Source organism: Streptomyces sp. NPDC002536, assembly GCF_053594995.1.
In genome coordinates, this window is sequence record NZ_JBSFWU010000063.1 from 1 (window position 1) to 44,434 (window position 44,434).

At 73.0% G+C, this 44,434-nt stretch carries 37 protein-coding genes, 1 rRNA gene and 1 pseudogene; 11 read left to right on the top strand and 28 right to left on the bottom strand.

The window, feature by feature from the left end:
• Nucleotides 1-92 precede the first annotated feature (92 nt).
• Nucleotides 93-1,682, bottom strand: a complete 1,590-nt coding sequence (locus ACWD4B_RS22495; RefSeq protein ID WP_451422411.1) for an MFS transporter — start codon at nucleotides 1,680-1,682, stop codon at nucleotides 93-95.
• Between the two features lie 97 nt (nucleotides 1,683-1,779).
• On the opposite strand from ACWD4B_RS22495, the gene ACWD4B_RS22500 reads away from it, so the two are divergent.
• Both ACWD4B_RS22500 and ACWD4B_RS22505 read left to right on the top strand, forming a co-directional pair.
• Nucleotides 1,780-3,057 (top strand): hypothetical protein, encoded by a 1,278-nt coding sequence (locus ACWD4B_RS22500; protein WP_451422412.1) that lies wholly within the window; start codon nucleotides 1,780-1,782, stop codon nucleotides 3,055-3,057.
• 307 nt (nucleotides 3,058-3,364) lie between these two features.
• The gene (locus ACWD4B_RS22505) at nucleotides 3,365-4,357 is read left to right on the top strand and encodes a phosphatase PAP2 family protein (RefSeq protein ID WP_451422413.1); all 993 of its coding nucleotides are present in this window, start codon (nucleotides 3,365-3,367) and stop codon (nucleotides 4,355-4,357) included.
• Nucleotides 4,358-4,445: 88 nt separating this feature from the next.
• Here ACWD4B_RS22505 and ACWD4B_RS22510 read toward each other — a convergent pair whose 3' ends face one another.
• Nucleotides 4,446-4,661 (bottom strand): I78 family peptidase inhibitor, encoded by a 216-nt coding sequence (locus ACWD4B_RS22510; protein WP_451422414.1) that lies wholly within the window; start codon nucleotides 4,659-4,661, stop codon nucleotides 4,446-4,448.
• A 484-nt stretch (nucleotides 4,662-5,145) separates the two neighbouring features.
• Between ACWD4B_RS22510 and ctaD the strand changes: the two genes are divergently transcribed.
• Nucleotides 5,146-6,831 carry an aa3-type cytochrome oxidase subunit I gene (ctaD, locus tag ACWD4B_RS22515; protein WP_451422415.1) on the top strand — a complete coding sequence of 562 codons (1,686 nt, stop codon included), beginning with the start codon at nucleotides 5,146-5,148 and terminating at the stop codon, nucleotides 6,829-6,831.
• Nucleotides 6,832-6,848: 17 nt separating this feature from the next.
• Here the strand turns inward: ctaD and ACWD4B_RS22520 are convergent, their stop codons facing one another.
• Together ACWD4B_RS22520 and ACWD4B_RS22525 are read right to left on the bottom strand one after the other, a co-directional pair.
• On the bottom strand, nucleotides 6,849-7,787 hold the full coding sequence (locus ACWD4B_RS22520; RefSeq protein ID WP_451422416.1) for a hypothetical protein: 939 nt from the start codon (nucleotides 7,785-7,787) through the stop codon (nucleotides 6,849-6,851).
• The gene (locus tag ACWD4B_RS22525; RefSeq protein WP_451422417.1) at nucleotides 7,784-9,034 is read right to left on the bottom strand and encodes a glycosyltransferase family 4 protein; all 1,251 of its coding nucleotides are present in this window, start codon (nucleotides 9,032-9,034) and stop codon (nucleotides 7,784-7,786) included. The genes ACWD4B_RS22520 and ACWD4B_RS22525 overlap by 4 nt, the downstream gene beginning before the upstream one ends.
• 273 nt (nucleotides 9,035-9,307) lie before the next feature.
• On the opposite strand from ACWD4B_RS22525, the gene ACWD4B_RS22530 reads away from it, so the two are divergent.
• Together ACWD4B_RS22530 and ACWD4B_RS22535 are read left to right on the top strand one after the other, a co-directional pair.
• The gene (locus tag ACWD4B_RS22530; protein ID WP_451422418.1) at nucleotides 9,308-10,087 is read left to right on the top strand and encodes a hypothetical protein; all 780 of its coding nucleotides are present in this window, start codon (nucleotides 9,308-9,310) and stop codon (nucleotides 10,085-10,087) included.
• A 143-nt stretch (nucleotides 10,088-10,230) separates the two neighbouring features.
• Nucleotides 10,231-10,533: a hypothetical protein gene (locus ACWD4B_RS22535; protein ID WP_451422419.1), complete on the top strand. Its 303-nt coding sequence runs from the start codon at nucleotides 10,231-10,233 to the stop codon at nucleotides 10,531-10,533.
• 45 nt (nucleotides 10,534-10,578) lie between these two features.
• Here the strand turns inward: ACWD4B_RS22535 and der are convergent, their stop codons facing one another.
• The 4 genes from der to ACWD4B_RS22555 form a co-directional block, all read right to left on the bottom strand.
• Nucleotides 10,579-12,039: a ribosome biogenesis GTPase Der gene (gene der / locus ACWD4B_RS22540; protein WP_451422420.1), complete on the bottom strand. Its 1,461-nt coding sequence runs from the start codon at nucleotides 12,037-12,039 to the stop codon at nucleotides 10,579-10,581.
• 61 nt (nucleotides 12,040-12,100) lie between these two features.
• On the bottom strand, nucleotides 12,101-12,688 hold the full coding sequence (locus ACWD4B_RS22545; protein ID WP_451422437.1) for a lysophospholipid acyltransferase family protein: 588 nt from the start codon (nucleotides 12,686-12,688) through the stop codon (nucleotides 12,101-12,103).
• 127 nt (nucleotides 12,689-12,815) lie between these two features.
• On the bottom strand, nucleotides 12,816-13,544 hold the full coding sequence (gene cmk / locus ACWD4B_RS22550) for a (d)CMP kinase (protein WP_451422421.1): 729 nt from the start codon (nucleotides 13,542-13,544) through the stop codon (nucleotides 12,816-12,818).
• Nucleotides 13,545-13,756: 212 nt separating this feature from the next.
• Nucleotides 13,757-14,842 carry a prephenate dehydrogenase gene (locus ACWD4B_RS22555; protein WP_451422422.1) on the bottom strand — a complete coding sequence of 362 codons (1,086 nt, stop codon included), beginning with the start codon at nucleotides 14,840-14,842 and terminating at the stop codon, nucleotides 13,757-13,759.
• A gap of 61 nt (nucleotides 14,843-14,903) precedes the next feature.
• Between ACWD4B_RS22555 and ACWD4B_RS22560 the strand changes: the two genes are divergently transcribed.
• Entirely contained in the window at nucleotides 14,904-15,266 is a 363-nt protein-coding gene (locus ACWD4B_RS22560; RefSeq protein ID WP_336416759.1) for a DUF952 domain-containing protein, read from the top strand.
• A gap of 83 nt (nucleotides 15,267-15,349) precedes the next feature.
• Here ACWD4B_RS22560 and ACWD4B_RS22565 read toward each other — a convergent pair whose 3' ends face one another.
• From ACWD4B_RS22565 to ACWD4B_RS22605, 9 genes are all read right to left on the bottom strand, one after another.
• Nucleotides 15,350-16,615 carry a pseudouridine synthase gene (locus ACWD4B_RS22565; protein WP_451422423.1) on the bottom strand — a complete coding sequence of 422 codons (1,266 nt, stop codon included), beginning with the start codon at nucleotides 16,613-16,615 and terminating at the stop codon, nucleotides 15,350-15,352.
• On the bottom strand, nucleotides 16,615-17,277 hold the full coding sequence (scpB, locus tag ACWD4B_RS22570) for an SMC-Scp complex subunit ScpB (RefSeq protein ID WP_336416761.1): 663 nt from the start codon (nucleotides 17,275-17,277) through the stop codon (nucleotides 16,615-16,617). Before scpB ends, ACWD4B_RS22565 begins: the two co-directional genes overlap by 1 nt.
• On the bottom strand, nucleotides 17,274-18,203 hold the full coding sequence (locus tag ACWD4B_RS22575; protein WP_451422424.1) for a segregation and condensation protein A: 930 nt from the start codon (nucleotides 18,201-18,203) through the stop codon (nucleotides 17,274-17,276). Before ACWD4B_RS22575 ends, scpB begins: the two co-directional genes overlap by 4 nt.
• Nucleotides 18,204-18,283: 80 nt before the next feature.
• Nucleotides 18,284-18,829 (bottom strand): hypothetical protein, encoded by a 546-nt coding sequence (locus tag ACWD4B_RS22580; protein ID WP_390781929.1) that lies wholly within the window; start codon nucleotides 18,827-18,829, stop codon nucleotides 18,284-18,286.
• Nucleotides 18,814-19,941, bottom strand: coding sequence for a ParA family protein (locus ACWD4B_RS22585; protein ID WP_336416764.1), 1,128 nt, complete (start codon nucleotides 19,939-19,941; stop codon nucleotides 18,814-18,816). The genes ACWD4B_RS22580 and ACWD4B_RS22585 overlap by 16 nt, the downstream gene beginning before the upstream one ends.
• Before the next feature lie 320 nt (nucleotides 19,942-20,261).
• Nucleotides 20,262-21,377, bottom strand: a complete 1,116-nt coding sequence (gene ald / locus ACWD4B_RS22590; RefSeq protein WP_451422438.1) for an alanine dehydrogenase — start codon at nucleotides 21,375-21,377, stop codon at nucleotides 20,262-20,264.
• 186 nt (nucleotides 21,378-21,563) lie between these two features.
• Nucleotides 21,564-23,657 (bottom strand): tetratricopeptide repeat protein, encoded by a 2,094-nt coding sequence (locus tag ACWD4B_RS22595; protein ID WP_451422439.1) that lies wholly within the window; start codon nucleotides 23,655-23,657, stop codon nucleotides 21,564-21,566.
• A gap of 250 nt (nucleotides 23,658-23,907) precedes the next feature.
• Entirely contained in the window at nucleotides 23,908-24,543 is a 636-nt protein-coding gene (locus tag ACWD4B_RS22600; protein WP_451422425.1) for an NUDIX domain-containing protein, read from the bottom strand.
• 91 nt (nucleotides 24,544-24,634) lie between these two features.
• Entirely contained in the window at nucleotides 24,635-26,287 is a 1,653-nt protein-coding gene (locus tag ACWD4B_RS22605; protein ID WP_390781931.1) for a CTP synthase, read from the bottom strand.
• A 442-nt stretch (nucleotides 26,288-26,729) separates the two neighbouring features.
• On the opposite strand from ACWD4B_RS22605, the gene ACWD4B_RS22610 reads away from it, so the two are divergent.
• Nucleotides 26,730-28,532: a glycoside hydrolase family 15 protein gene (locus tag ACWD4B_RS22610; protein ID WP_451422426.1), complete on the top strand. Its 1,803-nt coding sequence runs from the start codon at nucleotides 26,730-26,732 to the stop codon at nucleotides 28,530-28,532.
• Here ACWD4B_RS22610 and ACWD4B_RS22615 read toward each other — a convergent pair.
• Nucleotides 28,504-29,826: an MFS transporter gene (locus ACWD4B_RS22615; RefSeq protein ID WP_451422427.1), complete on the bottom strand. Its 1,323-nt coding sequence runs from the start codon at nucleotides 29,824-29,826 to the stop codon at nucleotides 28,504-28,506. The two genes, ACWD4B_RS22610 and ACWD4B_RS22615, sit on opposite strands and share 29 nt — an antisense overlap.
• 51 nt (nucleotides 29,827-29,877) lie before the next feature.
• Here ACWD4B_RS22615 and ACWD4B_RS22620 point away from each other — a divergent pair, with 51 nt between their 5' ends.
• Complete coding sequence (locus ACWD4B_RS22620) at nucleotides 29,878-31,548, top strand: PucR family transcriptional regulator (protein ID WP_451422428.1); 1,671 nt, start codon at nucleotides 29,878-29,880, stop codon at nucleotides 31,546-31,548.
• A gap of 131 nt (nucleotides 31,549-31,679) precedes the next feature.
• Here the strand turns inward: ACWD4B_RS22620 and ACWD4B_RS22625 are convergent, their stop codons facing one another.
• From ACWD4B_RS22625 to recN, 3 genes are all read right to left on the bottom strand, one after another.
• Complete coding sequence (locus ACWD4B_RS22625; RefSeq protein ID WP_451422429.1) at nucleotides 31,680-32,792, bottom strand: glycosyltransferase family 4 protein; 1,113 nt, start codon at nucleotides 32,790-32,792, stop codon at nucleotides 31,680-31,682.
• A gap of 136 nt (nucleotides 32,793-32,928) precedes the next feature.
• The gene (locus ACWD4B_RS22630; RefSeq protein ID WP_451422430.1) at nucleotides 32,929-33,225 is read right to left on the bottom strand and encodes a hypothetical protein; all 297 of its coding nucleotides are present in this window, start codon (nucleotides 33,223-33,225) and stop codon (nucleotides 32,929-32,931) included.
• Between the two features lie 618 nt (nucleotides 33,226-33,843).
• Nucleotides 33,844-35,643 carry a DNA repair protein RecN gene (gene recN / locus ACWD4B_RS22635; protein WP_451422431.1) on the bottom strand — a complete coding sequence of 600 codons (1,800 nt, stop codon included), beginning with the start codon at nucleotides 35,641-35,643 and terminating at the stop codon, nucleotides 33,844-33,846.
• Nucleotides 35,644-35,764: 121 nt separating this feature from the next.
• On the opposite strand from recN, the gene ACWD4B_RS22640 reads away from it, so the two are divergent.
• Nucleotides 35,765-37,285 carry a S41 family peptidase gene (locus tag ACWD4B_RS22640; RefSeq protein ID WP_451422432.1) on the top strand — a complete coding sequence of 507 codons (1,521 nt, stop codon included), beginning with the start codon at nucleotides 35,765-35,767 and terminating at the stop codon, nucleotides 37,283-37,285.
• Between the two features lie 38 nt (nucleotides 37,286-37,323).
• Here the strand turns inward: ACWD4B_RS22640 and ACWD4B_RS22645 are convergent, their stop codons facing one another.
• The 3 genes from ACWD4B_RS22645 to ACWD4B_RS22655 are packed head-to-tail and all read right to left on the bottom strand — an operon-like array spanning nucleotide 37,324 to nucleotide 39,315.
• On the bottom strand, nucleotides 37,324-38,268 hold the full coding sequence (locus ACWD4B_RS22645) for an NAD kinase (protein WP_451422433.1): 945 nt from the start codon (nucleotides 38,266-38,268) through the stop codon (nucleotides 37,324-37,326).
• Nucleotides 38,265-39,071, bottom strand: coding sequence for a TlyA family RNA methyltransferase (locus ACWD4B_RS22650; RefSeq protein ID WP_451422440.1), 807 nt, complete (start codon nucleotides 39,069-39,071; stop codon nucleotides 38,265-38,267). Before ACWD4B_RS22650 ends, ACWD4B_RS22645 begins: the two co-directional genes overlap by 4 nt.
• 13 nt (nucleotides 39,072-39,084) lie before the next feature.
• On the bottom strand, nucleotides 39,085-39,315 hold the full coding sequence (locus ACWD4B_RS22655; RefSeq protein WP_451422434.1) for a hypothetical protein: 231 nt from the start codon (nucleotides 39,313-39,315) through the stop codon (nucleotides 39,085-39,087).
• Between the two features lie 68 nt (nucleotides 39,316-39,383).
• On the opposite strand from ACWD4B_RS22655, the gene ACWD4B_RS22660 reads away from it, so the two are divergent.
• On the top strand, nucleotides 39,384-39,731 hold the full coding sequence (locus ACWD4B_RS22660; RefSeq protein WP_390781950.1) for a sterol-binding protein: 348 nt from the start codon (nucleotides 39,384-39,386) through the stop codon (nucleotides 39,729-39,731).
• A 65-nt stretch (nucleotides 39,732-39,796) separates the two neighbouring features.
• Here ACWD4B_RS22660 and ACWD4B_RS22665 read toward each other — a convergent pair whose 3' ends face one another.
• Nucleotides 39,797-40,819 (bottom strand): HAD hydrolase-like protein, encoded by a 1,023-nt coding sequence (locus ACWD4B_RS22665; RefSeq protein ID WP_451422435.1) that lies wholly within the window; start codon nucleotides 40,817-40,819, stop codon nucleotides 39,797-39,799.
• 80 nt (nucleotides 40,820-40,899) lie between these two features.
• Between ACWD4B_RS22665 and ACWD4B_RS22670 the strand changes: the two genes are divergently transcribed.
• Complete coding sequence (locus ACWD4B_RS22670) at nucleotides 40,900-42,204, top strand: DUF1015 family protein (protein WP_451422436.1); 1,305 nt, start codon at nucleotides 40,900-40,902, stop codon at nucleotides 42,202-42,204.
• Between the two features lie 81 nt (nucleotides 42,205-42,285).
• On the opposite strand, the gene ACWD4B_RS22675 is transcribed toward ACWD4B_RS22670, so the two are convergent.
• The 3 genes and pseudogenes from ACWD4B_RS22675 to rrf all read right to left on the bottom strand — a co-directional run.
• Nucleotides 42,286-43,089: a hypothetical protein gene (locus ACWD4B_RS22675; RefSeq protein WP_451422441.1), complete on the bottom strand. Its 804-nt coding sequence runs from the start codon at nucleotides 43,087-43,089 to the stop codon at nucleotides 42,286-42,288.
• A gap of 249 nt (nucleotides 43,090-43,338) precedes the next feature.
• A pseudogene (locus ACWD4B_RS22680) lies at nucleotides 43,339-44,244 on the bottom strand (hypothetical protein); the annotation flags it as partial.
• A 95-nt stretch (nucleotides 44,245-44,339) separates the two neighbouring features.
• Nucleotides 44,340-44,434, bottom strand: a 5S ribosomal RNA gene (gene rrf, locus ACWD4B_RS22685); the annotation flags it as partial.

The following is a 44,434-nucleotide window of genomic DNA, read 5'->3' on the forward strand; positions in this document are numbered from 1 at the left end:
CGCGATCAGCCACGACGCTCCCGCAGTCGAAGTCTCGGGGTGGTGCGTCGGCTGCAGGCCGTCGGTGGCCGATCGCGCAGTTCCCCGCGCCCCTACGGGGCGCTGCCCTCCGCAGAGCGCGGCAGCCGCAGCGCGGCCAGGCCCCCCATGAGGAGCAACCCCGCACTCACCGCGAGGGTCACGTGCAGACCATGCACAAACGCATCCCGCGCCGCCACCCGCAGCGCGGCCCCGGCCGGCCCGCCGAGCCGGTCGGCGACCTCGTACGCCTCCCCCACGGAGTGACCGGCCGCGGCCCCCGCCGCGCTCGGCACACCCGGCACCGCCGCAACTCCCGGCGCGTACGCCGCATTCATCACGCTGCCCAGCAGCGCGATGCCGATGCCCGCACCCAGCTGGTACGACGTCTCCCCGATCGCCGCCGCGCCCCCGGCCGACTCCGCAGGAGCCTCGCTGAGCATCGATTCGTACGCCCCGAACAGCGTGGTCTCCAGGCCGAAGCCGAGCAGGACGAAGCACGCGACCATCAGGGCCGGCCGGTCCTGGCGGCCCAGGGCGGTCAGGGACAGCACCGCCACCGCCGTCAGCGCGAAACCGGACGCCACCATCGCCCGCGGTCCGACGCGGTGCAGCACCCGGGAACCGACGAGGCCTGCGGCCATCGCGGCCAGCGTGAGCGGCAGCAGCCGCATCCCGGTCTGCAGCGGGGTGAGGCCCAGCACGAGTTGGAGGTACTGCGCGGCCACCAGCTCCAGGCCGACGAGGGCCAGCATGGCCAGCACGATGCAGCCCACGGACGTGCCGAACGCCGGGCGGCCGAACATCCCGAGGTCGACCAGCGGATGGGCGCGGCGGCGCTGCCGCCGGACGAAGAGGACGAGCAGCGCGGCACCCAGTGCGGCCGGCACCAGCGTGCCCAGCGACAGCGGCTCGGCGGTGCCGATCCGTTTCACCCCGAGGACCAGGCCGAACAGCCCGCAGGCCGCCATCAGCGCGCCGAGCACGTCCCAGGGCCCGTTGCGGTCGCCGGTCGACTCGGGCAGCAGCCACCGCCCGACGGGGAGGCTGACCGCCATCAGCGGCAGGTTGATGAGGAAGACCGAGCCCCACCAGAAGTGCTCCAGCAGGAAGCCGCCGAGCAGCGGCCCGACCGCCGCGCCTATCGCGGCCACCGCGCTCCAGATGCCGATGGCCAGGGCCCGTTCCCGGCGGTCGGGGAAGACCTGCCGGAGGATGGAGAGCGTCGCGGGCATGATCATCGCGCCGCCGGCGCCGAGCAGCGCCCGCGCACCGATGAGGACCTCCGCCGTGCCGGCGAAGGCGGCCACGGCCGAGGCCACGCCGAAGAGCGCATAGCCGAACAGCAGCACCCGGCGCCGCCCGACGCGGTCGCCGAGGGTGCCGAAAAGGATGAGCAGCGAGGCGCAGACGAGCGGGTAGACGTCGACGATCCAGAGCAGCTGGATCGCGCCGGGGCGCAGGTCCTCGGTGACGGCAGGGACCGCGACGTGCAGCACGGTGGCGTCCACGGCGACGAGCAGCAGGCTGACGCAGAGCACGACGAGCACGGTCCAGCGGCTCGCGCCGCTTCCGTTCCCGCCGAGCGGCAGCCGGTCCCGCCGGGAGCGCTGCCGGGGAACGCCCGAGGACCGCCGGGGGTCGGCGGTGGTCGTCCCGGACATTCACACACCTCCGTGTCGTGCGAGTCGACAGAGTACGCGAGTCCCGCCAGTGCGCACGTGGCCCGTCTCACGTCACGGGGCTGGGACAATCGGTCGGGTGACTGATCTCGTTTCGCCCTCCGGCATACGCACCGGCGCCCCCGCCGCCGCGTACGGCGGCCCGCTGCGCGGCCGCGCGGTACCGGGGGTGCTGCGCCGGGCCGTCCCGGCGCTGCTGGTGTACGCGGGGGTGCGGGCGCTGGGGGTCGTGGTGCTCGCGGTGTGGGGACTGTCCGACGGCAAGGACCCGCTCACGCTCCTGTCGGCGCGCTGGGACTCGCTCTGGTACGCGCGGATCGCCGAGCACGGCTACGGGTACACGCTGCATCTGAGCGGTGGGCGGGTCCATTCCGACCTGGCGTTCTTCCCGCTGCTGCCCGCGCTGGAGCGGGGCCTGTCGGCGGTGCTGCCGCTCTCCACGGGCGAGGCCGGCCTGGTGGTCAGCGCGGTCGCGTCGCTGGGCGCGGCGGGGGCCCTGTTCGCGATCGGCGAGCTGTGCCACGGGCGGCGGGCGGGCATCGCGCTCGCGGCGCTGTGGGCGGCGCTGCCGGTCGGGATCGTGCAGTCGATGGCGTACTCGGAGTCGCTGTTCACGGCGCTGGCGGCGTGGAGCGTGTACTGCGTGCTCACCGGCCGCTGGGTGTGGGCGGGTTCGCTCGCGGCGCTGGCCGGACTGACCCGGCCGGTGGGGGCGGCGGCGGTCGCGGCCGTGTGGATCACGGCGGCGGTGCTGCTGTGGCGCCGCCGCGTCAGGGGCGCGGGGAACTGCGCGATCAGCCACGACGCGCCCGCAGATGACCTCCTGACGGGGCGCTCAAAGATCCGCCGGACGGGCCCCGGCGGGCGGCGGCGGATACTGCTCGGGGCGGCGCTGGCGCCGCTCGGCTGGCTCGGCTACGTGGCCTGGGTCGGGGTGCGGACGGGCAGCGTGACCGGCTACCTCGACGTGCAGGGCGGCTGGGGCAACGGCTTCGACGGCGGGCTGGCCTTCGGCCGGTTCGTCGGCGGGCTGCTGGACGGCCCGGGGTTCGCGGGCGGGCTCGCACTGCTCGTCGGCGTCGCGCTGGTGCTCTGGCTGTACGCGGCCGGGGTGCGGCGGCGCCAGCCCCTGCCGCTGCTGGTCTACGGGGGCGTGGTGCTGCTGCTCGCGCTGACCGCGAAGGGGTACTTCGGCTCCAAGCCGCGCCTGATGCTGCCGGCGTTCCCGCTGCTGCTGCCGCTCGCGGCGGCCGTTGCGCGGCTGCGCACGGTGCGGGCGGCGGCGACGGTGGGGGCGGTGGCACTGGCGTCGGCGGTCTACGGAGCGTTCTGGCTGCACGGCTCCGGACCGCCATGATCGATCATGATCGATTATCGGGCGTTCCCGGGGGCATTCCCTTCGGCCGGCCGCGGCGGGCCGCCCGCAAACACCGCGGAACGCGGCGACCACGGGCCGGCGAACGCCGGGGAACGAATGGGGAATTGCCCCGGAAGCCGCCGGACACCGCTCGGCGGCTTTTTTCCTGCGCGCTTTTTATGCGGCCCTTATTCGGCGGATTCAAACATGCCGGAGGTCAGGATTGAGACGCATTCCACATCACATCGTCATCACAAAGCGGCCCGATCGGCCAAGGCTCCCCGTCACGCAATGTAACGTCGATTGAGTGCCTACCAATGACGAGCTCCTGCCCACGCAGGAGCGCCGGACCGAGCCCCCGCGCCCGCGGATGACCCGCGCCCGCGTGGGGATCCTCGCGGCGACCTCAGTGGTCTACGCGGCGATCGTGGTCGGCGTGCTCACCAACTCCTGGCCGGTGCGGTTCGACTGGCAGGTCATGCTCTTCCGGCCGTACAAGCAGTGGCCGGAGATCCACGCCTTCCTCGACTACTTCGTGGTGCTGGGCCAGCGCGGCCCGACCGCCGTGGCGGTGGCCGCCTGGCTGGGCTGGTGCGCCTACAAGCAGAAGACGCTGCGTCCGCTGCTGGTGCTGGGCGTCTCACTGCTCCTGCTCAACGCCACGGTGGGCGCGGCGAAGATAGGCATGGGGCGGCTCGGGCCGCACTACGCGACCCACGTCGGCTCCAACGAGATGTTCGCCGGCGGCGACATATTCCCCTCGGGCCACACCGCGAACGCCGTGGTGACCTGGGGCGTGCTCGCCTACCTGGCCACCACGCCGCGCACCCGCCGGATCGCCTCGGTGGCCGCCGCACTGCTGGCGCTGGGCGTCGGCATGACGACGGTGTACCTGGGCACGCACTGGATGAGCGACGTGACCCTCGGCTGGACCGCGGGCCTGATGATCCTGCTGGTGCTGCCCTGGTTCGAGGCGCCCATGGCGCGCACCGACGCCTGGCTGCTGGACCGGTACCGGAGGCTGCGCGACCGCCGCGCCCCGGCGCCGGCCACGGTCGCCGCTCCCGTCCCGCTGGGCGCGCCGCGCTCCCCGGCGGACGACGAGGCGCCGGTCCTGGAGCCGGTGGGCGCCGGGAGCCGGGCGGGCGGACGCCCGCACCTGCCGCAGCGGCCGCACACGGCCCGCTCGGAGCGGACGCCGGTCACCCCGACCGGCAGCCGCCGCCCGCCGCACGCGGACCGGGCGCAGCGCACCACACCGCTGGGCCCGGCCACGGGCCGCGGCCGCACGGTGGGCTGAAACAGCAGACTGCGTACCTCAAGAAGCGCGCCGATGGCGGTGGTCCCGGGTTTCCGGGGCCGCCGCCATCGGCGTGTCCGGGCTCCGCTCAGCCCCTCCAGCAGCGCCGCACCGTGCCGTCGACGACCTCGAAGTTCAGCCGCCCCGCCAGGTATTCCATGGTGATGACGACGCCTGGCGGCAGTGCCCGCACGGTCGTCCAGCCACGGGCGCGGGCCCGCTCGGCGGCGGTGTCGGCGTCGAGCCCCACGTAGTCCTCGGGGGCGTCGTCGGGGTCGGGCGGAAGCTGCGGTACGGGCGCCATGACAGCCACCGTAGGGGGCTCCGGGCGGGGTGGGAAGCGGGGGCCGGGCACGCTCCCGTCCGGGTCGGGTCCGCCACTGGTCACACTTCTGTCACAGAGGGCGTACGCCGGTTTACTCCGGCCCAGCAGGCCCCGTACGGCAATTCCGCACCCCCGGCACCGCCCCCGTAATCAGCCCCGAGGGAATTCACGACACCTTTTCCGAATACCCCCGGCAACTCCGCGGAACGCACCGGGAATTCCCGGCACCGCGGCCGCCCCGTTATGCATCGCCGGGAATTCCGGGACGGCTTCCTGCACGGCTCCGGCACATACGGAATATAAAGTTCCAGCCTCTTGGGGGACCCTGCACCGCGCGCGATTGACGGACGGTCGGCGAGGCACCCTCGCGCGCCGGGCGGCGGACGAGCATCATGGCGGGTGCCCGGGGGAGCCCATGTGCACGACAGGCCGTACGAGCCGAGAGCGAAGCGAGGGGGCACGGATGGGGACCGACACCGCGCAGGCGACCACTGCGCCGGCCCGGGAGCGCCGGCCCGGCGCCGTCGTCGTCGACTGGCTGACGACCACCGACCACAAGAAGATCGGCCACCTCTACCTGATCACCTCGTTCGCCTTCTTCCTCGTCGCCGGGCTGCTCGCCATGCTGATGCGGGCCGAACTGGCCCGCCCCGGGCTGCAGTTCCTCTCCAACGAGCAGTTCAACGAGGCGTTCACCGCCCACGGCACGATCATGCTGCTGCTCTTCGCCACCCCGGCCTTCGCGGGCTTCGCCAACGAGATCATGCCGCTGCAGATCGGCTCGCCGGACGTGGCCTTCCCCCGGCTCAACATGCTCTCGTACTGGATGTACCTGTTCGGCGGCCTGATCGTGGTGAGCAGCCTGCTGATGCCCGAGGGCGGCGCCGCCTTCGGCTGGACCGGCTACGCCCCGCTGAACAGCGGGGCGCGCTCGCCGGGGATCGGCACCGACATGTGGATCCTGGGCCTGGCGCTGTCGGGCTTCGGGACGATCCTGGGCGCCGTGAACTTCCTGACCACCATCATCGGGATGCGCGCCCCCGGCATGACGATGTTCCGGATGCCGGTCTTCACCTGGAACGTCCTGTTCACCTCGATCCTGATCCTGATGGCCTTCCCGGTCCTGGCCGCGGCCCTGCTGACCCTGGAGGCGGACCGGCGGTTCGGGGCGGTGGTCTTCGACTCGGCCAACGGCGGGGCGCTGCTGTGGCAGCACCTGTTCTGGTTCTTCGGGCATCCCGAGGTCTACATCATCGCGCTGCCGTTCTTCGGCATCATCACCGAGATCATCCCGGTCTTCTCCCGGAAGCCGATCTTCGGCTACGTGATGCTGATCGGCGCGACCATGGCCATCACCGCCCTGTCCGTGGTGGTCTGGGCGCACCACATGTTCGCCACGGGCGCGGTGCTGCTGCCCTTCTTCTCCTTCATGTCCTTCCTGATCGCGGTGCCGACGGGCGTGAAGTTCTTCAACTGGATCGGCACCATGTGGCAGGGCTCGCTGTCCTTCGAGGCACCGATGCTGTGGTCGGTGGGCTTCCTGGTGAGCTTCCTCTTCGGCGGGCTCACCGGCGTGATCCTGGCCTCGCCGCCGCTGGACTTCCACGTCACGGACACCTACTTCGTCGTGGCGCACTTCCACTACGTGGTGTTCGGGACGGTGGTGTTCGCGATGTTCGCGGGCTTCTACTTCTGGTGGCCCAAGTTCACGGGGAAGATGCTGGACGAGCGGCTGGGGAAGATCCACTTCTGGACCCTCTTCACCGGCTTCCACCTCACGTTCCTCGTCCAGCACTGGCTGGGCGCCGAGGGCATGCCGCGCCGGTACGCCGACTACCTGGCGGCCGACGGCTTCACCGCGCTCAACACGGTGTCCACGATCGGCGCGTTCCTGCTGGGCCTGTCGACGCTGCCGTTCTTCTACAACATCTGGAAGACCGCGAAGTACGGCAGGCAGGTCGAGACCGACGACCCCTGGGGCTACGGCCGCTCGCTGGAGTGGGCGACCTCCTGCCCGCCGCCGCGGCACAACTTCCTCACCCTCCCCCGCATCCGCTCCGAGTCGCCGGCCTTCGACCTGCACCACCCGGAGACGGCCCGCCCGCCGGTACCGGCGGCCCCGGCCGAGCCGGGACCGGCCGGCGCCTGACGGGGCGTCGCCGGGGGTCAGCGGGCGGTGGGGGGCCGCTCGTCGATCCGTACGGAAAGGTCGTTGTCGACGGTGTAGTACGGGCCCACCCGGGCAGGGGCGTAGAAGGCGTCGACGTCCTGCGCGGGGTAGGTGAATATCTGTTTCTTGTCGGCGACGTCGTCGAGGATGCGGGCGATCCGGGCCGGAGCGCCCTCGGCCGGCCGCAGCCACAGGTCCCAGATGTCCAGGCCGCCCTGCCATTCCTCGCACAGCCCGGCGAAGGGGAGGGTGAAGGTGAAGTCCGGGCCGTCGGCGGTGACCGGTGCGGTGCTCATGACATCGCTGTCACGGCGCAGCCGCGCCTCCACCACGGCGTCCTTCAGCCAGGCCTCCGGGTCGCCGACGCGGTAGAGCGTGCCGTGACCGGTGAGGCCCGAGGGGTCCAGGAGGAGATCCCCCGCCTCGGCGTGCGGGGAGCGCAGCCAGCTGCGCAGCGAGAGATTGCCGTGCTTCGTCGCGTACGGGATGCGGACCGCGAGCGGCGAGGTGCTGGGGCCGGGTCTGCGGTCGACCAGGGAGCGCAGGTCGGCCAGACCCGGCACCAGCCGCCGCGGGGCGTCCTCGCCGCAGGCCACATGGACGTCCCAGCGGCCCTCCGGGAGGGCGACGGTGCTCGGCAGGACGGCGCGCACCCGGCCCTCGCCGTTGGCCGTGAGCGGCAGACGGACCTCACCGGACTCGTCGTCGCCGCCCCTGCGGCGCAGGACGAGCGCCGCGGACCAGGGGGCGCAGGCTTCGGAGAGGCCCGGGGCGTCGAGGTCGAAGGTGAGTCCGCCCGCGGAGTCCGCGATGCAGTCGGCAGTGGGGTTCCCCATGCCGAAGGCCATGGGAGGGGCAGACACGATGGTGCACTCCTCGGGGGTGGTGGAGCCGCCGGGACCGGCGGCGTCGGCGGGCACGGTGGAAGGGGTCATGCGGCACGCACCCGGCGGAAGGCGGCGCGGCTCGCGTCCCTGGTCTTGAACGCGTTGCTGAGCAGGGCCCCCCGGGTCCGGTGCAGCGAGCCCCGCAGGGCGCCGCGGCCGGTCAGGTCGGCGAAGAGGGCCTCGTAGCGCTCGGCGACGTGCACGGGGTCGAACCGGGCCGCGTTCTTCAGCGCCTCCCGGCCCATGCGGCGCCGCAGCTCGTCGTCGTCGATCAGCTTCAGCAGCCCGGCCGCGATGGCGTCCGTCTTGCCGACGGGCACCAGCAGGCCGTCGGTCCCGTCGGTGATGATCTCGCCGGGGCCGTGCGGGCAGTCGGTGGAGACCACGGGCAGGCCGCAGCGCATGGCCTCGACGATGGTCATGCCGAAGGACTCCAGGCTGGAGGTGCAGACGGCGATGGATCCCTTGACCCACTCGGGGTCCAGGGGGTTGGCAGGGCCCATGAGGAACACGTGGTTGTAGAGGCCGAGCTTGTCGATCAGAGCCCGCAGCTTGGCGCGCTCCGCGCCGGCGCCGTGGATCCGCAGCCGCCACTCGGGACGCTCGGCGGCCACCTTGGCGAAGGAACGAATCAGCACGTCGTACCGTTTCGCCGGAGCGAGCCGGCCGGCAGCGATCACCCACTTGCCGGAGCCGTCCGCCGGCTCCAGGGCCGGCGCCGGAACGCCGTTGGGCACCGCCTCGATCCGCACCCCGGGCAGCCGCATCAGCTTGCGGTAGGTGCGCGCGTCGGCCTCGGTCACGGTGGTGACCGCGTCCAGCCGCGGGTAGTGGGTGCGCAGCTCCAGCTTCAGCGGCCCGCTGTGGGTGCCCAGCGTCAGGTGCTCCTGGCCCACCCGTACCGGACCGCGCGGGGCCTGCCGGGCGATGTGCACGTTGAGGCCGGGACGGGTGCCGACGACCACGTCGCAGTCCAGGCCGCGCAGATGCCGGGCGATCCGCTCGTCGGTCAGCGCGCTGTACTGCTGGTAACGGCCCTCGGCGGCGGGGAAGACGGAGGCCGGGACGGCGTACTCGGGAAGCTCGCCCGCGTACTCCGGGCTGTCCTTGCGCAGGTCCACCAGGTGCCGCAGGCGGACCTTGCCCCCGGGGGCGAGCATCGGCTCGTCGCGGTGACGGAAGACGGAGACGATCTCCACGTCGTGCTGCTCGGCGAGGGTGCTCGCGAGGTTGTACGTGGTGCGGATGGTGCCGCCGATCCCGTACGCGTTGTGAATCAGGAATGAGATGTGCATTCGTCCCCATGCAGCCGGTGTGCCGTGGTCATCACCCGATGACCCGCCTCCTGAAGGTTAGACCGTGGCCGGTGCCGCCGGGTTGGCCGTGATCGTCAACTCGTTGTCCGAGCGTTGGCGAATCGGTAGCGGGGACGGGAACTTTTCCGGGCCGTGACCCCGGCCACGGATCGTCCGTTGTCTTCTTGTGGGCCGGGAAGAGCCCGGCACCGCGCACCCCGTGCACCACAGCTGCACCACCGTTTTGCCCGCACCAAGTTCGAGGAGCTCCCCGTGCCGCGCATGCTCGATGTCAGCGACGAAGTACGCGCCGAGATCGGCGACGAAGAGGCGGACCGACTGCTCGGCGGCGACAGCGCCCCGGGCGTGTACGACTGCACCTCCTGCCGCACCCAGGGCGACATCGAGCGCGAGCGCACCAGCACGGTGCTGTTCGTCGGCGATGAGACGGCGGTGCTGGCCTTCGCCCACGCGGCCTGCATCCCCTCCCAGGTCGTGGAGGTCTCCGAGGAGCAGCTCCAGGGCGCCGTGAAGTCCATCACCGCCGGCGAGGGCGGGCAGCCGGTGCCGGAGGTGCCGCTGCAGGCCGAGCTGGGCGTGACCAGCGGCCTGGTCCTGGTCGACGGGGACGTCCACCCGGCGCTGGTCGTCGAGCCGCTGGGCCCGATCGCCCGCCCCGGCACCACCGGGCCCGTCGACGTCTTCCTCGACCTGCTCCGCGAGCAGGGCTTCAAGGAGGTCCCGGGCATGGACCGGGTGCCGGACCCCATCGCGGGCTGGTCGGTGCTGCTGGCCATGGGCCAGCTGCACGCGATCCTCCAGCCGGGCCCCGGTGCCGGCGCAGCCGTGGCGTGGTGGCAGGCGCACCAGCCGATGGAGGTGGCCCCCGAGTGGCGCGCCGCCGTCAACAAGCAGCGTCGCGTCCTGATCCTCTGCTCCCCCGCCGGAACGATCGGCGCGCAGCCCCGCGAGGACCTACTGCGCGACGCCCTGGACCGGGCCGCCGCGGCCGGACGGCTGGTCGGCGCGAGCATGCCGCTCGCGGGCACCTGATCCACAGTGCGCGCCCGGCGCACACCACCCCGGCGGGGCATTCCCGCGCCGGGCCGCATCCCCGCGGCTCCGGAGTCGTTGGCAGGGGTGTGTACTCATACGAACCCGTGTCCCGGACCTCGTATCCGAACTACATCCCCGGCATGCGCCCACCCCGCGATGCCTCCCCGGAGAGTCATCCCGGGTCGGTCACCCCGATCTACGACGCTCTCTGCTCCGAGTACCGCCGGTCCTTCCGGACGTTGCCGGGGGACCGCGCCGGGGAGGAGGAACTGAGGTTCAAGGGCTTCGGCGCACAGTCGCCCAGCGGCTATGCCCAGCCGTATGCGGGGGCGTACCAGGGGCAGTCGTCCGGGTACAACCCGGCCTGGGATTCCTACTACGGGCGGCAGCGGAGCGGCAGTTCACTGCCGGCACTGCCGCCCGCGCCGCGGCGCAGTTTCTAGCCTGCAGCAAGTACCGCGCCCCTGAACGGGGCGCGGAAACGGCTGCTACTTCTTCTTCGAGCGCTTCTCCCGCACCCGCACCGAGAGGTGGATCGGGGTGCCCTCGAAGCCGAACTCCTCGCGCAGGCGGCGCTCGACGAAGCGGCGGTAGCCCGCCTCCAGGAAGCCGGAGGCAAAGAGGACGAAGCGCGGCGGCTTGGTGCCCGCCTGGGTGCCGAAGAGGATGCGCGGCTGCTTGCCACCGCGGATCGGGTGCGGGTGCGCGGAGACGAGCTCGCCGAGGAAGGCATTCAGCCGGCCGGTCGGGACGCGCGTCTCCCAGCCCGCCAGCGCGGTCTCGATCGCCGGGACCAGCTTCTCCATGTGCCGGCCGGTGCGCGCCGAGACGTTGACCCGCGGCGCCCAGGAGATCTGCTGCAGCTCGGTCTCGATCTCGCGCTCGAGGTAGTAGCGGCGCTCCTCGTCCAGCGTGTCCCACTTGTTGAAGGCGATGACCATCGCGCGCCCGGCCTCGACGGCCATGGTGATGATGCGCTGGTCCTGGACGCTGATGTTCTCGCTGGCGTCGATCAGGATGACGGCGACCTCGGCCTTCTCGACCGCGGCGGCGGTGCGCAGGGAGGCGTAGTAGTCCGCGCCCTCCTGGAGGTGGACGCGCTTGCGGATGCCCGCGGTGTCCACGAACTTCCAGGTCGTGCCGCCCAGTTCGATCAGCTCGTCGACCGGGTCACGGGTGGTGCCCGCCAGCTCGTTGACGACGACGCGCTCCTCGCCCGCCACCTTGTTCAGCAGCGACGACTTGCCCACGTTCGGGCGGCCGATCAGCGCGATGCGGCGCGGGCCGCCGACGACCCCGCCGAACGTCGCGGCCGGGGCCTCGGGCAGCGCCTTGAGGACCTCGTCCAGCATGTCGCCCGTGCCGCGGCCGTGCAGCGCGGACACCGGCATCGGCTCGCCGAGGCCCAGCGCCCACAGCATCGCGGCGTCGGCCTCGGCGGACGGGCCGTCGACCTTGTTGGCGCACAGCACGACGGGCTTGCCGGCCCGGCGCAGCAGCTTGACGACGGCCTCGTCGGTGTCGGTGGCGCCGACCGTGGCGTCCACGACGAAGACGACCGCGTCGGCGGCCTCGATGGCGTACTCGGCCTGGGCGGCGACGGAGGCGTCGATACCGAGGACGTCCTGCTCCCAGCCGCCGGTGTCGACGACCTTGAAGCGGCGGCCGGCCCACTCAGCCTCGTAGGTCACGCGGTCGCGGGTGACGCCCGGGCGGTCCTCGACCACGGCCTCACGGCGGCCGATGATGCGGTTCACGAGCGTCGACTTGCCGACGTTGGGGCGGCCGACGACGGCGAGGACGGGCAGCGGGCCGTGCCCGGCGGCCGCGAGCTCGCTCTCGACCTCCTCGGCGTCGAAGCCTTCCTGGGCGGCGAGCTCCATGAACTCCGCGTACTCGGCGTCGCCAAGCTCACCGTGCTCGTCGCCGGTGTGGATCTGGTCGTTCATGAAGTCCGTTCCTCAGTTCTTCGTCGTCGGCGGACCCTGACGGTCCGCTACTAAGTCTCGTTCAGCGCCCGGTGGAGCGCCTGGCGTCCGCCAGGTGCGCGCTCAGCCGCTGCTGGATGCGCACGGTCGCCTCGTCCAGCGCCTTGCGCGTGCGCCGCCCGCTGCCGTCGCCGGCCTGGAAGGGCTCGCCGAAGACCACGTCCACCCCGCTGCGCAGCGGCGGCAGCCCCCGTATGACACGGCCCTTCCGCTCGCCGCTCCCGAGCACCGCCACCGGCACGATCGGCGCGCCCGAGCGTACGGCGAAGTACGCCAGGCCCGCGCGCAGCGAGGCGAAGTCGCCCTCGCACCGGGTGCCCTCGGGGAAGATCCCCAGCACGCCGCCCTGCTCCAGGACCTCCAGCGCCGCGGTGATCGCGGTGCGGTCGGCGCCCGTGCGGTCGACCTTCAGCTGGCCGATGCCGCGCAGGAACGGGTCCAGCGGGCCGACGAACGCTTCCTTCTTGATCAGGAAGTGCACCGGCCGGGGCGCCGTGCCCATCACCATCGGGCCGTCGACGTTGTGGGTGTGGTTGACGGCCAGGATGCAGGGCCCCGCGGCGGGCACCCGCCAGGCGCCCAGCACGCGCGGCTTCCACAGCCCGTACATCAGGCCGATGCCGATCCGCCGCCCGACGGCGGCACCGGAGGCGGACCCGGTCACGCCGACCGCTTCACGTTTTTGGGGTCGCACTCCGCCTCGACTCCGCTCCGGCCGAGTGCACCTCGTTCGTTCCTCACTCGGCGCCCTCGACCTGCGCTGCATCTCGGCTGCGTCGCTCCTCGATCAGGGTGACCACGCACTCGATGACCTGGTCCAGCGTCAGCTCGGTGGTGTCGACCTCGATCGCGTCGCCGGCCTTGGCCAGCGGGGAGGTCTTGCGGCCGGAGTCGGCGGCGTCGCGCTTGACCAGGGCGGCCTGGGTGGCGGCCAGGTCGCCCGCCTCCTTGCCCTTCAGCTCGCCGTTGCGGCGGGCGGCGCGGGCCTCGGCCGAGGCGGTCAGGAAGATCTTGACGTCTGCGTCCGGGAGGACGGTGGTGCCGATGTCCCGGCCCTCGACGACGATGCCGGCCGGCGCCTCGGCGGCGATCGCCCGCTGCAGCTCGGTCATCCGGGTCCGCACCTCCGGCACCGCGCTGACGGCGCTGACCGCGGCGGTGACCTCCTGGGTGCGGATGGGGCCGGACGCGTCCGCGCCGTCGACCGTGATGGCCGGGGCGGCCGGGTCGGTGCCGGAGACGATCTCGGGCTTGCCCGCGGCGTCGGCGACGGCCTGCGCATCGTTCACGTCGATGCCGTTGTTCAGCATCCACCAGGTGATCGCCCGGTACTGGGCCCCGGTGTCGAGGTAGCGCAGGCCCAGCTTGGCGGCGACGGCCTTGGAGGTGCTGGACTTGCCCGTGCCGGAGGGGCCGTCGATGCCGACGATCACGGCTGCCGGAGCGGTCCGGGCGGCGGTTTCCACGGTGTTGGACACCTTCCTCTGTGCACGGGGCGGAGAACATGGGCGGCTACGAGCCTCACACAAGGTTACTGGCTCGCCCGACCGCCCCGTGCAGCCGCTGCCGCGCTGCCTGCGGCCCGCCACGACGCGCCCGCACGGGGCTGCGCCCCGAACCCCTGGGGTCGTGCGTCGGCTGCCGGCCGGTGGGGCTGATCGCGTAGTTCCCCGCGCCCCTACTGCCGCACCGACCAGCCGCGATCGCGCAGCGTCGCGGCCAGGCCGGCGACCGCGCCCGGCTCGACCATCAGCTGGATCAGGCCCGCCTGCTGGCCGGTGGCGTGCTCGATGCGGACGTCCTCGATGTTGACGCCCGCCCGGCCGGCGTCGGCGAAGATCCGGGCCAGCTCGCCCGGCTGGTCGCCGATCAGCACCGTGATCGTCTCGTACACCGCCGGGGCCGCCCCGTGCTTGCCGGGGACGCGGGAGCGGCCGGCGTTGCCGCGGCGCAGCACGTCCTCGATGCCCACCGCGCCCTCGCCCCGCTTGTCGTCGTCGGCGGACTCCAGGCCGCGCAGGGCCCGTACCGTCTCGTCCAGGTCGGCGGCGACGGCGGAGAGGATGTCGGCCACAGGGCCGGGGTTGGCGGAGAGGATGTCGATCCACATCCGCGGGTCGGAGGCGGCGATCCGGGTCACGTCGCGGATGCCCTGGCCGCACAGCCGCACGGCCGTCTCGTCCGCGTCCTGCAGACGGGCGGCGACCAGGCTGGAGAGCAGCTGCGGGGTGTGCGAGACGAGGGCGACGGCGCGGTCGTGGGCGTCGGCGTCCATCACCACGGGCACCGCCCGGCACAGGGCGACGAGCTCCAGGGCGATGTTGAGGACCTCGGTGTCGGTCTCGTGGGTGGGGGTGAGCACCCACGGCCGGCCCTCGAAGAGGTCGGCGCCGGCCGCCATGGGCCCGGAGCGCTCGCGCCCGGCCATGGGGTGCGTGCCCAGGTAGCGGGACAGGTCGCAGCCGAGCGCCTCCAGCTCGCGGCGCGGGCCGCCCTTGACGCTGGCGACGTCGAGATAGGCGCGGGCCGTCCCGCTGCGGATGGCCTCGGCGAGGGTCGCGGCGACGTGCGCGGGGGGCACGGCGACGACGGCGAGGTCGACCGGTCCGTCCGGTTCCTGGTCGGTGCCGGCGCCGCGGGCGGCGGCGGTGCGGGCCTGGGCGGGGTCGTGGTCCCGGAGGTGGACGTGGACGCCGCGGCCCGCGAGGGCAAGGGCTGCGGAGGTGCCGATCAGGCCGGTGCCGATGACGAGGGCTGTTCTCACCGGACCCAGCCTAGTGCCGCCCTGCGGGACGGGGAGCGCGGTGTCCGGTACAACGAAGGGCATGATCTATCACGTGGTCCCCCTGGACGACTGGCTCGCCCTGCCCGACCGTCCGTACTCCCCCGCCTCCCTGGCCGACGACGGCTTTGTGCACTGCTCCCCCGACGAGGCCACGACACTGGCCGTGGCCTCGGCCTTCTACCGGGAGACGCCGGGACCGCTGATGGCGCTGCTGATCGACGAGCACAAGCTGGACGTCATGGTCCGCTGGGAGCCGGCGGACCCGGCCCCGCCGCCGGGGGTCGCGCCGGGGACGCGGTTCCCCCACGTCTACGGGCGCATCACGCGCGATGCGGTGGAGGGGATGATGGAGATCCAGCGCGACGACGCGGGCCGGGCGACCGGCATGACCGTGTGGTCGTAGCGGTCGTTCGGTGACTGCGGGCCGTCCTGGGCCGGTCGCGCAGTTCCCCGCGCCCCTTACGGGGCGCGGGCGCGGTACCGCGTTTACAGGTCGACTTCCCGCATCAGCATGCCGACCTCCGTGTTCGTCAGGCGGCGCAGCCAGCCCGACTTCTGGTCGCCCAGGGCGATCGGGCCGAAGGAGGTGCGGACGAGCTTGTCGACCGGGAAGCCCGCTTCGGCCAGCATGCGCCGCACGATGTGCTTGCGGCCCTCGTGGAGGGTGACCTCCACGAGGTAGTTCTTGCCGGTCTGCTCGACGACGCGGAAGTGGTCCGCGCGCGCCCAGCCGTCCTCGAGCTCGATGCCCTTCTTGAGCTGCTTGCCGATGTCGCGCGGCAGCGGGCCCTGGATGGCGGCGAGGTAGGTCTTCTGGACGCCGTAGCGCGGGTGCGTCAGGCGGTGGGCCAGCTCGCCGTGGTTGGTGAGCAGGATGATGCCCTCGGTCTCCGTGTCGAGGCGGCCGACGTGGAAGAGCCGGGTCTCGCGGTTGGTGACGTAGTCGCCGAGGCACTGGCGGCCGTCCGGGTCCTCCATGGTGGAGACCACGCCGGCCGGCTTGTTGAGGGCGAAGAAGAGGTACGACTGGGTGGCGACGGTCAGGCCGTCGACCTTGATCTCGTCCTTCTCCGGGTCGACGCGCAGGCCCTGCTCGGTGACGATCCGGCCGTTGACCTCGACACGGGCCTGCTCGACCAGTTCCTCGCAGGCGCGCCGCGAGCCCATGCCGGCCCGGGCCAGCACCTTCTGCAGCCGCTCGCCCTCCTGCTCGGCACCGGGGAAGGTCTTGGGCGTCTTCACCTGGGGCTTGTTGTGCCGCTCCCGGTTGCGCTCCTCGATCTTGGCATCGAGCTCGCGCGGGCGGGCCGGGACGTAGCCGTGGCCACGGGCGGGCCCGCTGCTCCGCCCGCCGGCACCGGCCGTGGAGCTCCTGCGGGGGCCGCCCTTGGCGCCGCCGCGAGCCGAGGCGCCGCGGCCGCTGGTGGGGCCACTGGTCCGGCCGCTGGTGGGGCCGCTGCGGGTGCGCTCGGCGTCGGGGCCCACGTCATAGCGACGCTCCTCGGGGCGCGGCCGACGCGGGCGCTCCTGCTGCCGGTCGTCACGACGGTCGTCACGTCGGTCGTCACGTCGGTCGCCGCGACGGTCGTCCCGCCGGTCATCACGACGGTCGTCCCGCCGGTCGCCGAAGCGGTCGCCGCCGGAACGGCCGCCGCCTGCGCGCCCGCCCCCGGACGCCGGACGGGGAGCCCCTCCCCGGCCGCCCCGGTCGTCCCGCTTGCCGCTACCGCTGTTCCTGCCGCTGCTTCGCATCAAAGTTCCGTCTTGTCGTCTGCGTCGGTGTCCGGTGCGTCCGGATCGAAGGACGGGACCCCCTCCTGGGAGTCCCCCTCGACCGCTTCCGCCTCGGGGAGGAACGGTGCGAGCTCGGGAAGCTCGTCCAGGCCGCGCAGGCCCATCCGCTCCAGAAAGTAGTTCGTCGTCCTGTACAGGATCGCACCTGTTTCGGGTTCCGTCCCCGCCTCCTCCACCAGACCCCGCTGGAGGAGGGTGCGCATGACGCCGTCGCAGTTCACGCCGCGGACGGCCGAGACCCGGGAACGGCTGACCGGCTGACGGTACGCGACGACGGCCAGGGTCTCCAGCGCGGCCTGGGTCAGCCGGGCCTGCTGGCCGTCCAGGACGAAGGCCTCGACGGCGTCGGCGTACTCGGGACGGCTGAAGAAGCGCCAGCCCCCGGCCACCTCGCGCAGCTCGAAACCGCGCCGCTGGGCGGTGTACTCGTCGGCCAGTTCCCGCAGCGCCAGGGCGATCTCGCGGCGGGGCCGGTCGAGGACCCTGGCCAGGTGCTCCTCGGTGGCGGGCTCGTCGACGACCATCAGCACGGCCTCCAGGGCCGGCCGGAGGTCGAGCTCCGCGACGGCGGACGTCCCGGCGGGCGGCTCCGCCGGGCTCTCGTGCATCGCCTCGGTCATTCCGTCGTCTCCTCGGGCTCGCGGTCGAACTCGTCCGTCACCGCCGGGGCCCCCTCGGCGCCCGTCCAGCGCACCGTCAGCGCCCCCAGCGCCTCGTCCTGGTCCAGGGCGACCGCGCGCTCGCGGTAGAGCTCCAGCAGGGCGAGGAAGCGCGCGACGACGGTGAGGGTGTCGGGCGCGTCCTCGATCAGTTGTCCGAAGCTCGCCTCGCCGGCCGTGCGCAGCCTGTTCACCACGACCTCGGCCTGCTCGCGGACGCTGACCAGGGGGGCGTGGATGTGGTCCACGTACACCTGCGGCTTCGCCTTCGGCTGCATCGCCTTGGCGGCGAGCCGGGCGAACGCCTCCGGGCCCAGGCCGAGGACGACCTCCGGCAGCAGCTCCGCGTGGTGCGGCTCCAGACCGACGGTGCGCGGCCGGCGGCGGCCCTCGTACGCCATGCGGCCGCTGAGGATCTCCGCGATCCGTTTGTACGCGCGGTACTGCAGCAGCCGTGCGAAGAGCAGGTCGCGGGCCTCCAGCAGGGCCAGGTCGGCCTCGTCCTCGACCTCGGCGGCGGGCAGCAGCCGGGCCGTCTTGAGGTCCAGGAGCGTCGCCGCGACGACGAGGAACTCGGTCGTCTGGTCCAGGTCGAAGTCCGGCCCCATGGCCCGGAGGTGGGCCATGAACTCGTCGGTGACCTTGGACAGGGCCACCTCGGTGACGTCCAGCTTGTGCTTGGCGATGAGCTGCAGCAGCAGGTCGAAAGGGCCCTCGAAGTTGTCCAGCCGGACGGTGAACCGCCCGTCGTCCGACGCTCCCCCGGTCTCCCCGGCGGCCGGCTCCGCGGGCTCCTCGGGAGCGGTCTCCTCGGGAGGCGGCGGGGGCTGCCCGCCCGGGCCGTGGCCCAGGGTACGGCGGGCCGGGGCGGCGGGGGCTGGGGGCATGAGGGTGGTCCAGGTGCGGTGGCGGAGGGGCCCGTCGAACGGGCGGGCGGAGCTGAGGGGCAGGCTACCGGCGAACCGGCTCAGCGGCCCCGCAGGCGCCGCACGAGAATGCTCGCGTCGCCGCGCGACTCCAGGTCGGCGAGGACGACCGCGACGGCCTCCCGGACGATCCGGCCGCGGTCGACGGCGAGCCCGTGCTCGCCGCGCAGCACCAGCCGCGCGTGCTCCAGGTCCATGAGCTCCTCGGCGGAGACATAGACGGTGATCTTCTCGTCGTGGCGTTCACGGCCGCTGGGGCGGCGGTTGGCGGTGCGTGCGCGGCGCTTGCCCGGGGCGGTGGCCCCGTCCGTCCGCGCGGGGGCGGCAGCGGGGCGCTCGCGGCCTCCGTCCGGGCGGCGCGCCTCCTCCTGCTCCTGGCCCGCGGCCGGAGCGGCCGCGGCGCGTGCGGTGCCCTCCTGCGCGGCGGTCCGGCCCGGCTGCGCGGCGTCCGGTCCGTCACCCGGGCCGGGCACCCTCGGCGGCGTCTCGCCGTTCAGCTTCCGGCGGGGGGAGGAGGACTGGAGCCCCGACCCTCCGGTGGTGCGGAACAGTTCGTCGGCGCCGGGCAGACTCACTCGGCGTGACACCGGGCGAGCACCTCCCTGGCGAGCTGGCGATAGGCGGCGGCGCCGACGGAGTTGGACGCGTAGGTGGTGATGGGCTCGCCCGCGACCGTGGTCTCGGGGAAGCGCACCGTACGGCCGATGACCGTGTGGTAGACGTGGTCGTCGAAGGCCTCGACGACGCGCGCGAGGACCTCACGGCTGTGCACGGTCCGCGAGTCGTACATCGTGGCGAGGATGCCGTCCAGCTCCAGCTCGGGGTTGAGCCGCTCCTGGACCTTCTCGATCGTCTCGGTGAGCAGGGCCACTCCGCGCAGGGCGAAGAACTCGCACTCCAGGGGGACGATCACCTTGTGAGCCGCCGTCAGGGCGTTGACGGTCAGCAGGCCGAGCGACGGCTGACAGTCGATCACGATGTAGTCGTAGTCGGCCATCAGCGGCTTCAGGGCGCGCTGCAGGGTGGACTCGCGGGCGACCTCGCTGACGAGCTGGACCTCGGCCGCGGACAGGTCGATGTTGCTGGGCAGCAGGTCCATGTTGGGGACCGCGGTCTTCAGCAGGACCTCGTCGGCCGACATCCCGCGCTCCATCAGGAGGTTGTAGACCGTCAGGTCCAGCTCCATCGGGTTGACGCCCAGTCCGACGGAGAGCGCGCCCTGCGGGTCGAAGTCGACGAGCAGCACCCGGCGGCCGTACTCGGCGAGTGCGGCGCCCAGGTTGATGGTCGAGGTGGTCTTGCCGACCCCGCCCTTCTGGTTGCACATCGCAATGATTTTGGCCGGGCCGTGGTCCGCCAGCGGTCCGGGGATGGGGAAGTACGGCAGGGGACGCCCGGTCGGGCCGATGCGCTCGCGGCGCTGGCGCGCGGCGTCGGGGGCGAGCGTCGCGGCGTACTCCGGGTCCGGCTCGTATTCGGCGTCGGGGTCGTAGAAGTGACCGTCCGGCACTTCCTCGTACTCGGCGAGGCGTGCGGGGTCCGTGCTGTCCCGGCCGCCGGCCATGGCGTTCACGTGTTGACCGTCCATGCTCTGGTGGGCTGTCGTCATGGTCTGGATGTCGTGGTGTGCTGCGAAGGTGCGGACAGCGACGGAGCCGACAGCGTGAAGTCCCACGGGACTCCCGTTCTGCATAGGCATTCCTGGGTGACCACCCCCGGGAGCAAATGTCGACTCATTCACAAGTCGTCCTACCTCCTTGGTGACCAGGAAACATCTAGATAGGTCAGCGTGGCACCATGCCGACGGTTGGCGACTCTATGGCGTGTCGGCGGTCCGCAGCAACACAATCCGCCGGAGACGGCACGATGTGTCGGCAATCGAACACCCTTCTGTCAAGGGCGTACGCCCGGTAACCCGGAAGTTTCACAGGCGGCTGCAGCGGAGGTGGAAACACCCCGGCCGGGCCTTGCTCGGCAAGGCCCGGCCGGGGTGTGCTCCCGTCGTACGGGGTCGGCGGTTCAGCCGAGCAGGGTGCTCAGCTCGACCTGCGGCAGGCCGTGCGCCTCGGCGACGGGGCCGTAAACGACCTGTCCCTCATGGACGTTGAGGCCCTTGGCCAGAGCGGCGTCCCGGCTCAGCGCCTCCTGCCAGCCGCGGTTGGCCAGCTCCACGATGTAGGGCAGCGTGGCGTTGGTCAGCGCGTAGGTGGAGGTGTTCGGGACGGCGCCGGGCATGTTGGCGACGCAGTAGAACACGGAGTCGTGGACCGTGAAGGTCGGCTCGGTGTGGGTGGTCGGACGCGAGTCCTCGAAGCAGCCGCCCTGGTCGATCGCAATGTCGACAAGTACACTTCCGGGCTTCATCTTGGCGACGAGCTCGTTGGTGACCAGCTTCGGGGCCTTGGCGCCCGGGATCAGCACCGCGCCGATGACCAGGTCGGCCTCGGTGACGGCCTTCTCCAGCTCGAAGGCGTTGGAGACGATCGTCTGCACCTTGGTGCCGAAGACCTTGTCGGCCTCGCGCAGCTTGTTGATGTCCTTGTCGAGCAGGGTGACGTGGAAGCCCATGCCGACGGCGATCTGCGCGGCGTTCCAGCCGGAGACACCGGCGCCGATGACGACGGCCTTGCCCGCGTGGGTGCCCGGGACGCCGCCCGGCAGGACGCCGCGGCCGCCGGCCGAGCGCATCAGGTGGTAGGCGCCGACCTGCGGGGCCAGCCGGCCCGCGACCTCGGACATCGGGGCGAGCAGCGGCAGCGCGCGGTTGGCGAGCTCGACGGTCTCGTACGCGATGGCCGTGGTGCCCGACTGCAGCAGGGCGTCGGTGCACTCGCGGGAGGCGGCCAGGTGCAGGTAGGTGAAGAGGGTCTGGCCCTTGCGCATGCGGTGGTACTCCTCCGCAATGGGCTCCTTGACCTTCAGCAGCAGGTCGGCCGTGGCCCAGACCTCGTCGGCGGTGTCCAGGATGGCGGCACCGGCACCCACGTACTCGGCGTCGGTGATGGAGGAGCCGAGACCGGCCCCCTTCTCCACGAAGACCTGGTGGCCGTTGCGCACCAGCTCCAGCACACCGGCGGGGGTGATGGCCACGCGGAATTCGTTGTTCTTGACCTCGCGGGGGATGCCGACCTTCACGTCGATCACGGTCCTTGAATCAGAGAATGACAGGCTAATCCCGACATGCAGGGCACGCCAGGGCAGACCGCGTCGCTCGCGGCTCACCCAGTCTAATGAAGGATGGTTCGCTGTCTAGCCTTGCAATGCACCAATCTTTGCGGATACTGCCACTGATTTCGTAGGCGGCTCGCCGGTAACTGTGGGTCACCCCGAAGCAGCGGAACGGGCCGCCCCGAGCACCTCCGGAGCGGGCTCCTCCGCCGCGAGGAGCTCCCCGGCCGCCTGCCGGTGCTGCTCCGCCGCGACCGCGTCGCCGCGCCGCTCCAGGGCGTCCGCGAGCCGCAGCCGCGTCACGGCCTCCAGCCGGGTGTCCCCGGACTGCCGGGCGCACTCCGCCGCCTCCCGGCTGATGCGCAGCGCCTCCCGGGCGCGGCCCGCGTACTCCAGCACCAGGGCCGCCTCGCTCAGCGCCCGCGCATGGCCGGGCAGGTCCCGCAGCCGACGGCACACCGCGGCCGCGGCCCGCCAGTCGCGCAGCGCGTCGTTCCACTGCCCGGCCTGGGTGTGCACCGTGCCGAGCCGCCCGTACAGCCGTGCCTGCTCGGCGAGTTCACCCCGGGTCAGGCGCAGCTCCAGGCCCCGCCGGAACCAGTCGGCGGCCCGCTGCCAGTCGCCCAGCTCCTGGTGGGCGGCGGCGACGGACTCCAGGGCACGGCTGATCGCGTACGGGTCGCCGGCCTCGCGCGCGGACTGGAGCGCGTCCCGGTACCGGCCGAGCGCCTCCGCGGTGCGCCCGGCCCGGGTGTCCAGGTCGCCGAGGTTCAGCAGGGCGGCCGCCTTCTCCAGCGGCATCTCGCAGCGCCGCGCCACGTCGAGGACGAGCTGGTGCAGCCCGTAGAGCTCGGGGGCGGCGGCCTCGGCGCCCAGGTGCGCGGTCAGCGCCCGGGTCAGCGCCGAGACCAGCCGCCGGGCGAGGGTGTCCAGGCGGCCGTCCTCCACGGCCATCCGCGCCGCCGCCAGCAGCGCCGGGAGCCGGGCGTCGAGCCACTGGCCGGCGGCCGCGGGCGACGGGAAGCGCAGCGGCCGGGGCAGCTGGTCGATCCTGCGGCGCACCGACGGGTCGTCACGCTCGGTGGCCGCCCGGCAGGAATGCAGCTGCCGCACGGTCCGCTCCAGCATCCGCGCCCTGGCCAGTTCCACCTCCGTCTCCCGCTCCTGGGCCTCCAACAGGGCCCGCAGCAGCGGCGTCAGACAGCCCGGCACCCGGTACTGCGGCGGCAGCCCGCAGTCGGGCGCTCCCCCGGGGGTCTCGGGGCGCAGCATGCCCCGCACGGTGAAGTCCTCCAGCAGGCTCTCGGCCGTGGAGAGCGAACAGCCGGCCAGCGCGGAGGCGGTGTGCGCGTCGACGAGCCCGGCGGGGGCCAGGGCGAGCAGGTGCAGGGTGCGGGCGGCGGCCGCCGGCAGGGACTCGTAGGCGAGCCAGAACGCCCGCGCCAGCGGCCGCCCCGCATTCTCGGCCCCCTGCTCGCGCAGCCGCTTGACCACCTCGAGCACCGACATCTTGGGCCGGGCCGCCAGCCAGCCGCCGACCAGGATCAGCGCCGCGGGCTGGCTGCCGCACTCCTCGGCGACCGCCGCCGCGGCCACCGGGTCGCAGGTGATGCGGTGACCGCCGTACCGCTCCAGGAGTTTGACGGCGGCATGGGTGTCCAGCCCGCCGAGGGTGCACGGCCGGACGTCCGGCACCCCGGTCAGCGGGCCGCGGGAGACGGCGACGACGAGGCAGTCGGACTCGTCCGGCAGCAGCGGGTCGACCTGTTCGGCGCCCGCCGCGTCGTCCAGCACGATCAGCGCGCGGCGCCCGTCCAGGGCCCGGCGCAGGGCGGCGGCGAGCACGTCCTCCTCCGCCCCCGCGGGGACGGGCGCCCCGAGCGCGGCGAGCAGGGCCCGGGCGGTGCGCTCGGTGGGGACGGGCTCCCCGTCGGCACCCGTGAGGCGGGCGCGGAGTACTCCGTCCGGGTAGTCCCCGGCCAGCTGCCGGGCCAGCTCCTCGGCGAGCGCGGTGCGGCCGGAACCGGGCTGGCCGGCGATGAGCAGCACCCGGCTGCGGGGGCGTTTGCGACCCGAAAGAGTGTCGAGCCCGGCGCGCACGATGTCCTCGCGCAGCTCCTTGATCTCACGCGCCCTGCCGACGAAGGGGTGAGAGGGAGGCGGGGCCTGACGCCTCCTCACCCCGGTCTGCTGCGCTCTCCCGGCCTCCGCCACGGGTCCACTCCCGTCCACCTGCCGGCCGCGGATGCGGCCGTGACGCAACGAGCCTAGTTCACTGCGTGAGGCGCGAACGGATGCCGGGAGCCCGGCCCCGGAGAAGATCACCTATTCGGGTCGGCTGATGGTAGGCCCGGCGCGGGGAACTGCGCGAGCAACCACAGTGCACCCGCAGATGACGTGCCGCCTTCCCGGGGCGGTGCGTCGGCTGCAGGCCGCCGGTGGCTGGTCGCGCAGTTCCCCGCGCCCCTGACGGGGCGCCGCCCTCGGGGCGGAGCCCCTACGCCTCGAACGGCCGCGCCGGCCACGGCGCATCGGCCGGGCGCAGGGCATCGAGCCCGTCGCCCGTCCGCGCCGCGACCAGTGAAAGGACGCCCACCACCAGGCAGTTGTTGTGCAGCTCCCCCGCCAGCACGCCCCGCACCAGGTCCGCCACCGGAACCCTGGCGAGCTCCATGTCCGCCTCTTCCTCCTCGACGTCGAAGCGCTCGCCCTCCGCCTCGGAGATGCCGCGGGCGAGGAAGACGCGGACGGCCTCGTCGCAGCCGCCGGGCGTCGTGTAGACGTCGGTCAGCACCTGCCAGTCCTCGGCCTTGACGTGGGCCTCCTCGTACAGCTCGCGCTGGGCGGCCCGCAGCGGGTTCTCGCCGGGGACGTCCAGCAGGCCGGCCGGGATCTCCCACAGCTTCTGCCGCACGGGGTGCCGGTACTGGCGCAGCACCAGCACCCGGTCCCGGTCGTCCAGGGCGAGCACGGCGACCGAGCCGGGGTGCACCTGGTAGTCGCGCTTGACGACGGTGCCGTCCGGCATCACCACCTCGTCCGTGCGCACGCTCGTCTTGTTGCCGGTGAACGGCGTCTCGCCGGCGACGACGCGCCATTCCTCGGCGGTGTCCTTGATGACCGTGCTGCCCATGTCCGTCTGTCCGTCCTTACGTCTCCGGAAAGCAGAAACCGGGGCGAGGGGCTCCCGCAAGGGAGTCCTCACCCCGGTTCCACCGTACAGATCAGCCCTGCTGGCGCTGCACGGCCGCCTTGATCAGGCCCGCGAAGAGCGGGTGCGGGCGGGTCGGGCGCGAGCGCAGCTCCGGGTGGGCCTGGGTGGCCACCAGGTAGGGGTGCACCTCGCGCGGGTACTCGACGTACTCGACGAGCTTGTTGTCCGGGGAGGTGCCGGAGAACTGGATACCGGCCTTCTTCTCCAGCTCGGCGCGGTAGGCGTTGTTCACCTCGTAGCGGTGACGGTGGCGCTCCTCCACGTACGGCTGGTCGCCGTAGACCTCGCGGACGATGGAGCCCTCGGCGAGCTTGGCCGGGTACATGCCCAGGCGCATCGTTCCGCCCATGTCGCCCTCGCCGGCGACGATGTCCATCTGCTCGGCCATCGTGGAGATCACCGGGTGCGCGGTGGCCGCGTCGAACTCGGTGGAGTTCGCGCCCTCGATGCCGGCCAGGTTGCGGGCGGCCTCGATGACGACGCACTGCAGGCCGAGGCACAGGCCCAGCAGCGGGACCTTGTTCTCACGGGCGTAGGTGATCGCGCCGACCTTGCCGTCGACACCACGGTCGCCGAAGCCGCCGGGCACGCAGATCGCGTCCACGTCCGCCAGCTGCTTCTTGGCACCCGCGGGGGTCTTGCAGTCGTCGGAGGTGACCCACTTGATCTTCACGCGGGCCTTGTTGGCGAAGCCGCCCGCGCGGATGGCCTCGGTCACCGACAGGTAGGCGTCCGGCAGGTCGATGTACTTGCCGACCAGCGCCACGGTGACCTCGTGGTCGGGCTGGTGGACGCGCTCCAGCAGGTCGTCCCACTGCGCCCAGTCCACGTCGCGGAACGGCAGGTCGAGCTTGCGCACGACGTAGGCGTCCAGACCCTCGGTGTGCAGGACCTTCGGGATGTCGTAGATCGACTTGGCGTCGATCGCGGCGACCACGGCGTCCTCGTCCACGTCGCACATCAGCGAGATCTTGCGCTTGATGGCGGTGGGGACCTCGCGGTCGGCGCGCAGCACGATCGCGTCGGGCTGGATGCCGATGTTGCGCAGCGCGGCCACGGAGTGCTGGGTCGGCTTGGTCTTCAGCTCGCCGGACGGGCCGATGTAGGGCAGCAGGGAGATGTGGACGACGAAGACGTTGTCCCGGCCGACCTCGTGGCGGACCTGGCGGACGGTCTCCAGGAACGGCAGCGACTCGATGTCGCCGACGGTGCCGCCGACCTCGGTGATGACGACGTCGACGTCGTCGGTGGCCATGCGGCGGATGCGGTGCTTGATCTCGTTGGTGATGTGCGGGATGACCTGGACGGTGTCGCCCAGGTACTCGCCGCGCCGCTCCTTGGCGATCACCGAGGAGTACACCTGGCCGGTGGTGACGTTCGCGGAGCCGTCGAGGTCGACGTCCAGGAAGCGCTCGTAGTGGCCGATGTCCAGGTCCGTCTCGGCACCGTCGTTGGTGACGAAGACCTCACCGTGCTGGAACGGGTTCATCGTGCCCGGGTCGACGTTGAGGTACGGGTCGAGCTTCTGCATCGTCACCCGCAGGCCCCGCGCCTTCAGCAGCGCGCCCAGGCTGGAGGCGGTCAGCCCCTTGCCGAGCGAGGAGGCGACACCCCCGGTGACGAAGAGGTGCTTGGTCGTCGTGGGCTTTGCGGCAATGGCCAAAGGGGGGCTCCCGTGGTCGCGAGTGGAGGATGCGTACCGGCGATCACCCGGTTGTTTTCGGGGGTGCCGTCGCTGCGGTTGGGGGGTCTTGCGCCCTCCGGTCCACGGGGTACCAGGGTATCAGCGCCCGGAGCCGGGCGCGCCCGGTGACGCGGTGCGACGGCCTCGCGCCCCCTGCGTCACAGGCCACCCATTCGGCACAGATTCCGCCGCCAACCGTCGCGCGTGTCCCAACTCCGCGTCGTATCCTGCTCGGACACATGCAGCGAGCCGGCCGGCACGGCACCGTCTCTCCCCAGCTTCCCCCAGCTACCGCTGGGGGTGCCCCCAGGGAGGTGCCCCCCAGAAGATGCCCCCTGGAACCCGGAAGCAGAGCTCGCCGAAAGATCTCTTGACCGCCAAGGACCCCCCGGGGTCACGATGCCGTTCGACTGGAGATGACGTGGCCGGGCGTATCGAGGACTACGCACTGATCGGCGACATGCAGACCGCCGCCCTGGTCTGCCGGGACGGCACGGCCGACTGGCTGTGCCTGCCGCGATTCGATTCCCACGCGGCGTTCGCCGGACTGCTCGGCACGGAGGAACACGGCTACTGGCGGATCGGCCCGGCGCACCCCTCGGGGGCGGCTCCGCCGCGCGCCGACCGCCGCCGGTACCGGGGGGATTCCCTCGTGCTCGAATCCGAGTGGGACACTCCGCGAGGTACCGTCCGGGTGATCGACTTCATGCCTCCCCGTGACGGTGCCCCCCAGCTGATCCGGATCGTGGAGGGCGTCAGCGGCCGGGTGCCGATGCGCTCGGCGCTGCGGATGCGGTTCTCCTACGGGCGCGTCGTGCCGTGGGTGCACAAGGTGGGCGAGCGCACGGTGGCCGTCGCGGGCCCCGACTCCGTCTGGCTGGACACCGCGGCCGACACCTTCGGCAAGGACCTCACCACCTACTCCGACTTCACCGTCTCCCCCGGTGAGCGCGTCGCCTTCACCATCAGCTGGCAGCCCTCGCACCGCGAGGCGCCCGCGCTGCCCGACCCCGAGGGGTCGCTGGAGGCCACGGAGGAGTTCTGGCGGGAGTGGGTGGCGCACTGCACGTACCACGGCCCCTACCGGGACGCGGTGGTCCGCTCGCTGATCACCCTCAAGGCGCTCACCTACGCCCCCACCGGCGGCATCGTGGCCGCCCCCACCACCTCGCTGCCCGAGGAGATCGGCGGCGTCCGGAACTGGGACTACCGGTTCACCTGGCTGCGCGACGCCGCGATCACCCTCTCCTCCCTGCTGCGCACCGGCTACCGCGAGGAGGCCCGGGCCTGGCGCGAGTGGCTGCTGCGCGCGGTCGCCGGCGACCCCGAGAACCTGCAGATCATGTACGGCATCGCCGGTGAGCGAGAACTGGGCGAGAGCGAGCTGGACTGGCTGCCCGGCTACGAGAACTCCCGGCCCGTGCGCGTCGGCAACGGCGCCGCCGGCCAGCTCCAGCTCGACGTCTACGGCGAGGTCACCGAGGCCCTGCACCTGGCCCATATGACCGGGCTCGCCCGCAACGACTATGCGTCCCTGCTCCAGCTGCGGCTCATCGGCTACCTCGAGGACCACTGGACCGAGCCCGACGAGGGCATCTGGGAGGTGCGCGGCCCGCGCCGGCACTTCGTCCACTCCAAGGTGATGGCCTGGGTCGCCGTCGACCGCACCATCAAGCTCATCGAGTCCGGCGACGTCGACGGGCCGCTGGAGCGCTGGCGCGAGCTGCGCGAGGACATCCACCGGGACGTGTGCGACAAGGGGTACGACAAGGAGCGCAACACCTTCACGCAGTCCTACGGCTCGAAGGAACTGGACGCCTCCCTGCTGCTGATCCCGCAGATGGGCTTCCTGCCCCCCGACGACAAGCGCGTCATCGGCACCATCGAGGCCATCCAGCGCGAGCTGTCCACCCCCGACGGCTTCGTGCTGCGCTACCCGACCACCGGCTCCGAGGCCGGGGTGGACGGCCTCGAAGGGGACGAAGGGGCCTTCCTGGCCTGCTCGTTCTGGCTCGCCGACGACCTGGCGATGATCGGCCGGGTCGACGAGGCCCGCCAGCTCTTCGAGAAGCTGCTGGGCCTGCGCAACGACCTGGGCCTGCTCGCGGAGGAGTGGGATCCGCGGCTGCAGCGGCAGGTCGGCAACTTCCCGCAGGCGTTCAGCCACGTGCCGCTGATCGACACCGCGCTGCGGCTCACCGCGTCGAGCGCGTTCGGAGGCTGAACCACAGCGCGAGCGCCCCGACGGGAAGGGCGAGGACGGCTGCGGCGGCGTTGAGCCCGCCGTAGCCGTACACCGCGGTCAGCGCTCCGGAGAGCGCGCCGCCCGCCGCACCGACCAGGTTCATCAGGGTGTCCGACATCCCCTGCACCTCCGGGCGGTGCGCGGCGTCCACGGACTCGCTCAGCAGCGTCGACCCCGCGACCGTGGCGCAGGACCAGCCTGCGCCCAGCAGGAACAGCCCCGCCGCCACGGCCCATTGGCGGTTCCCCGCGGTGCCGGCCAGCAGGGTGGCGGCCACGTAGACCACCTGCCCCAGCAGGATCACCGGCACCCTGCCGAACCGGTCCGCCGCCCGGCCCACCAGCGGCGAGAGCGCATACATCCCGGCCACGTGCAGGCTGACCGTGAAGCCCACGATGCTCAACGAGGCGCCCTCGTGGGCGAGATGGACGGGCGTCATCGTCATCACGGAGACCATCACCGCATGCCCCAGCACCAGGGCGGCCAGGCCCGTCAACGCGGCCGGGGACGCGGCGACATGACGCAGCGCGGTGCGCATGCGGGCCGCGAAGCCCTCCTTCCGCTCGTCCGGGCCGGAGGCCTCGGGCTGCTGCTCCTGGGCCAGCAGGAGCGGGTCCGGTCGCAGGCCGGTGTGGATGATCAGCCAGCCGAGGAGGAAGGCCACCACCGAGAACACGAACGTCCCCGCCGCGTCCGGCAGTCCGAGCGGCCGGGCCAGCACCGCCCCGGGGCCGCTGAGGTTGGGTCCCAGCACGCTGCCGAGCGTCGTGGACCACACGACCAGGGAGAGTGCGCCCGCACGGGCGCGGGGCTCCGCGAGGTCGGTGGCCGCGTAGCGGGACTGCAGGTTGGCGGCGCTCGCCGCACCGATCAGCAGCATCCCCAGCAGGGTCACCGGCAGCAGGCCCGCCCCGGCCGCCAGCGGCACCGTCAGCGCCCCCGCGGCCGCGATCAGCCATCCCGCGCCGAGGCCGGTCCGGCGCCCGCGCGCCCGGGAGAGCGCGGCCAGCGGCACGGACAGCAGCGCCGCGCCGAGCGTGGCCAGGGTGGTGGCGAGGCCGGCCGTCGCCTGCGAGCCGGAGAGGTGCTCGACCAGCAGCCCGCCCGAGGAGATCATCGAACCCATGCCGACGCCGGCCACCACCTGTGCCGACATCAGCACCCTGAGTGTGCGGCGCTGGACCGCCGCCTTTTGAGTGCAGGCCTTCTGCTGTTCTGTCGATATACCGGATATCTCCGGCGAGTTGGGCGAGGGGCCGGGGGCTGCGGTCATGCGCGACAGCGTAGGGGCGCAGGTCCGCCCGCGGGACGGTAGGTTCCGGGCATGGAACAGCACGCCCTCCCGCCGGGCCCGCAGGGGACGATCACGGTGGCGCGCGCCCTCGAACTGCCCGCCCTGCGCCGGGGGCTGCCCGAGGTCGTGGCCGCCGCCGACCGGCTGCACCGGCCCGTGCGCTGGGTGCACGCGGGCGAGGCCCCCAACATCGCCGCCCTCCTCAAGGGCGGCGAGCTCCTGCTGACCACCGGGCTGGGCCTGGGCAGCCGCCCCGCCGAACAGCGGGCCTTCGTCCGGAGGCTGGCCGAACGGGACATCGCGGCCCTGGTCGTCGAGCTCGGGGCCCGGTTCCCCAGCCTGCCCGCCGCCGTGGTGGACACCGCCCGCTCGTGCGGGCTGCCGCTGGTCCAGCTGCACCGGGAGGTCCCGTTCGTCGCGGTCACCGAGGAGATCCACACCGAGCTCGTCAACCAGCACTACGCCCTGCTGCAGCGCGCCGAGGAGGTGCACCGGCAGTGCACCGAGGTGCTGCTGGGCGGGGGCGGTGTACCCGAAGTGCTGCGGCTGTTCGCCGACTTCACCGGCAACCCGGTCTTCCTGGAGACCGCGGAGGGGCGGCTGCTGTACGCCGCCGGGCCGGGAGGCGGGGGTGGAGGCCGGGGCGGGGGCGCCGATCCGCTCCAGGTCTGGGACGGGCTGCGGGGGGCCTCGCTCGCGGGCAGCGTCGTCACGGACGTGCCGGGGCAGGGGCCCGGGGCCGGTGCCGTGCGGGCCCGGCTCGTGGTGCTGCCCGTGAACGTGCCCCTCGCGCCCGTGCACCGCATCGCCGCCGACCGGGCCGCCGGGCTGCTCGCCGTCGTCCTGCTGCAGGCCCGCCAGGAGGAGGAACTTGCCGCCCGGGGGCGCGGCGACTTCCTCACCGACCTCGCCGGGGAGCGGCTCGACGCGGCGGACGCGCCCGCACAGGCCCGGGTGCTCGGCTTCCGGCCCGGCGACGGGCCGTTGCTGCCGCTGGTGATGCGGATGGCCACCGGCCTGGTGCCGGCGGACGGTTGGGCCGCGCTGGCGTGCGCGGTGCAGGAGGAGCTGCGGGCGGTGGGGGTGCCGCTGCTGCTGGGCGTACGACTCCCGGAGGGCCGTGTTCCGGTGCTGGCCGGGCTCCGGGACGAGGCCGAACGGGCCGCGGTGGCGGGGCGGGTGGCGGCCGCGCTGCGGTCCGGGGCGGAGCGGGCGGGCTTTCGGACGCCGCCGGTGGTCGTGGCCGGGGTCGCCTCGACGTGGGAGTCGGTGGGAGGTGCGCTGCGGCATGCCGCGGAGGCTGCTACGGCGGCGCAGGGGCTGCCGGACAGGGAGTGGTACGACGTGCGGCGGCTCGACGTGGACGTGCTGCTGTGGCGGTTGCGGGGTGACGGAGACCTGGCCGCTTTTGTCGAGCGGGTCCTCGGGCCGTTGCTGGCCCATGACCGGTCGGCGCGGCCCTCGTTGCTGCCGACGCTGGAGGCCTGCCTGGCGCACGCGGGGCGGAAGGCCGAGACCGCGCGGGAGCTGCACGTCAACCGGCAGACGCTGTACGACCGGCTGGGGCGGATCGAGCGGCTGCTGGGGGTCGAACTGGAGGATCCGGACGCGGCGCTGGCGCTGGGTGTTGCGTTGCGGGCGCGGCGGCACGTCGTGGGTCGGGGGTGGGGCGGGGGCGGGACGGGTCCTTCCGGGGACTGAACTTTTTGTGACGGTCCGTTCCGCGCGAGGGTGCCCCGCACTTTCGCCACAAAAAGTTTTTACGTCCCTCTCCAGGACCCGTCCCGCCCCCGCCCCACCCCCTCGCGCCCGTGGTCGGTCGCGTCGGTCGGTCAGTCGCGTCGGCCCAGTTCGTCGTACACGCTCAGGACGTGCGCCACCGTGTCGTCCTCCGACGGCCAGCCTGCCGCCTGGCGGCGTCCTGCTCGTACCAACCGGTCGCAGCGGATCGGGTCTTCCAGGAGCCGGGCCACTGCGTCGGCCAGTGCGGTCGCGTCTCCGCAGGGGACCAGTTCGGCCGCGTCGCCCACCAGCTCCGGGACTCCGCGGGCCTCCACCGCGACCAGTGGCACTCCGGCGTGGAGGGCCTCCTGGGCGAGGAGCGAGCGCGCTTCCCAACAGCCCGGCAGCACGGCCACATCGGCCACCGCCAGCAGCTCGGGCACGTCGTCACGTCGTCCGACCAACTGGACGGGGAGTCCCTCGGACTCGATCCTGCGCTGCAGCTGCGGCCGTTCACGCCCCTCTCCCGCCACGATCAGCAGCGGCTCAGGGTCCAGTTCCCGCCAGACCCGGGCCGCGTCCAGCAGTGTCCCGTAGCCCTGTCCGGGCTCCAGCCGGCCGACGGTCACCAGCAACGGCCGTGCCACCGCGCCCAGTTCAGCCCGTGCTTTGAGCCGCAGGGTGTCGTCCGGCTCGGGATCCGGCACGGGCCGCGGGGCCGGCACCGCCACCGGCGCCAGCCGGGCGTCGCGCGCCCCGCGCAGCCGCGCCTGGTCCACGAGCTCCGACGAAGCACCGAGCACCACCGCCGCGGTGCGCGCGGCACGGCGCTCCATCAGGCGCACGACATGGGCCCGCGTGCCCGCGGCACGCACCCGGGTGTGCCAGGTGACCACCAGCGGCGTCGGACGGCCGCGCAGCGCGAGCGCAGCCAGCACACCCGACTTCAGGCCGTGCGCGTGCACCACGTCCGCGCCCTCGCTGACCGCGCGGATGTCCGCGACGGCCAGGGCGTCCGTTCCCGGGCGCAGCGGGGTGAACACAGCGCCGGAGTCAGGGATTCCGAACTCCTCGCCCGTCCGCGGCGGCGCGCACACCGTCACCCGCAGCCCGTGCGCCACGAGCCCGGCAGCCAGCGACCGCACGTGTGCGCCGCTCCCGGCACTCCCGCTGCCCAGGACTTGAACGGCGTGCAGGGGCGGCCGGGCCGGTGTGCTGCTCACGCGGGGGAAGCTCCTGGGTCGTCGTCGGGCAGAGGCGTACGGCGAGGTGCTGCGCCCAGGATGCCAGCCCCCGCCGACATCCCGGCACCGCCGTACCGAGGGTCGGCCGCCCTACCTCGCCCGCACATCAACGGATTCACCCGCTTTGGGGACTCTTGACCTCCATGACCAGGGCCACGGCCACCAGGGCGGCGGCGTGCAACGCCAGCCCCGTACGGCCGTTGCCCGCCACCACGACCGTCCCGAGCCCGGCACCGAGGGCGTGCGCGCCGGTGTCGCCGAGCATGGTGCGCGCGGCGAGGTCGTCCTTCAACAGGGCCACGGCGGCACCGACAGGGGCGGCCGCCGCATCCACACCCCGCACCATTCCCGGCAGCCCGAGCGCCACCACGGCACCGGCGGCCCGACCGGGCCGGACGTCCAGCAAGTTCACGAGGTGTGCAGACCCGGCAATGACAACCCCCGCAAGCACCTTGTCGACCACCCGCGGCCGCAGCACAGCCCCGGCGACGAGCCCGGCGCCCCCGATCCCGAAGAGCTTGACCGCCCCGCTGGTGACTTCCCGCTCGCGCAGAGCGGCAAGGTGCGCCCGAAACCCCCGCCGGGAATCCCCGGCACCCGCATGGTCGTCGTAAGCCCCGCACACGGCAGAAGCCACAACAACCAACACCCCGGCCCCTCGATCCCGTGGAGGAAGAGAAGCGAACCCCGCAAGAACCCCCGCAGCCGCCGCAGGGCCGGCGCACAGATCAACGCCCCGCCCAGCGCGGTTGACCCGTTCCCACACCCGGGGCCCACCGGGTTTACGGGCACGCAAAGCCCCGTAAACCCCGCGCGAGACAAGAGAAGCAGCCCCGAACCCCAACCCCGCCCACTTCCGCTGCATGATCACCCACCCCAGGCTACAGAGGCCCCAAGCTACAGAGGTGGTGCCGAGACGGCGGCGCGAGGGGGCGGGGTGGGAGCGGGGCGGGCCCTGGAGAGGGACGTAAAAACTTTTTGCGGCGACAGGAGAGGGCACCCTCGCGTGGAACGGACCGCCGCAAAAAGTTCAGTCCCCGGAAGGGCCCGCCCCGCTCCCGGCCCGCCCCCGACCCGAACGACGGACGGCACCGGCCACGGCCAACAGCTCCTCCGCATGCGCCCGAGCCGACTCCGAGTCCTCCTGGCCGGCCAGCATCCGGGACAACTCCCGCACCCGGGCCTCGCCCTCCATGGCCCGCACCCCGCTCCGCGTCACGGACCCGTCATGCGTCTTCTCAACAACCAAATGCCGGTCCGCAAAAGCAGCAACCTGCGGCAGATGCGTCACCACAACAACCTGCGCGGATTCCGCGAGCTTGGCGAGCCGCCGCCCGATCTCGACAGCAGCCCTGCCTCCAACCCCCGCATCAACCTCATCGAACAAATACGTAGGCACCGGATCGGTCCCGGCAAAGACAACCTCGACGGCCAGCATCACCCGCGAGAGCTCACCCCCCGAGGCCCCCTTGGCGATGGGCCGCGCCTGAGCGCCCGGATGCGGGGTGAGGAGCAGCTCGACCTCGTCGGCCCCGTACGGGCCGTACTCGACAGCGCGCCCGGCGACCTCGATACCGGCCTCGGCGTCCGCCGCCTCGGACTGCCGCACCGAAAAAGCCACCCGCGCATGCGGCATGGCCAGCTCCGCCAACTCCGCGGTGACCGCGTCAGCGAAACGCTTCGCCGCTTCCGCCCGTGCCTCGCTCAGCTCCTGTGCCAGCGCCCCGAGTTCGCCCCGCAACGCATCCCGCTCGGCGACGAGCTCGCCGATCCGGTCGTCATCGCCGTCCAACTCGCCGAGCCGCTCGGCACTCCGCTCGGCCCACGCGAGCACTTCCTCCACATCCGACCCGTACTTGCGCGTCAGATGGGCAAGAGCGGCCCGCCGCTCCTCCACGGCGGCCAGCCGCCGCGGATCGGCGTCAAGATCATCCGCATACCCCGCAAGCTCCCCGGCCACGTCCCCCAGCAGGATCCCGATCTCCCCGAGCCGCTCGGAAAGCCCCGCGAGAACAGGATCATGGGCCCGAACAGCCTCCACGGCCCGCAACGCCCCGGCGACCAGCGTCGCCGCATCAACACCCTCAGGATCCTCGGGATTGCCGACGACGGCCGCATGCGCCGCAGTGGCCGCAGCGGCGAGCGCCTCGGCGTGCCCGAGCCGCTCGGCCTCGGCGGCCAGTTCGGTGTCCTCGCCGGCCACCGGCTCGACGGCGGCGATCTCGTCCAGGCCGAAGCGCAGCAGATCCGCTTCCTGGGCGCGCTCGCGCGCCCGCGTGGTCAGCTCCGTCAGCTCGGCGGCGACGGCGCGCAGCCGGCGGTGGACGTCGGTGTACTTGGCCAGCGGCACGGACACCGCGGCGCCCGCGTACCGGTCGAGGGCCTCCCGCTGCCGGGCGGACCGCAGCAGCCCCTGCTGGTCGGTCTGCCCGTGGACGGCGACGAGTTCCTCGGAGAGCTCGCCCAGCAGCCCCACGGGCACGCTGCGCCCGCCGAGATGGGCGCGCGAGCGCCCCTCCGCGGAGAGGGTGCGGCTGATCAGCAGCGTGCCGTCGTCGAGTTCGGCACCCGCCTCCTCCGCCCGTACGGCCACGGCCGAACCGCGGTCGACGGCGAGTCGGCCCTCGACCACCGCAGCCTTGGCCCCGACCCGCACCAGCGCAGGGTCGGCGCGCCCGCCGAGCAGCAGCCCCAGGCTCGTGACCACCATGGTCTTGCCGGCACCCGTCTCGCCCGTCACCGCGGTGAAACCGGGTGACAGCTCGACCACCGCGTCGTCAATGACGCCCAAGGACCGGATCCGCATCTCCTCCAACACGGATACGACCATACGAGGTTCCGGGGCCGCCTCGCGACGGCCTCCCCCACTCACCCTCCTGGGGGCAGCCCCACCACCGGTCCGGGTGACCGCTCCATGGCCCCGACAGCCCTTGCGGGGCCAGGCTCGGAGCATGACCACCCGAGTCCGCGGCCGCCGCGCCGCCACGATCGTGCTCGCCACCGCCGTCACCCTGGCCACCGTCGCGGGCGCCACGGCCGTGGCCGCCGGCTCACGCTCCCCGGGCTCCCTGGACGGCGTGTGGCGGACGGACGGCTACGGAACGGTCGTCTCCGTCGACCAGGACGGCCGCCGCCTGCGCAGCTACGAGACCACGGCCGCCGGCTGCCTGCCGAGCGGCATGGACACGTCCCGCCCCCGCGCCGACGGCCCGTTCCGGCAGCAGGGCGAGGCCCCGGTCACGCTGACCGCCGCCGGTCCCGGCCGCGCCCGGCTGAGCCAGGCGGACGACGCCGGCCACCGCACCCTGCGGCGCATCGCCGCCCTGCCCGCCGCCTGCCGCGACCCGCACCCGGCCCAGGACCCGCGGGCGGTCTTCGACACCTTCTGGCAGACGTACGCCGAGAACTACCCCTTCTTCGCCGCCCGCGGCATCGACTGGCAGGCCGTACGCGACCGCTACCGCCCCCGGGTCAGCGCCCGGACCACCCCGGACGAACTGTTCGCCGTCCTGCAGCAGATGATCGAGCCGCTCCGCGACGGCCACACCTACCTGAAGAACGGCGCCGGCGACGACTTCACCAAGCTGTACGCGGGTCACCGCGCGGACACCACCACGCCGACGCGCGAGTCGATCGCGCGCATCGACAAGGCGGTCGCGCACGCCGTCGGCGTTCCCCTGCAGTCCTGGGCGCAGGGCGCCGTCTCCTACGCCGACCTCCCGGACGGCACCGGCTACCTGCGCATCACGCGCTTCGAGGGCTACACGAAGGACGGCACGTACGAGGCGGACAGCGCCGAACTCGACCGCGCCCTGGACGCCGTCCTCACCCCGGAACGCACGGCCTCCCTGCGCGGCCTGGTCCTCGACCTCCGCTTCAACGGCGGCGGTTCGGACCGGCTGGGCCTGCGCGTGGCCGAGCGGCTGACGGACCGTCCGTACACCGCCTACCTCAAGCACGGGCGCAACGACCCGCAGAACCCGGGGAGTTTCACGCCCGCCGAGCCGGTGCGGGTCGCCCCGCACCGCGGCGGCCCGGTCTGGACGGGCCAAGTGGCCGTCCTCACCGGCCGCCTGACGATCAGTGCGGGCGAGACCACGACGCAGGCCCTCATGGGCCGCACACCCGCGCCCGTCCGCATCGGCGAGAACACGCAGGGCTCGTTCTCGGACGTCCTGGACCGCCGCCTCCCGAACGGCTGGACCTTCGGCCTGCCGAACGAGGAGTTCGTGGACGCCCGGGACGGCAGGACGACGTACGACATCCGGGGTATCGCCCCGGATGTCGTGACGCCGGTCTTCACGGAGGAGGAGCTGGCCTCGGGCCGTGATTCGGCGCTGGCGGAGGCCAGGCGCCCCGTCAGGGGCGCGGGGAACTGCGCGAGCAACCACGACGCGCCCGCAGTCGAGGTTCTCGGGGCTTCGCCCCGGACCCCTGGGGTGGTGCGTCGGCTGCAGGCCGTCGGTGGCTGATCGCGCAGTTCCCCGCGCCCCTTCAGGGCGCAACCGCACTAGTGCGGCGCCCCCCGCCACCCGGCAACGGGCAACGCGAACTTCGCGACCAACCGGTCGGTGAACGAAGCATGATGCAACCGCGCCAAGCGCACCGGCACGGCCCCCCGCCGCACCTCCACCCGCGCCCCGGCCGGCAGCTCCACGCTGCGCCGGCCGTCGCACCACAGCACCCCGTTCGGCGTCTCCGGCTGCACCTCCACCGCCAGCACCGAATCCGGCGCCGTCACCAGCGGCTTGGCGAACAGCGCGTGCGCGCTGATCGGCACCATCAGCAGCGCCTCGACCTCGGGCCACACCACCGGCCCGCCGGCCGAGAACGCATAGGCGGTCGACCCGGTCGGCGTCGCGCACACCACACCGTCGCCGCCGAACCGCGACACCGGCCGCCCGTCCACCTCGGTGACGACCTCCAGCATGCGCTCGCGCGCCGCCTTCTCCACGGACGCCTCGTTCAGCGCCCAGTCCCGGTGCACGATCTCGCCGTCGGTGCGCACGAGCACGTCGAGGGTCATCCGCTCCTCGACCTCGTAGGCGCGCGTCACGACACGGTCGACGACCTTGTCCAGGTCGTCCCGCTCGGCCTCGGCCAGGAAGCCGACCCGCCCAAGGTTGACGCCCAGCATGGGCACCCCGGACACCCGGGCGAACTCGGCGCCGCGCAGCAGCGTGCCGTCACCCCCCAGCACCACCAGCAGTTCGCAGCCCGCGAGGGCGTCCGGGTGTCCGGGTCCCGTCTCCACGCGCTCGGCCGAGGCCGGCAGCGGCAGGTCGCAGGCCTCCTCGGCGAGGACCCGCACCCCGATGCCGCAGCGCAGCAGCCCGTTGACGACGAGTTCCGCACTCCGGATGGCCGCGGGCCGTCCCGTGTGCGCGAGAAGGAAGACGGTGCGTGAGCCCGTCCCGGACGGTGTTGCTGTCGATGGTGCTTCTGAAGTGGTCAACGGGGCCCCTCCGCCACTGCACGGTCAACGTCCGCCGGGTCCAGTTCGGGCGCACCGGCGCGCAGCCACAGAAAGTACTCGACGTTGCCGGAGGGCCCCGGCAGCGGGCTGGCCGTAACCCCGAGTACGCCCAGTCCGAGCTCGGCGGCGCGCCCGGCGACGCCGCGCACGGCCTCGGCGCGCAGCTCGGCGCTGCGCACCACGCCGCCGCTGCCCAGCCGCTCCTTGCCCACCTCGAACTGCGGCTTGACCATGAGCACGAGGTCGGCGTCGGGGGCCGCACAGCGCACGAGCGCGGGCAGCACCAGGCCGAGCGGGATGAAGGACAGGTCGCCGACGACGATGTCGACGGGCACGTCGTCGATCTGCTCCAGCGTCAACTCGCGTACGTTCGTACGGTCCTTCACGGTGACCCGCTCGTCGCTCTGCAGCGACCAGGCGAGCTGCCCGTAGCCGACGTCGACGGCGACGACATGGGCCGCGCCGGACCGCAGCAGGACGTCCGTGAACCCGCCCGTCGACGCCCCCGCGTCCAGCGCCCGGCGGCCCTCCACCACGAGGCCCCGAGGCACGAAGGCGGCCAGCGCACCTGCGAGCTTGTGCCCGCCGCGCGAGACGTAGTCCGGATCGCTCTCGTCACCGACGACGACGAGGGCCGCGCTGGTCTCCACCTGGGTGGCGGCCTTGGACGCGGTCGCCCCGCCGACGGTGACGCGGCCGGCCGCGATCAGCTGGCTCGCGTGCTCGCGCGAACGGGCCATTTTGCGGCGCACCAGCTCGGCGTCCAGTCGGCGGCGGGTCACTGCCACGTGCGGTTCAGCTCCTGTTGTCGTGCGAGTGCGGAGGCCCGGGCGGGCCGGGGCGCTGGTCGAGCGCGGCGAGCGTCTCGCGCAGCCCCCTGTGTACATCCTCGTACACCTCCAGGTGACCGCTCACCGCGAGGTGGTCGGCGTCGGCGAGCCGGGCCAGCCCGGCGTCCACCTCGGGGTGGCCGGTGGGGGTGCACACGACGCCGAGGGGCTGCGTCGGGTCGGTCACGTCGGTCATGACTCCGACGCTACCCCGGAACGGATGTTTCCCGGCGTTGCCCTCTCCCTGCGGTACCGTCCATGACGATGGCGACCATCGAGGAGTGCCGTGACGCACTCGAACGGCTGGCGGAGCACCTCGCGGGGGCGAGCGGCGAGTTCCGCGCCGCGGCCGCGCCCGACCGCTCCCTGAGCTGCCACCTCACGGACCTCGGCGTGACCTTCGTGGGCCACCTCAGGGAGGGCCGCATCCAGGACGTCCGCACGGTGCAGGACGTCCCGGAGCGGCGCGCCGAGATCGGCCTGGAGATGACCGGCGACGACCTGGTGGCCCTGGTCGACGGCCGGCTGAACTTCGCCCGCGCCTGGGCCGGCGGCCGCGTCAGGATCCAGGCGAGCCTGCGGGACGTACTGAGACTGCGGTCACTGCTCTAGTACCGCGCCCCGAAGGGGCGCGGGGAACTGCGCGCCCAGCCACGGACGGCCCGCAGCCGAAGCCCTCAAAGCCCCAGCCGGGCCAACCCCTTCCCGGCGTCCAGCCCGCACACCCCGTCCCCCGCGGCACTCCAGCCCGCCGCGCACAGCGCCCGCAGCCCGTCGACGGGCTCGCCCTCGCCGTCCAGCACCAGCTCGTCGCCCCGCACGGACGCGGTCCAGCCGCCGCAGCGCCCGTCCTCCGTCACCACGGGCTGCGGGACCAGCAGCCCCCGCAGGTCCTCGGCCACGAACGTCGGCCGGTGCCGCGGCTCCGCCGCGATCAGCTCCGCCGCCGACGTCACCCCGGTGAGGACCAGCAGCGAGTCCACGCCGCCGACGTACGCCCCCTCGATGTCCGTGTCGAGCCGGTCCCCGACCACCAACGGCCGCTCCGCGCCGGTCCGCAGGATCGTCTCCCGGTGCATCGGGGGCAGCGGCTTCCCCGCCACCTGCGGCACCGCGCCCGTCGCCAGGCCCACCACACGCACCGCCGCGCCGTTCCCCGGCGCGATCCCCCGGGCGCTCGGGATGGTCAGGTCCGTGTTCGACGCGAACCACGGCACCCCCCGCGCCACCGCGTACGAGGCCTCCATCAGCCGTCCCCACGGCATCTCCGGCCCGCCGAACCCCTGGGCCACGGCGGCCGGGTCGTCGTCCGCCGACTCCACCGGCACCAGCCCGCGCTCGCGCAGCGCGACCCGCAGCCCCTCCGCACCGATCACCAACACCTTCGACCCGGCGGGCAGTCGGTCCGCGATCAGCCGGGCCACCGCCTGAGCCGAGGTGATCACGTCCCCCGGCTCGGCGGGCACCCCGAGCTCCGTCAGGTGAGCGGCCACCGTGGCCGGCGTCCGGGCCGCGTTGTTGGTCACGTAGGCGAGGTGCATCCCGCCCGCCCGGGCCGTCCCCAGCGACTCCACGGCGTGCACGATCGCCTCGCCGCCCGCGTACACCACGCCGTCGAGATCCAGCAGTGCGGTGTCGTAGGCCTCGTTCAGCCGCAGCTCACTGGCGCTCGGCCGGGTCCGGACGGTCTGCTGGTTCATGCTGTGATCGCTCCCTGTGCTGTATGTCTCTTCCTCGATCATTTCATTGCCGCACGGGCCCCGGGACATAGCATTTCCCAATGAGCACTCCAGGGCGTGGCCGCGCCGGCCACACAGGACAGGGGCTCCGGCTCGCCCCCTTCCGAGGGCTGCGCTACGTGCCCGAGCGGGTGGGCAGCCTCGCAGCCGTCACCTCGCCGCCGTACGACGTCGTCGTGCGCCCCGACGGCCTGCGCCTCCTGGAGACCGCCGACCCGTACAACATCGTCCGGCTCATCCTCCCCCAGGCCGCCACCGCCGCCGACCGGCACCGCCTGGCCGCGGAGACGCTGCGCCGCTGGCAGGACGAGCATGTCCTGGCCCCCGACCCCGAGCCCGCGCTCTACGTCTACGAGCAGCGCGGCGAGGGCATTCTGCAGCGCGGCCTCATCGGCGCGCTGCGCCTCACGCCCCCCGAGGAGGGCGTCGTCCTCCCCCACGAGGACGTCATGCCGCACATCGTCGAGGACCGCACGGCCCTCATGCGCGGCACCGGCGCCAACCTCGAACCCCTGCTGTTCTCCTACCGCGGCAACGGCGACGGCATGACGGGCGCGGCCGGCGTCATCGAACGGGTGATCCGCACCGAGCCGCTGCTCTCCACCGCCACCGACGACGGCTACGCCCACCGCCTGTGGTCCGTCACCGACCCCGGCGACCTGGCCCGCATCGACGAGGACCTCTCCCACCAGCAGGCCCTCATCGCCGACGGCCACCACCGCTGGGCCACCTACCTGCGCCTGCGCGCCGAGCAACCGGCCCCCGGCCCCTGGGACTTCGGCCTCGTCCTGCTCGTGGACACCGCCCGCTACCCGCTCCGCGTCCGGGCCATCCACCGCCTGCTGCACCGCCTCCCGGCCGCCGAAGCGCTGGCCGCCCTGGGCGGCTCCTTCCGGGTCCGCACCGTGGAAGGCCCCCTGCCGCGCGCCCTGGAGGCCCTGGCGGAAGCGGCCGTGGGCGAGGAGCCGGGCAACGCCTTCGTCCTCGCCGGCGACGGCCGCTTCCACCTGATCGACCGGCCCGACCCGGACCTCCTGGCCCGGACGATCCCCGCCGACCGCCCCCGGGCCTGGCGCGAACTCGACGCCACGGTCCTGCACTCGACGCTCCTGGAGCACGTCTGGCGGGTGCCGGACGACCCCGAGCACATCGGCTACATCCACGACACGGCGGCCGCGGTCGAGCAGGCGGAACGCCACGGCGGCACGGCCGTGCTGATGCACCCCGTCCGCGAGGACGTCGTGCGCGAACTCGCCGAGCAGGGCGTCACGATGCCGCGCAAGTCGACGTCGTTCGGCCCCAAGCCGGCGACGGGCCTGGTACTGCGGAGCCTCGCGCTGAACTGAGACGCACAAGATGCGCTGAATGCACGAAGGGCGGAACTCCCGGATCGATTCCGGGAGTTCCGCCCTTCGCATGGTCAGCGATCAGCTCTCGTTGCTGGCGTCCTTCTTGTCCTTCTTGTCGCCCTCGGTGCCGGCGGCCTCAACGGCGTCGGCGGCGTCAGCGGCCGTGCCGTCCTGCTCCTCGGCCTCCCCGTCCTCCTCGAGCGCGTCCGTGAACTCCACGCCGTCCAGCTCGGCGAGCCGGTCGGAGGCATTCGTCGTGCCGCCCTGGTCGGCCTCCAGAGCCTTGGCGAACCACTCGCGCGCCTCGCTCTCGCGCCCCACCGCGAGCAGCGCCTCGGCGTACGCGTAGCGCAGGCGGGCGGTCCACGGCTGGACGGAGTTCGACGCCAGCTCGGGGCTCTGCAGCGTGACCACTGCAGCCTCGGCCTGGCCCATGTCCTTGCGGGCGCCGGCGGCCACCAGGCGCATCTCGACCTGGCCGGCCTTGTCCAGCTTCTGTACCTCGGGCTCACCGGCCATCGCCAGCGCACGCTCCGGACGGCCCATGCCGCGCTCGCAGTCCGCCATGACGGGCCACAGCTCGACGGAACCGGTCATCCGCCGCGCGGCACGGAACTCGGCCAGCGCCTCGGAGTACTTGCCGACCGCGTACGCGGCGAAGCCGGCGGCCTCGCGCACGGCGGCGACACGGGAGGCGAGACGCAGGGCGATCCGCGCGTACTCGTAGGCCTGATCCGGCTCCTCGTCCAGCAGCTTGGCCACCATGACGAGGTTGCGGGCGACGTCCTCGGCAAGCGTCTTGGGCAGGCTCATCAGCTCCTGCCGGACGTCCTTGTCGATCTCCTCGCCGGTCACGTCGTCCGGAATCGGCAGGCGCTTCACCGGCTCGCGGTCGCCACGGTCCCGGTCACGGTCCCGCGTGCGGTCGTCGCGACGGCCGTAACCGCCCGAGCGGTCGTCGCGGCCGCGGTAGCCGCCACGCTCGTCATCACGGCGCGGACCGCGCGGGCCACGGTCGCCGCGGTCGTCCCGGCGGAAACCACCACGGTCGTCGTCACGGCGGAAGGACGGACGGTCGTCACGACGCTCGTCACGACGGAAGCCACCACCGCGCGAGTCGTCACGGCGGAAGCCGCCACGGTCGTCGTCACGGCGCGGACCACGGTCATCACGACGGAACGACGGACGCTCGTCACGACGCTCGTCACGACGGAAACCACCACGGTCGTCATCGCGGCGCGGACCACGGTCATCACGACGGAACGACGGACGCTCGTCACGACGGTCGTCGCGGCGGGGGCCACCACGGTCGTCGTCACGGCGGAAGGAGGGACGGTCGTCGCGACGCTCGTCGCGGCGGAAGCCGCCACGGTCGTCGTCACGGCGCGGACCACGGTCATCACGACGGAAGGAGGGACGGTCATCGCGACGCTCGTCACGGCGGAAGCCACCACGGTCATCATCGCGACGCGGACCACGGTCATCACGACGCTCATCGCGACGGAAACCACCACGGTCATCGTCACGGCGACCGAAACCACCGCCGGCAGGACGGCCACCACGGTCGTCGCGGCGGAAGGAGGGACGGTCGTCACGACGGTCGTCGCGGCGGAAACCGCCACGGTCGTCATCGCGGCGCGGACCACGGTCGTCGCGACGGAAGGACGGGCGGTCGTCACGACGCTCGTCACGGCGGAAACCACCACGGTCGTCATCACGGCGCGGACCACGGTCATCACGACGCTCATCGCGACGGAAACCACCACGGTCATCGTCACGGCGGAAGGAGGGACGGTCGTCGCGGCGCTCGTCACGGCGGAAGCCGCCACGGTCGTCGTCACGACGGCCGGAGCCACCACCAGTGGGACGGCCGCCGCGGTCATCGCGACGGAAGCCGCCGCGCTCGTCGTCGCGGCGGAAGCCGCCACCGTCGCGACGCGGGCCGCGCGGGCCACCGCGGCGCGGGTCGCCGCCCGATCGATCGTCGCGAGAGTTGGTGGGCATCGACGTGACTCCTGTCTTGAGGTACGCAGTCATTCTCGCGCACCCGGTCGACGGGCGCGCTTCGACATAAAACAAAAAGGACCCTTGGTCCCAGCGTGAACGCTGGGACCAAGGGTCCTTGAAAGATTGTTCGGCGGCGTCCTACTCTCCCACACGGTCCCCCATGCAGTACCATCGGCGCTGAAAGGCTTAGCTTCCGGGTTCGGAATGTAACCGGGCGTTT

Excerpts from the sequence above, each read along its gene's own strand:
- ACWD4B_RS22495 (WP_451422411.1), bottom strand. The coding sequence starts at position 1,682 with ATGTCCGGGACGACCACCGCCGACCCCCGGCGGTCCTCGGGCGTTCCC.
- ACWD4B_RS22510 (WP_451422414.1), bottom strand. The coding sequence starts at position 4,661 with ATGGCGCCCGTACCGCAGCTTCCGCCCGACCCCGACGACGCCCCCGAG.
- ctaD (WP_451422415.1), top strand. The coding sequence starts at position 5,146 with ATGGGGACCGACACCGCGCAGGCGACCACTGCGCCGGCCCGGGAGCGC.
- ACWD4B_RS22520 (WP_451422416.1), bottom strand. The coding sequence starts at position 7,787 with ATGACCCCTTCCACCGTGCCCGCCGACGCCGCCGGTCCCGGCGGCTCC.
- ACWD4B_RS22525 (WP_451422417.1), bottom strand. The coding sequence starts at position 9,034 with ATGCACATCTCATTCCTGATTCACAACGCGTACGGGATCGGCGGCACC.
- ACWD4B_RS22535 (WP_451422419.1), top strand. The coding sequence starts at position 10,231 with ATGCGCCCACCCCGCGATGCCTCCCCGGAGAGTCATCCCGGGTCGGTC.
- der (WP_451422420.1), bottom strand. The coding sequence starts at position 12,039 with ATGAACGACCAGATCCACACCGGCGACGAGCACGGTGAGCTTGGCGAC.
- ACWD4B_RS22545 (WP_451422437.1), bottom strand. The coding sequence starts at position 12,688 with ATGTACGGGCTGTGGAAGCCGCGCGTGCTGGGCGCCTGGCGGGTGCCC.
- ACWD4B_RS22560 (WP_336416759.1), top strand. The coding sequence starts at position 14,904 with ATGATCTATCACGTGGTCCCCCTGGACGACTGGCTCGCCCTGCCCGAC.
- ACWD4B_RS22565 (WP_451422423.1), bottom strand. The coding sequence starts at position 16,615 with ATGCGAAGCAGCGGCAGGAACAGCGGTAGCGGCAAGCGGGACGACCGG.
- scpB (WP_336416761.1), bottom strand. The coding sequence starts at position 17,277 with ATGACCGAGGCGATGCACGAGAGCCCGGCGGAGCCGCCCGCCGGGACG.
- ACWD4B_RS22575 (WP_451422424.1), bottom strand. The coding sequence starts at position 18,203 with ATGCCCCCAGCCCCCGCCGCCCCGGCCCGCCGTACCCTGGGCCACGGC.
- ACWD4B_RS22585 (WP_336416764.1), bottom strand. The coding sequence starts at position 19,941 with ATGCCTATGCAGAACGGGAGTCCCGTGGGACTTCACGCTGTCGGCTCC.
- ACWD4B_RS22600 (WP_451422425.1), bottom strand. The coding sequence starts at position 24,543 with ATGGGCAGCACGGTCATCAAGGACACCGCCGAGGAATGGCGCGTCGTC.
- ACWD4B_RS22615 (WP_451422427.1), bottom strand. The coding sequence starts at position 29,826 with ATGACCGCAGCCCCCGGCCCCTCGCCCAACTCGCCGGAGATATCCGGT.
- ACWD4B_RS22620 (WP_451422428.1), top strand. The coding sequence starts at position 29,878 with ATGGAACAGCACGCCCTCCCGCCGGGCCCGCAGGGGACGATCACGGTG.
- recN (WP_451422431.1), bottom strand. The coding sequence starts at position 35,643 with ATGGTCGTATCCGTGTTGGAGGAGATGCGGATCCGGTCCTTGGGCGTC.
- ACWD4B_RS22640 (WP_451422432.1), top strand. The coding sequence starts at position 35,765 with ATGACCACCCGAGTCCGCGGCCGCCGCGCCGCCACGATCGTGCTCGCC.
- ACWD4B_RS22655 (WP_451422434.1), bottom strand. The coding sequence starts at position 39,315 with ATGACCGACGTGACCGACCCGACGCAGCCCCTCGGCGTCGTGTGCACC.
- ACWD4B_RS22660 (WP_390781950.1), top strand. The coding sequence starts at position 39,384 with ATGGCGACCATCGAGGAGTGCCGTGACGCACTCGAACGGCTGGCGGAG.
- ACWD4B_RS22665 (WP_451422435.1), bottom strand. The coding sequence starts at position 40,819 with ATGAACCAGCAGACCGTCCGGACCCGGCCGAGCGCCAGTGAGCTGCGG.
- ACWD4B_RS22670 (WP_451422436.1), top strand. The coding sequence starts at position 40,900 with ATGAGCACTCCAGGGCGTGGCCGCGCCGGCCACACAGGACAGGGGCTC.